The following is a 57551-nucleotide window of genomic DNA, read 5'->3' as shown; positions in this document are numbered from 1 at the left end:
CATCGCCAGCGCCAGGTCGAGCGCCTGTGCCAGCTGATCGACAGCCTGCCCCCGGGCGACCCGGTCATCGTCGCCGGGGACTTCAACGACTGGCGGCAACGCGCGCACCGGATGCTGAGCCGATGCGCCGGCCTCGCGGAGGTCTTCGTGAAGTCCTATGGCTCCGCGGCGCGGACCTTCCCGTCGCGCTTCCCGCTGCTGGCGCTGGACCGCATCTACGTGCGCGGCGCGTCGGTGCAGCACCCGATCGTGCTGCCGCGCCGGCCCTGGTCGCACCTGTCCGACCACGCGCCGCTGGCCGCGGAGATCCGGCTGTGAAACGCCCCGACTGGCGCACCGGCAACGACCTCGAGCTGCTCGAAAACGGCGAGGAGTTCTTCCCCGCCGTCTTCGCTGCGATCGAGGGGGCGAAGCACGAGGTCCTCATCGAGACCTTCATCCTGTTCGAGGACAAGGTCGGCCTGGCCTTGCGCGAAGTCCTCATCGCCGCAGCGAAACGCGGCGTGCGCGTGGACATGACGGTGGACGGCTTCGGCTCGCCGGAGCTGTCGATGAGTTTCGTGAACGGGCTCACCGACGCGGGCGTGCGGCTGCACGTGTTCGATCCGCCGCCGAAGCTGTCGCGGCGTCTGAAGCCCTTCCGCAGGCTGCATCGCAAGATCGTCGTCGTCGACGGCGGGACCGGGTTCATCGGCGGCATCAACTATTCCGCGGATCACCTGCTCGACTTCGGTCCCGAGGCCAAGCAGGACTACGCCGTGCGCGTGCGCGGGCCGGTGGTCGAGCAACTGCGGCGCGCGACGCGCGAGATCCTGGCCACCGCGACCTCGCAGACGCCGTCCGCCGGGCCGGGCGCCCAGCGTCGCTGGTGGCCGAGCCGTTCGCATGAGCCCCGCAGGAGCGAGCCTTCCGCCGGCCGCGAGGGCACCTCCACGGCCGGTCAGGCGAAGGCGGTCCTCGTCACGCGCGACAACCACCGCCACCGCGACGACATCGAGCGCATGTACCGCCTCGCGCTGCACGCGGCGCAACGCGAGGTGATCATCGCCAACGCCTATTTCTTCCCCGGCTTCCTGCTGCTGCGGAGCATGCAGCGCGCGGCGCGCCGCGGCGTGGACGTCCATCTGATCCTGCAGGGTCAGCCCGACATCGCGTGGGCGCGCTGGGCGGCGCAGCTGGTCTACGACCAGTTGATGCGGGCTGGCGTCCACATCCACGAATACTGCGAACGGCCGATGCACGGCAAGGTCGCACTGGTCGACGACCATTGGGCGACGGTGGGCTCCAGCAACCTCGATCCGCTGAGCCTCTCGTTGAACCTCGAGGCCAACCTGATCGTCGAGGACCGCGCATTCAACCGCGCGTTGCGCGACAAGCTGCTGCCGCTGATGAAGAGCCAGTGCAAGCTGCTGAAGCTCGAGCACACCAACGCGCATCGCTGGTGGTGGCGCTTCGGCGTGGGCACGCTGGTCTTCCACGTGCTGCGGCATTTCCCGCGCTGGCTGGCGCGCCTGCCGCGGCAGACGCAGCCGCTGATGCCGGTGGCCGAAACGCCGGTGGTGGTGAGCGCACCGCAGACACCGGGCGCGGAGGCCTGGCAATGGCAGGTCGCCGAGCGTCTGAGCAAGGAGACGGTCGAGTGAGTGCGACACCGACGCCGGACGCCGCGGGGCATCGCCCGGCGCGCTGGCGTTGGGGCCGATGGCTGGGTGGCGTGTTCGCAGTCGCCGTCGTGGCCCTGCTCGCGTGGGCGGCCCATCAGGTCGATTGGGACGAGGTCGGCGACGCGCTGCGGCAGTTGCCGTCGAGCGTGCTGATCGGCGGGGCGGCGCTGTGCGCGGTCAGCCACCTGATCTACAGCGGCTACGACCTGATCGGCAAGCGCTGGGCGCATCACGCGGTGCCGACGCGGCGGGTGATGCTGATCACGTTCATCAGCTACGCGTTCAATCTCAACCTCGGCTCGCTGGTAGGCGGTGTCGCGATGCGGCTGCGGCTCTATGCGCGCGAGGGCCTGAGGCACCCGCTGCCGGCCAAGATCCTCGCGCTGAGCATGGCCTCGAACTGGCTCGGCTACGGACTGCTGGCGGGCGGACTGTTCCTCTTCGGCTGGCTCGAACCGCCGGCCGACTGGCACGTCGGCGCCACCGCGCTGCGCGGGCTGGGCGCGGTGATGTGGGTCGTCGTTGCCGCCTACCTGGCGCTGTGCGCGTTCTCCAGACGCCGCGAATTCAGACTGCGCGGCCACGACTTCTTCGTCCCCAGCCTGCGCATCGCGCTGATGCAGCTGGCGATCTCGTCGGCCAACTGGTTGACGATGGGCGCGGTGCTCTGGGTGCTGCTGCAGCAGGGTGTCGACTACGGCCACACCTTGTCCGTGCTGCTGGTGGCCGCGGTCGCGGGCGTCATCGCGCATGTGCCCGCTGGCCTGGGCGTGCTCGAAGGCGTCTTCGTCGCGTTCCTAGGCCCGGCGCTCGGCCACGGGCAGGTCCTCGCCGCGCTGATCGCGTACCGGGCGCTGTACTACCTCGCGCCACTGTCGATCGCGGCCGTTGCCTACTTCGTGCTCGAAGCCCGGGCGCGACGATGACCCGTCAGCGCCTCATCACAGCCCAGGCGTCAACAGCATGAAGTAGCCCGGCCCCGGCGCTGCCCCGTAGAGCGGCAGCAGGTGGCACGGCGGCGCTTCTCCGTACTGGATGGTGACGTTCAGCCCCGCCGCGACCGCCACCTTGGCCGAACTCACCCAGCCCTTGCAGATGCTCGGGCTCACGCCGTTCCAGGCGGTTTCCGTGTTGCAGAGCTGGATCCAGTCGTTCCGGAAATTCATGTAGGCGTGGACGGTGCCGTCCTTGTCCTGCAGCAGCCGCTGCACCTTGCCGGTACACCACTGGGGGTCGGCGTTCGCCGCGGAGCCGAGGACGAGCAGGCTCAGGGCGGCGCTGCGCAGAGAGAAACGGTGGAGTCGCATGGGAGATCCTGCGTCGAAGTGAGGGGCGAGCCGTCGTGGACATGCAGGCAGGCTCACGCGCTCCCTCGATCGGGGTCGTGCGACAGTGGATCCTCCCTGGATGCCGGTGGTCCGGCTCGTTCTTGTCGGCGCGTTCCAAGGCGCCGCGCGGGAGATTAACCGATCGGGCACCCGGTTTGCTGAGCCTGCCGCGAGCATCCGCATCGGATGCGCCGCACCGCTCGACAAGGACATCGCCATGCCCCGCCTTCATTTTCAGGTCGCCGCGCTGAGCGCGCTGCTGTTCACCCTGCCCTTCGTGCAGGCCGCCGACGAGGCCGGCAAGGGCACCGGCAACGAGCAGCCCGGCAAGCTCAAGACGGCCATCGCCAGGACCGTGGGAAAGATCCGGCTGGACGGCGACATGCTCGCCGTGCTGAAGGCGCATGAGGGCCTGCGGCCCAAGGCGATCGAGAAGATCGACGTGCCCGCCGCCCGCGCCAATCCCACCGTCGCCGACGCCGTGAACGCGCTGCTGCGCCAGAACGGCCGCAGCACCGATCCCGCGCAGTTCGTGCCCGGCGTGACCAGCATCGACGGCACCGTGCAGGGCGGCGCCGGCATGATCCCGGCGCGCTTCTACACGCCGGCCGGACCCGGCCCCTTCCCCGTCGTCGTCTACTTCCATGGCGGCGGCTGGGTCATCGCCGACAAGCAGGTCTACGACGCCAGCGCGCGGGGCATCGCCAAGGCGGCGCAGGCGGTCGTGGTGTCCGTCGACTACCGGCAGGCGCCGGAGAACAAGTTCCCCGCCGCCTGGGACGATGCGCTGGCCGCCTACAAATGGACGATCGCCAACGCGGCCAGCTTCAAGGGCGACATCAGCCGCGTCGCGCTGGCGGGCGAAAGCGCCGGCGGCAACCTCGCGCTGGCCACGGCGATCGCGGCGCGCGATGCCAACCTTCAGAAGCCCGCGCATGTGCTCGCTATCTATCCGGTCACGCAGAGCAGCCTCAACACCGAGTCCTACCTCGAGAACGCCGCCGCACAGCCGCTCAACCGCGCGATGGTCGAGTGGTTCATCGACAAGCTGCTCGACAACAAGGAACAGCTCAAGGACTGGCGTCTGAACCTGGTCGACGCGAAGCTCTCGGGCCTGCCGTCGGTGACGCTGATCAGCGCCCGCGTGGATCCGCTGCGCTCGGATAGCGCCAAGATGGAAGACGCGCTGAAGAAGGTCGACGTGCTGGTCGAGCGCCGCGACTACGAGGGTGTCACCCACGAGTTCTTCGGCATGGCCGCCGTCGTGGAGAAGGCGCGCAATGCGCAGGCCTTCGCCGGTGAACGGCTGCGCAAGGCATTCGGGAATTGAGTGGCCGCGCGAGGCCGTCAGTGTGGAGAGCCCCCCGGCCCCTCAAGCACTGACGGCCCGCGCTGCGCCCTTACACCGCCCAGCGCAACATCGGCGCGGCGACGGAAAGTGGTGCCGGCTGGTGGACGACTTCCGGCTCGCGGCCGGGCGTGCTCAGCACGCGGTCGAGCAGCCGCTGCTCCAGCGAGGCGAAGGCCGCGTCGCGTCGACGCGGACGCGGCAGATCGATGCGCAGGTCCAGCGCGAGTTGACCGTCCTCGATCAGCAGCACGCGGTCGGCGAGCGCGACCGCCTCGGCCACGTCATGCGTGACCAGCAGCGCGGTGAAGCGATGCCGCGTCCACAGCGTCTCGATGAGCCGCTGCATGTCGATGCGGGTCAGCGCGTCCAGCGCGCCGAGCGGCTCGTCGAGCAGCAGCAGCTTGGGCGCATGGACCAGCGCGCGCGCCAGCGCGACACGCTGCCGCTGACCGCCGGACAGCCGGGCCGGCCACTCGCCGGCGCGGTCCGCGAGACCGACCTGCGCCAGCGCTTGCCGTGCGCGCTCGCGCGCATCGGCGCCTGCCAGTCCCAACGCCACGTTGTCCAGCACCCGCGCCCACGGCAGCAGCCGCGCATCCTGGAACATGAAGCGCGTGTCCTCCGACTCGCCCGCTTCGAGCGCGCCGGCGCTCGGCGTCTCCAACCCCGCGAGCAGGCGCAGCAAGGTGCTCTTGCCGCAGCCGCTGCGCCCGATGATCGCGACGAACTCGCCGGGTGCGATGTCCAGGTCTATGCCCTGCAAGACCTGACGCTCACCGAAGGCCTTGCCCAGACCGGCCAGCGCCACGGCTTGCCCCCTCCCCGGCCCATTCGCAGGCGCCGTCGCGCCGGCCTCGCGATGCACGGCTGCACGATGCGAGGCTTCGCGTTGCGACGCCGCAGGGGGCAGCGCCGCAGGCTGCGAATCCTGCCATTCGGTCAGGACGTCGATCTCGGTCACGCTCATCATGTGTTGCCCATCAAGTCTGCGGTCACGTCAGCGTTCATGCCTGATACCCCGGATGCCAGCGCAGCCACGCGCGTTCCAGCGCCTGCGCCGCGACGTCGGCCAGCTTGCCCAGCAGCGCGTAGATCAGGATGCCGACCAGCACCACGTCGGTCTGCAGGAACTCGCGCGCGTTCATCGTCATGTAGCCGATGCCGCTCTGCGCCGAGATCGTCTCGGCCACGATCAGCAGCACCCACATCAGGCCGAGCGAGAAGCGCAGCCCCACCAGGATCGACGCGATCGCGCCCGGCAGGATCACCTGGCGATACAGCGACCAGCCGCTGAGGCCGTAGGAGCGCGCCATCTCGATCAGATCGCGGTCCACGCCGCGGATGCCGTGGAAGGTGTTCAGGTAGACCGGGAAGAACACCCCCAGCGCGACCAGGAACAGCTTGGCCGTCTCGTCAATCCCGAACCACAGGATGACCAGCGGGATCAGCGCCAGCGGCGGGATGTTGCGCAGCATCTGCAGCGTCGTGTCGAGCGCGGTCTCGGCCCAGCGCTGCGAGCCGGTCAGCAGGCCCAGCAGCAGTCCGAGTCCGCCGCCGATCGTGAAGCCGATGAAGGCCCGGCCGGTGCTGACGGCCAGATGCCGCCACAGCTCGCCCGACAGCGCCAGCTCCCATGCGGCCTTCGCCACGGACGACGGCGCCGGCAGCACCCGCGTCGACAGCCAGCCCGCCTGCGCGCTCAACTGCCACAGCGCCAGCACCGTCAGGGGCACGAGCCAGGGCACCAGGCCCTTGAACGCGCCGATGCCGCGGCCCGGTGTCGTCGGGGCCGCTTGGGGTTTGGCCTCGCCCTCGGCAGAGGCCTGGGCCTTGATCGCGACGGCACTCATCTCAGCTCGCCGCGGCCAGCTTGGCCGGACCGGGAACGAAGTTGTTGGCGACGATCTCGCCGAACGGACCGGTCAGCTTGGGCGCGCTGAGCTTCTCGCGCACGTCCAGCGGCAGCAGCGGGAAGACCAGTTCGGCGAAGCGGTAGGCCTCCTCCAGATGCGGATACCCGCTGAGCACGAAGTACTCGAGGCCCAGCGCCGCGTACTCCTGGATGCGATCGGCCACCTGCTGGGGATTGCCGACCAGCGCCGTGCCCGCGCCGCCGCGCACCAGGCCCACGCCGGCCCACAGGTTGGGCGAGATCTCCAGTCCCGCGCGGATGTCGTTCTTGTCGAAGCGACCGCCGTGCAACTCCGCCATGCGGCGCTGACCGACCGAATCCATCGAGGCGAACTTGGCCTGCGCCGCGGCGATCACGTCATCGTCGAGGTGCTTCACCAGATCGCCGGCGGCGGCCCACGCTTCCTCTTCGGTCTCGCGCACGATGACGTGCAGGCGGATGCCGTACTCGAGCTTCCGGCCCTTCGCTTCCGCGGCCGCGCGCACTTCGCCGATCTTCTCGGCGACGGCCTTGGGCGGCTCGCCCCAGGTCAGGTAGGTGTCGACCTGCTCAGCCGCGAGGTCGATGGCCGGCCCCGACGATCCGCCGAAGAACACCGGCGGATACGGCTTGTTGATCGGCGGGTACAGCAGCTTGCCGCCCTTGACGCGCAGTTGCTCGCCGTCGAAGTCGATGGCCTCGCCGTCGTGGCTCGCGCGCAGCACGTCGCGCCACACGGTCAGGAACTCGGTCGACAGCGCGTAGCGCTCCTCATGCGGAAGGAACAGGCCGTCGCCGGCGAGTTCATCCGGATCCCCGCCGGTGACCAGGTTCACCAGCAGCCGCCCCCCGGACAAGCGATCGAGCGTCGCCGCCATGCGCGCCGACTGCACCGGTTGCACCAGCCCCGGCCGCAGCGCGACCAGGAACTTCAGGCGCCGTGTGGCATCGATGAGGCTGGCCGCGACGATCCAGCTGTCCTCGCAGCTGCGGCCGGTGGGCAGCAGCACGCCTTCGTAGCCGAGGCTGTCGGCCGCGATCGCGATCTGGCGGTAGTAGTCGAAGTCCGCGACGCGGGCGCCCTTGGAGGTGCCGAGGTAGCGGGAATCGCCGTGCGTGGGGATGAACCAGAGGATCTTCATGGGGGAAGCTCGTGTGAGGGAGCCACGGCGGACGCCGCGGCGGAGGGCTTGCGGGTTGGCTGGGTCGTGCCTGCGAGGCGTCGCCGAGTCGCTGAGCGCGTCGCTTACTTGGCAGCGGTGCGGAGCGCCGTCGGCAACGCGTCGGCGATGCGGATCGGCTTGGGGATCAGCTTGAGCGCGTGGAAGGCGTCGGCGATCTTCTGCTGCTCGGCGGCGATGGCCGGCGTGATCGGCTGGATGCCGTAGGCGAAGCGCGCGGCGGCCACCTCGGTCGTCGCCAGGTCCAGCCCGATCTGCGGCGCGAGCAACGCGGCCACGGCGGCGCTGTTGTTCTCGGACCAGCGGTCGAGCTTGGCGAGTTCCTCGATGATGGCCTGGACGACCTGCGGGTACTTCTCCGCGTAGCCGCGCTCGGCCAGGTAGAACTGGTGGTTCGCGACGACGCCCTTGCCGTCGGCCACGACACGCGCGCCGAGCTGGCGTTCGGCCGCGGCCAGGAATGGATCCCAGATCACCCAGGCATCGACGGCGCCGCGCTCGAACGCCGCGCGCGCGTCGGCCGGCGGCAGGTAGACGACGGTGATGTCGGTGTACTTCAGGCCCTGCTTCTCCAGCAGCTTGACCAGCAGGTAGTGGACGTTGGAGCCCTTGTTCAGCACGACCTTCTTGCCCTTGAGATCGGCCAGCGTCCTGATCGCCGAATCCTTCGGCACGATCAGCGCTTCCGCGGCCGGCGCTGGCGGTTGGTTGGCGACGTAGACCAGGTCCGCGCCGGCGGCCTGCGCGAAGATCGGCGGTGCCTCGCCGACGGTGCCGAAGTCGATGGAACCGACGTTCAGGCCTTCCAGCAACTGCGGGCCGGCGGGGAACTCGGTCCACTTCACGGCGATGCCTTGCGCGCTCAGGCGCTTCTCCAGATCGCCCTTGGCCTTCAGCACGGTGAGCGTGCCGTACTTCTGGAAGCCGATGCGGACCTCGGCGGGCTTGGCCGCCGTCTGCGCGCTGGCGACGCCGGCGAACAGGCTGAGCGACGTGGTCAGCGCGGCAGCGAAGGCGAGCGCGCCGCGGCGGTCGAGGAAGAACGTCATGGTCGTGGTCCTGGAGTGTGAGAAGTCGGGAGGGGTCGGAGGAATCGCAGGTGCGAGGCTCGGTGCTTGCCCGAAGCGTCCGGAGGCGCTCAGAGCACCAGCGCGGGTCGCGAGAGCGGCTCGACGGGCCGGGGGGTCGGCACGCGGTCCAGCACCTGCGACGCACCGGCGAGCAGGCGGCGGGCGATGTCGTCGTTGATGCGGTACTCGCCGGCGGCATCCTTGGCGATCTGCGCGTCGCAGGCGTAGACGCCGTCGACATGCGAGCGCGCGCCGAGCGCGGACAGGACCGGCAGCAGGCCGTAGTCCAGTGCCAGCAGATGCGCGAGGCTCCCGCCGGTGGCCAGCGTCCACACGCTCTTGCCCGCGAGGCCGTCCTGCGGCAGCAGGTCGAGGAAGACCTTCAGCAGCCCGCTGTACGCGGCCTTGTAGATGGGCGTGGCGAGCACGACGACGCGCGCCTGCGCGACGGCGGCCAGCGCGGCGCGGATCTCGGCGTCCTCGACGTCGGCATGCAGCAGCGGCTGGGCCGGCAGGTCGCGGATCCGCAGCGTGCGGGTCGACAGGCCGTGATGGTGAAGCCGCTCCGCGGCGGCGCCGAGCAAGGCGCCCGAGCGCGACTTCACGCTGGGGCTCGCGGCGATGAGCAGGACGGGCGAGCCCGGGACGTCGGGGGTCGAGGCGGTGGCGGAGGCGGTCATGGCGGGGGGAGATGAAGCAGGAACCGCCTCATTCTGCGAACCGCCCCTCCCTCGCCGAACGAAGGAGATCGCCGATGCTTACGCGCTTTGCGGCTATCGACGCCTTTCGCCCCTTCCGTTCAGCCCTTGCTTCGCTTGCGCGCCGGTGCCGCCGGCTTCTCCGCCGGAACGAGCGACGCCAGGATCTCATCGCGGCAGGTGGCCAGGATCTCATCCGCCAGCGGCGAGTCGTCCGGGCAGGCGCGCGACATGACGATCGCGCCGATCGCACGCGCGAACATGCCGAGGCACCGGGCGCGCACCTCGTCGGCGTTCGCGTTCTCGAGCGTCGTGCCCTCCAGGTTCAGCGCAGCCAGCAAGCGCTCGACGCCGTCGGCGAACGTCGTGCGCACCGCCTCGGGCTGGCGCGCCGCGTCGCCCCCGAGCGCCGCCATCGTGCATCCCATCCCCGGCGTGTCGCGGTGCTCGCGCGACAGATAGAACCGGACGAAGTCTGCCGCCGCCATGCCCGCGGTCAGCTCCGCGGTCTGTGCGATGCCGCAGGCCGCCGACTCCGCCATCAGCTCGGCCTTGGACTGGAACTGCTTGTAGAAGCCGCCGTGCGTGAAGCCCGCCGCGGCCATCAGGTCGACGACGCCGATGCCGTCGTAGCCCCGCTCACGGAACACGCTGGACGCCGTCCGGACCACGTGCTCCCGGTTGGCCTGCGCCTGTGCCTTGCTGACTTTCATCTGTCGCCGTGCCTGTGGATGCGTGCGAGAGGGTCACTATACATAGATGCCGATCATCATTTAAACGTTGACTTTTTGGATTACAAACATAATCATTGAAGTCCAAAGATTGGAGACAGACGAATGAAGTTGATCGAGGTCCATGCCCGTTCCGTGCTCGCGCTGGTGGCAGGTCTTGCCTGTGCCAGCCTCGGCCATGCCGCGGCCTTCAAACTCAAGGAGCAGAGTGCCGCCGCCCAGGGACGCGCCTTCGCGGGGTCGATCAGCGAGGGCGGGGATGCCTCCGTGATCGCCAACAACCCCGCCGCGATGACGCTGCTCGATGGGCGGCTCGTCCAGGCGGACGCCGCGGTCGTGAGCTACTCGGCCAAGTTCGACGGCTCGGGCCGGGATGCGCTGGGCCGTCCCCTGTCGGGCGGGAATGGCGGCGATGCGGGTCAGACCGCGGTGATCCCCTCGCTGTACTTCCACACGCCGGTCACGGACCGGATCCATCTGGGGTTCTCCGTGACCGCCCCTTTCGGATTCAAGACCGAGTACGACGACGGCTGGGTGGGACGCTACCAGGGCGTGAAGACCTCGCTGAAGGTGATCGACGTCGGCGTGTCGGGCGCCTACAAGGTCAATGACGTCCTGTCGCTGGGTGCCTCCGTGTTTGCGGAGCGCCTGGACGTCAAACTGCGCAATGCCGTCGACTTCGGCGCACAGCTGGCGGCCGCCCGCGTGCCGGGCTTCCTGCCCACCAGCGCGGACGGGACCCTCGATGTCGAAGGCGACAACACGGAGGTCGGCTACACGCTGGGCGCCTTGCTGCGCCCCGTCGACGGCACGACGGTGGGCCTGGCCTACCGCTCCGAGGTCAAGCACAAGGCCAAGGGCGTGGACGCGCGCTTCTCGATTCCCGCCGCGGCCAACGCGGTGCTGTCGGTGGCGGCCCCCAACACCTTCGTGAACACCACGGTGGACACCGAGCTGACGATGCCGGCGTCATGGACGCTCAGCGTCAGCCAGCGGCTCAGCCCGCAATGGACGGTGATGGCCGACTACTCGCGCACCGCGTGGCACAAGTTCGACAAGGTGGTGCTGGACTTCGCGTCCAACCTGCCCAACCAGACGCTGGACTTCGGCTATCGGGATTCGTCGTTCTACTCGGTGGGTACGGAGTACCGGATGAACGACGCCTGGACCTTCCGCGGCGGCTTCGCCTACGACCAGACGCCGGTCACCGATGCGGTGCGCGATGTCCGCGTGCCCGATGTCAGCCGCCGGTGGCTGTCGCTCGGCGCGACGTGGCGCACGAGCAAGCAGCTGGCCTACAGCGTGGGGTACACGCACCTGTTCATCAAGGACACGAGCGTCAACCTGACCTCGCCCTCCGCGAGCACCCTGCAGGGCTCGTACAAGGTGGGCAGCGACATCCTGGCGGTGTCGGCCCAGTACAGCTTCTAAGCGCGCCGCCCCCTGCGGCTCCCGCTCCGGTTCGCGCCGGTTCTCGCCAGCGCGAATCACGATCCAGGGGTTGTCGTGCGTTCGGCACACGACCCATTCGCCTCGGACGGCAACGTCCGGGGCATTTTTTATTGCCAGCGGAGACGGGAACAGCCGCCGGTCATTGCGTCGCCTGCGGCAGATGCCCGAGCGGCATCTCCGTCTGCGCCTTGACCGTGGCGATCGCGAAGTTGCTGCGGATGTCGCTGACGCCGGGCAGCTTGAGCAGCACGCCCAGCAGGAACTGCTCATAGGCCGGCAGGTCGGTCACCACCACCTGCAGCAGGAAGTCCGATTCGCCCGAGACCAGGTGGCAGGAGACCACCTCCGGCAGTTGCGCGACGGCTTCGCGGAAGGCCGTCGAGGTCACGTCCTGGTGGCGCTCGACCCTCACGCCCACGAACACCGTCAGGCCCAGCCCGACGCCGGCCCGGTCCAGGTTCGCGTGATAGCCGCGGATGACGCCGGCCTCCTCGAGCAGGCGCACGCGGCGCAGGCAGGGCGACGGCGACAGGCCGACCTCCTCCGCCAGTTGCACGTTGGTCAGCCGGGCGTCGCGCTGGAGCGCGGCCAGGATCCGCCGATCCAGGTTGTCGAGTTTCAACATTGGCATGAAATCAGTTCGATGGGGTGCTTTTGGGGCGGAGTATGCCAATCCAACGGCGATCGACGACTCACTTCGCAATGCATCCACCGGCCGGCGCCGATAGAGTGCCAGGTGTTGCTCACTACACGGCGAACCGGCTCACGGTCATGGCGAATCTCGGAGTTTTCATTGGCGCGCTGGTCGCCGTCTACCTGGTCCCCGGACCGGACATGGTCCTCGTGCTGCAGACCGCCAGCACGCAGGGGCGCCGGCAGGCGCTCGCGACCACCGTCGGCCTGGGCGTGGCGCGCGCTGCCCACGTGACCCTCGCCGCCATCGGCCTGGCAGCACTGCTCAAAGCAGTGCCCTGGGCCTTCGAACTCGTGCGGATCATCGGCGTGGTCTACCTGGTGTGGCTCGGCCTCAAGCTCGCGCGGGCATCGAGCCTGGCGCCGGACATGGACTCGGCCGGCGCAGGTTCCTCGTCCACCGCCTACCGCGCCGCCATGTGGCGCGGCCTGCTGACCAACATCACCAATCCGAAGGCGCTGCTGTTCTGCTCGGTGCTGCTGCCGCAGTTCGTGGACGCGGGTGCTGGTCACGTCGGCGCGCAGTTCCTGATGCTGGGCGTCGTGCTGGTGGCACTCGGTCTGGCGTTCGACGTCCTCTATGCCCTGGCGGGCGGTGCGATGCGGCAGTGGATGCAGCGTCGTCCCTTCGCGGAGACGCTGCAACGCTGGACCTTCGCCGCGATGCTCATCGGCTTCGGCGCGCGGCTGGCGCTGGTGGCACGGCCGTAGAAGCGACCGTAGAAGCGCCGCCTCAGGAGAGGCGTTCGAGTTCCCTCAGCACCTCGCCCCGCAGGTCCGCCACCGCCGCGCTGCCGCGTCCGCGCGGATGCACCAGCGGCACCTCGATGCGCCGCACGATGCGGCCCGGCGCGGCGCCGAGCACCAGCACGCGATCAGCCAGCAGCACGGCTTCTTCCACGTCGTGCGTGACCAGGATCAGGCTGGTGCCATGTCTTGCCGCGACCTCGCGCACGAGGTCCTGCAACCGCATCCGCGTGAACGCATCCAGCGCGGAGAACGGCTCGTCGAGCAGCAGCACACGCGGTCGCGTGTAGAGCGCCCGCGCGATCGCCGCACGTTGCGCCTGTCCACCGGACAGCTGGCGCGGCAAGGCCTCGCCGAGCTCGCCCAGGCCGACCTCGCGCAGCAGCGTGTTGACCCACGCCTCGTCGTGTCCCTGGCCGAGGTCGAAACCGACGTTCTCAGCCACCGTCAGCCATGGGAACAGACGCGGCTCCTGGAACACGACGCCGATGTCGCGATCCGGTCCGCGGCGCGCGCGGCCGTCGAGACGCACCTCGCCGTCGAAGTCAGGATCCAGCCCGGCCGCGATGCGCAGCAGCGTGCTCTTGCCACAGCCGCTCGCACCGACGAGGCCGAGGACCTCGCCTGCGCTCAGGTCGAAGTGGACGTCCTGCAGCACGGCGGGCGGACCGCCGCCCTCCTTCCGATCGCCGTCATCGCGGCCATCGCGACCGTTGTCGGTGCCATTGCGGGTGAAGCGCTTGGCGCGCACGGACACGGTCAACAGGCTCATGCATGGCCTCCGAAGCTGTCGCGCCAGTGCAGCGCGCGTTGTTCCACCGCGGCCATCAGGCTGTCGGTCAGTTTGCCCAGCAGCGCCAGCAGCACGATGGCCGCCATCACCAGGTCGGCGCGGCCGGTTTCGCGGCCGTCGGTGAGCAGGTAGCCCAGGCCGCGGCTCGCCGCGATCAGCTCCGCCGCGACCATGAACATCCACGCGAGGCTGAGTCCGTTGCGCAATCCGGTGAGCAGCGCCGGCAGCGCCGCAGGCAGCAGCACGCGGCGCGCGAGCGCCACGCGACCGAGTCCGCGCAGCCGCGCGACCTCCACCAGCTTGCGGTCCACATCGCGGAAGCCCGAGGACACGCCCATGTAGACAGGGAAGAAGGCGCCGATCGCGATCAGCGCGATCTTGGAGGCCTCGTCGATACCGAGCCACAGCAGCAGCAGCGGGACCCAGGCGAGCGACGGAATCGCGCGCAAGGCCTGGAAGCTCGGCGTGAGCACCGACGCCGCCAAACCGGACAGGCCGACCAGCGCGCCGAACAGCACCGCCAGCCCCGCGCCCAGCGCGAAGCCGCCGGCCACGCGCAAGGTGCTCGCGAGGACGTGCTGCGTCAGTTGGCCGTCGCGCAGCATCTGTGCGAGCGCCGCGGCGACGTCGCTGGGCGCCGGCAGCAGGTTGGGCGCGATCCAGCCGAAGCGCACTGCAGCTTCCGCCAGTGCGAGCACCGCCACCGGCGGCAACGCGCCCAGCAGCCACGCGGGCCATGGCCACGCGGTCCGCGTCCCGTCGGATCTCATTCGAGTCGCCGCTGGCTGTTCCGGCAAGACCGGCCCGAGCGACGAAACGGCGCGTGCGATGAGGTCGGGATCGGCGCTCATGGCTGTGCCCTCAGTCCTTGCATCGCTGCGGGGTCAGGCCTTGATCAGCCCGTTGGCGAAACGCGTGTCGACCAGCTCCGCGATCGTGCGGTTCAGGTCGACACCGGGCTTCACGAGTTGCTCGGCGCTCAGGATCGGCGCTGCCGCCTGCAATGCCTTGACGTGCTCGTCCGACGGCTGCGGATGCGAGAAATCGCTGCGCAGCTTCACCTGCAGCAAGGCCACCGGCAGGCTGACCTTGGCTTCCTCGGACAGGATCTTCGCGGCGTCCGACGGATTGGCGATCGTCCAGGCACGCGCCCGCTCGTAGGCCGCGATCACACGTTTCACGGTCTGCGGGTTGCGGTTCAGGAACTCCTCGCGCACGTTCAGGAAACCGTAGGTGTTGAAGCCGACGTTGCGGTACAGCAGCTTCGATCCGGCATCGAGCTCGCTCGCCGCCATCAGCGGATCGAGCCCGGCCCACGCATCGACGCGGCCCTGCTCCAGCGCCGCGCGGCCGTCGGCGTGCTGGAGCGCGACATGCTCGATGTCGCCGCGCTTCAGGCCCACCGTGTGCAGCGCGCGCAGCAGGAAGAGGTAGGGATCGGTGCCCTTGGTCGCGGCGATCTTCTTGCCCTTCAGGTCCGCGAGCGAGCGGATGCCGGAGTCCGGACGCACGACGAGCGCCGTCCATTCCGGCCGCGAGAAGATGTAGGGCGCGCGGATCGGATTGCCGTTCGCGCGCGCCAGCAGCGCGGCCAGGCCGGCGGTCGAGCCGATGTCGATGCTGCCGGCGTTGAGGTATTCCAGCGCGCGGTTGCTGCCGGCGCTCAGCACCCAGCGGACCGAGGAGCCGTCCTTGGCCAGGTCCTCCTCCAGCCAGCCGAAGCGACGCAGCACCAGGCTGGTCGGCGAGTAGTAGGCGTAGTCGAGCTTGAGCTCCTTCGGTGCCGCCGTGCCTTGCGCCCGCAGCGGGCCGGCGGCCAGTCCGGCCGCGAGGCCCGCGCCCAGCACCAGGGCGTCGCGACGCGTCGGATGGCTGTTGTCGTTCTTGTCGTTCTTGTCGTTTTTGTCGTTCTTGTGGTTCTTGTCGTTCTTGGAATCGATCTTGCGGGTCATGCGACGGGCTCCGTCAGGGGGATGTCCAGGGAAGTCAGCGTAGGGTCACGACCGTCGGCGGTCGCTGCGGCAGAGGGCGCGGGTTCGGTCGATTCGACGGCTGCGTCGGTGCTCGGTTCGCCGAGGCGGACACGACGCCCCGCGTGCGTCGGCTTGAGCCCGTCGCCTTCACCGAACAGCCGCGCCCGCAAGGTCTTCGGCGTGGCGTCGACGTCGGCTCCCTCACCCGCTTCGGGTCGATAGCGACCACGACGACGCAATTCCGGAACCACGAGATCGACGACATCGCGGAAGGTCTCGTGCGCCAGCGCGAAGGCCAGGTTGAAACCGTCGAGGCCCGTGGCGTCCTGCCAGGCGATCAACTGGTCCGCGATCTCCGAGGGATCGCCGACGAAGACAGGCCCTCGCCCGCCGAGTCCGATGAACGCGGCCGCTTCGCCGACCGTCCAGCGCCGCGTCGGATCCGCGCTGCTGAACGAGGCCAGCGCCGTGCGCCCCGCCTGCGTGTCGAGGTAGTCGATGGTCGCGTCCAGCGGATACCGGCTGAAGTCGACACCGGTCCAACCCGACAGCAGCGCCAGCGCGGCTTCGATGTCAACGTGGGACTTCAGGTCCTCGTGCTTCGCGTGGGCCTCGGCGCTGGTCGGGGCGGTGACGATCAGCGCCTGGCCGTAGATCAGCACGTCGTCGCGCGCGCGGCCCGACTCCGCGACCGCATCGCGCAGGCCGTCCACGTAGCCCTTCACCACGGAGGTGCTGGGACCGCTCACGAAGACGCACTCCGCATGCCGGCCGGCGAAGGCGCGGCCACGGCTCGACGTGCCGGCCTGGAACAGCACCGGCGTGCGTTGCGGCGACGGCTCGCAGAGATGCACACCGGGCACGCGGTAATGCTCGCCGCGATGGTTGATCGCATGCACCTTGGCCGGGTCCGTGAACACGCGCCCCGCCTTGTCGCGCTTGACCGCGCCGTCCTCCCAGCTGAGTTCCCACAGCTTGTAGACGACGTCCAGGTACTCGTCGGCCAGGTCGTAGCGCTCGTCGTGCGCGCGCTGCCCGGTCTGCCCGAGGTTGCGCGCCGCGCTGTCGAGGTAGCCGGTGACGATGTTCCAGCCGATGCGGCCACGCGTCAGGTGGTCGAGCGTCGAGATGCGCCGCGCGAAGCTGTACGGCGGCTCGTAGCTCAGCGCCACCGTCACGCCGAAGCCGAGGTGCCGGGTCACCGACGCCATCAGCGGCACCAGCGCCAGCGGATCGTTGAGCGGCACCTGCACCGCATGGCGCAAGGCCGCGTCCGGCGATCCGCCGTGCACGTCGTAGACGCCGAGCACATCGGCCAGGAACACGCTGTCGAAGCCGCCGCGTTCCAGCAGCCGCGCCAGCTCGATCCAGTAGTCCGGATCGGTGTAGCGATGCGACTCGTCGCGTGGATGCGTCCACAGCCCGGGCGACTGGTGCCCCACCGTGTTCATCGCGAAGGCGTTGAAGCGCACGGGCTTCTCCGCTGGCGCGCCGGCACGCTCATCGGCCGCGGCAGACGCCGCGGCGGGCCGCTGCCCGTCGGCACTCATTGCAGGAACGCCGGCCGCGCGTAGCCGGGGAACTTCTGCACCAGCACGGCCTTGAACTCCGGCGCGCGGAAGGCGTCCGCCAGCGCCAGGGTCCATGGCTGCTGCTTGTCCTTGCCCTTCACCGCCAGCACCAGCATGTAGTGGTCGGGCGTCTTCTCCAGCAGCAGCGCGTCGGTCAGCTTCAGCCCGCTGGAGATCGCGAAGTTGCCGTTGACGATCGCGTACTCCGCGTCGTCGAGCGTGCGCGGGATCTGCGCGGCCTCGATCGGCTGCAGCTTCAGGTTGAGCGGGTTGCTGGCGATGTCCTTCTCCGTCACGCGGATCGGATCGGCGCCGGGCTTGAGCGTCAGCAGCTTCTGGTCGGCCAGCAGCGCCAGGCCGTGCGCGAGGTTGGCCGGATCGTTGGCCAGCGTGATGCGGTCCCCGGCCTTCACGTCGGCCAGGCTCTTGCGCTTCTTCGAGTAGATCCCGAACGGCGCCATCGGCCCCTGCACCACATCCACGATGTCCAGCTTGCGGTCCTCGCGGAAGCGGTTGAGGTAGGTGATGTGCTGGAAGAAGTTGGCGTCCAGCGCGCCCTGCGCCAGCGCGATGTTGGGCTGCACGTAGTCGTTGAACTCGACCAGCTTGACCGTGTAGCCGCGCTTCTCCAGCAGCGGCTTGATGCCTTGGCGCAGCACCTCGATGTTGGAGCCGGCGGTCGCGCCGATGGTGATCTCCTTCTTGTCCTGCGCGTGGACGAGGGGCGCGGAAAGTGCGGAGGCGGTGAGCGCGAGGGCCAGCACGGTGCGGCGGGAGAAGGTCATCGAGAAGTCCTTGAAGGTCCGGGAGGAAATGGGAGGAATGGGAGGAATGGGAGAGATGAATGCGCTCAGCGCTTGTCGAGCCGCCGCGCGACGCGCTGGCCGGTGAACTGGATCAGCTGCACGAGCACGACGAGGATCGCGACCGTCAGCACCATGACGTCGGTCTGGAAGCGGTAGTAGCCATAGCGGATCGCGAGGTCGCCGATGCCGCCGCCGCCGACCACACCGGCCACCGCCGAGTACGACAGGAAGCTGATCGCCAGCACCGTCAGCGCGCCCACCAGGCCGGCGCGCGCCTCGCGCACCAGCACGCGCAGCACGATCTGCGTCTCGGACGCGCCCATCGCGTGCGCGGCCTCGATGACGCCGCGCGGCACCTCGCGCAGGCATTGCTCGACCAGGCGCGCGAAGTACGGGATCGCCGCGAAGGACAGCGGCACCGCCGCGGCCAGCGGACCGATCGAGGTGCCCGCGATCACGCGCGTGATCGGCACCAGCGCGACCAGCAGGATGATGAAGGGGAAGCTCCGCACGGTGTTCACCACCGCGTTGATCAAGCGGTGCAGCAGCCCCGCGCCGCCGTAGCCCGACAGCGACTGGCCCGGACTCAGCAGGAACAGCAGCACGCCCAGCGGGCCGCCGAACAGCACCGCCGCGCCCAGACCGATGGCGAGCATCAGGGCCGTCTGGCCCAGCGCGGTCCAGATCTCCGGCAGCAGCGCGATGAGGTTCTCAAGCATGGCGGACCTCCCGGCGTCCGATCGACGCGATCACTTCGGAGGTTTCGAGCGCCGAGGCTTCCAGTGCCGCGAGGTTCGCCGCCTGCCGCTGCAGCCGCGCGAGCTCCAGCCCCAGTGGCGACGTCGCCACGCGGAAGGCGTCGGCGACGTCAAACTGCTCGACCAGCCGGCCGTCCGCGATGACCGCGGCGCGGCGGCACAGCGCCTGCACGACCTCGAGTTCATGCGTGACGATCACGATGGTGACGCCCAGGCGTGCATTGATATCGGCGAGCGTGGCCAGCAGCTCGCGCGTGGTCTCGGCGTCGAGCGCCGACGTCGGCTCGTCGCACAGCAGCACGTCGGGTTGTGGCGCCAAGGCGCGCGCGATCGCGACGCGCTGCTTCTGGCCGCCGCTGAGCTGTGCCGGGTATTGATCGGCCTTGTCGGTCAGGCCGACCAGCGCCAGGCATTCGGCGACGCGGTCGGCGATCTCGCGGCGCGAGCGGCCCGCGTGCAGCTGCAGCGGGAAGGCGACGTTCTCCGCCGCGGTCGCGTTCTGCAGCAGGTTGAACTGCTGGAAGATCATTCCCAGCCGCTGGCGCTCGCGACGGAGTTCCGCCGGCTTCAAGGCGGTCAGCTCGCGCCCCGCCACTTGCACCTGACCCGCGTCGGGACGTTCCAGCAGATTGATCAGCCGCAGCAGCGTGGACTTGCCCGCGCCGCTCTTGCCGATCAAGCCGAGGATCTCGCCGGAGCGCACGGACAGGCTCACATCGCGGACGGCGTCGAAGCGTCGCCCATCCGGTAGCGCGAAGGACTTCGACACGCCGTCGAGGCGGATCAGCGGATCGCTCTTCTGATCTCTCCTTTGATCGCTCTTCTGATCGATCTTCAGGTCGTTCTTCTGGCCGGTTTTCGGGTTGGTTTTCGGGTCGCTCATCGGAACCTCCTTGATCAGGAGTACGCCGTCGGATCGGGGATCCGGCCGTCGAGGAAGAAGCGACCCAGGTCGCGCAGCTTGTAGTCGACCGGGTCGTGCAGCGTGTGCACCCGCGCGTTGCGCCAGAAGCGGTCGAGGCCGAACTCGGCCGACGTGCTGCGCGCGCCGGTCAGCTCGAACAGCTGGCTGCCCACCTCGACGCCGGCGCGGTGCGCGAGCACCTTGGCCTCGGCGCCCGCGACCGCGACCTCGCCGCGTTCCTGCGCGGTCAGCGCTTCGCCGCGGTCGAGCGCACGGCGCAGACGGTCGACGGCCTCAGCGGACACGGCCTGCGCCGCCCTCACCTTCAGCCACAGGTCGCCGTAGCGGTGCTGCACCAGCGGATCGTCGACCGCGCGGTCCACACCCGATGCCGACCAGGCGCGCGCACGCGTCGCCGTGTAGCGGCGCGCCTCGTCGAACGCGCCTTCGCCGATGCCCAGGTACAGGTGGGTCATGATTAGCTGCGCGATCTGCGAGCGCAGCGTCGCGCGCGGCGTCGGGCTCTGGCCCGGCACCTGCAACAGCTCGTCGTCATCGAGCCGCACCGCGTCGAAGCGCACCGTGCCGCTGTCCGTCTGGCGCTGGCCGAAGGCGTCCCAGTCCTGCTCGACGCGCACGCCCTCGCGCCGCGTCGGCACGATGCCGATCAGGAAACCGCCCTCGCCCGTCGTCGCGGACACCGTCAACCGGTCCGAGCCCAGCGAGCCCGAGCAGAAGCTCTTCACACCGTCCAGCCGCCAGCCGGCACCGTCGCGCACCGCTGTCAGCCGCGTGTCGGCGGGATTGAGCGCATTGCCCCAGAACAGGCGCTGCTCGGCCGTCTCGCGCAGATGACGCGCGCCGTGCGCGATCGCGGCCGGTCCGCCGTACAGGGCCACGCCGTAGAGCTGCAGATGGTGAAAGGCCAGCACATGCGCCAGCGCGCTGTCGACGCGGGCAATGCGCCGCACGACCTCGAAGAACTCGGGGATGCCGCCGCCCAGGCCGCCGTGCGCCTCGGGGATCGTCAGCGCGAGCAGACCGCTGGCGCGGATCAGCTCGCGCTGCTCGGCGGCGTGACCGCCCTCGCGGTCGCGTTGCACGGCCGTGGCGGCCAGTTGCGCCACGACGCGGTCAAGACCTGGCCCCAGCAACTGGGCCAGCGGGGATGCCGCATCGCCGGCAGGACCGGCAGGACCGGCAACAGGGGCATCGGAGGAAGTCGGGGAGGCGTCGTCAAGACGCCGCAGCACGGGAGCAGTCATCGGCGGGGAGGCACTCGGGGGCGGCAATGCGCGATGTCGCCGAGTGTTCCTGTCCGACCGCGCGGACCGAAGCGAGAAATTCGTCTGTGCTTATGCGGCGCCCGCCACCGTGGCGCCGCCGTCCGGGGTCAGTCCGGGGTCAGCCCGTGCTCAGCCAGGTGCAGGCGTTCTTCGCCGCCTGTGCGTTGCTCTGGATGCCGACCTCCTGCGAGAACATCCGCATCCGCTGCGCGCATTGCTCGATGTGCCGCTTGTCGGGATGCCACGGTCCCGCCGCGTTTCCGCTGCTCTGCAGGTTCGCGTTCTTGGTATAGACGACGCGCCAGAGCGTCTGTTTGAGGTCGCTGGCATTCATGGCGGGGAGTATTCCGAAGCCCCAGCCTCTCGCGCGAGAGGCGGTTTTCGCCACCTGATGTAGGCAATCGCCCGACATCCGCTGCAATGCGCTGGGTCTTGTGGGGAAGTCCTCGGTCCGAGCCGGAGGGAGGCGGGGGCGGTGACCGCGACCTGCGGTTAAGCCCCGCCAGCGTGGGAGCGGGCGTCGCCCCCGCCTTCCTTCGGCGAGCGCCGTGCACCGAAACCGCGCCCCGGGCTTGCCCCAGGCCAGTGCGCGCGGCCGGGCTGTTAATCTTCCATTCATGAACCTGTTGCTCGCCGAAGACGACGCTATCCTGGCTGACGCCCTGTGCGAACAGATGCGTGCCAGCGGCTTCTCCGTGGAGCATGCGCCCAACGGCGCGGTTGCGCAGTACCTGCTCGCCAAGCAGCAATTCGACGTCGTGGTGCTGGACCTCGGCCTGCCGATGGTGGGCGGCATCGAGGTGCTCAGACAGCTGCGCCAGACGGACGCCTCCCTGCCGGTGCTGATCCTGACGGCGCTGGACAGCCTGGAGGACCGCGTCGCCGGCCTCAACGCCGGCGCCGACGACTACCTGACCAAGCCCTTCGACTTCCCCGAGCTGGAAGCCCGCCTGCGCGCCCTGCTGCGACGCAGCCGCGCCTTGAAGGCCAGCACCGAACTCGGCCAGCTCAGCATGCAGCGCGAGACCCGCAGCGCGCAGGTGCGCGGCGAGATGCTGGAACTCAGCCCGCGCGAGTTCGACCTGCTCGACCTGCTGCTCACGCACCAGGGCCGCGTGATCACGAAGGAGCAGATCAACCAGGCGTGGTCCGGCGACCGCAACGGTGCCGCCGCCCTGGGCGCCGCGAGCGCAGCCAGCGCCGCCGACAGCGGCGCGGCCACCAACGCCGTCGAGGTCTACATCCACCGCCTGCGCCGCAAGCTCGAAGGCTCGCAGGTGGCCATCCGCACGGTGCGCGGCCTCGGCTACCTGCTGGAGCTGGAACGCGCCTGAGGCGCGCGCGCTCCACCCCCTCCAGGCCCTCCCGATGGCTCCGTCCCGCTTCTCGCTCAAGCGCCAGCTCCTGCTGTGGCTGCTGCTGCCGCAGGTGGTGCTGTGGCTGGCGGGCGCGGTCTTCAGCTACCGCCTCGCGGGCCGCTACGCCAACGAGGCCGTCGACGCCACGCTGCTGCAGGCCACGCGCTCGCTTGCGCGCCAGGTCAAGCCCATGGGCAACGGGCTGCTGATCGACTTCCCGCGCGCGGCGCAGGACGTGCTCGAGGCCGACCCCAGCGACAAGCTGCTCTACACCGTCAGCTCGCCGCCGGGCAAGTTCATCCTCGGCAACCGCAACCTGCCCAGCCCGCCCGCGATGCCGGCCAGCCCGCCGCTGGGCCAGGCCCAGTTCTACGACGGCGAGATCGACGCCGAGGAGGCGCGCACCGCCTCGCCGGTGCGCGTCGCCGCGCTCTACCTGCAGTTCGGCGAGAACCCCAAGGCCCAGCAGACGATGCTGGTGCAGGTGGCCCGCTCCAGCGCCAACCGCGAGCTGCTCGCGCGCCGGCTGCTGATCGACACCATGCTGCCGCTGTCCCTCCTCATCGTGCTGATGAGCATGATCGTGTGGGCCGGCGTCGGCGCGGGACTCGCGCCGATCGCGCGGCTGCGCCGGCTCGTCGAGGGCCGCAAGCCCAACGACCTGCGGCCCATCGAGCTCGATGCCGCGCCGCAGGAGCTGCGCTCGCTCGCGCAGGCGATCAATGACCTGCTCGAGGCCGTCCGCCACAACGTGCAGGGCCAGCGCCGCTTCATCAGCGACGCGGCCCATCAGTTGCGCACGCCGCTCGCGGGACTCAAGAGCCAGAGCGAGCTCGCGCTGGCCGAAGCGCCGCCCGGGCCGTTGACGATGCGGCTCGCCCGCGTGCACGAGAGCGCCACGCGCAGCGCCCATCTGGTCAACCAGCTGCTGGCGCTCGCGCGCACCGAGCCGGAGTCGCTGACGCGGCAGACGCCGGTGCGATTCGACCTCGGCCGCCTAGCCCGCGAGGTCACCGCCGAGCTGGTGCCGCGCGCGCTCCAGCAGAACGTGGACCTGGGTTACGACGGCCCCGACTGCGATCCGGACTGTGCCTCCGCCTCGCAGCTCGAGGAGCCGCTCACCGTCCCCGGCATCGCCCGCGGGGAATCGCTGGAGGACCGCCCCGTCGAGGTCACCGGCATCCCGCTGCTGCTGCGTGAGGCGCTGGTCAACCTCGTGGACAACGCGCTGCGCTACGCGGGCCGCGGTGCGCGCGTGACCGTGCAGGTTCAGGTGCAATTGCAGGGACAGGGGCACGGCGACGCCGACCGGGCGGAACTCGTCGTCACCGACAACGGTCCCGGCATCCCCGAGGACCTGCGGGAGCAGGTCTTCGAACGCTTCTTCCGCGCCACCCACGAAGGCAACGGCTGCGGACTGGGCCTGGCGATCGTCAAGGAGATTGTCGAGCGCCACGGCGGCCGCATCGCGCTCTCGACGGCGCAGCCCCGCGGCCTGCGGGTGCTGATGAGCCTGCCGCTCGCCGCCTGAGCGGCTCCAGGTCGGACGGCCCCGCCGAGCCCCCTGGACCCCGCCAGGACCCGCTGCGGCCGGTCATCGCACGTCGGTCCTCACAGGACTTGCCACGGCGATCGTCTCCTTGAACCTGCGTGCGCGGCGCAGCCCGAGACGCACCAAGACTGCCCCGACAACACGCCAAGCGCCCGAATGCATCGGCGGGCGCCCGGATTCGCCATTTTTCATGCACCAGAACGCTAGTGGTAAGCACCAATATAGTTTCATTAATGAATTATTAAAGTTCAGCCCGCATGCAAGAAAGATAAACGTCCGATTAACGGCGGCACGCCCGGAGCACCGTCGATCGGAGACAACCGGAGACTGAACATGACACGCACCTCGCGCTTGCGCACCACCACGCTCTCGACGCTGTCGGCCGCCGCTGGCCTGCTGATGGCCGCCGGATCCGCCCACGCCCTGGACTACACCGGCTACTTCCGCGCCGGCCCCGGCGGCACCACCAGCGGCGGCGCCAGCCGCGCCTGCTACGCCCTCAACGGCGGCACCGCCGGCATGAAGTACCGCCTCGGCAACGAGTGCGACATCTACGGCGAGTTCCAGCTCGCCCAGGGCTTCAAGAAGGACGGCATCGACTACAAGGTCGTGCTGATGACGGACTACTGGAACCCGCATTCGGACGCCGACGACACCAAGCAGCTGCGCCTGGCGCAGATGTACGCCGAGGCCAAGGGCTTCGACTTCGCCCCCGAGGCCACCGTCTGGGCCGGCAAGGAACGCGGCCGCCGCGGCGACATCCACATCGTCGACACCTACTTCACCGAGATGGCCGGCATCGGCGCCGGCTTCAAGGGCCTCAACGTCGGCCCGGGCAAGCTCGGCGTCGCGTACTACACCAACGACAAGGACAACAACCAGCGTCCGGCCCACCGCGGCAACGTCGAGTACGTCGACATCAACTCCAACACCGACGGCACCCTGGCCTTCTTCGGCACCGCCACCAAGTCGCAGTTCGCGGGCGGCACCAACGGCTGGGGCCTGACCGCCAAGCACGTCCAGGCCAAGCTGTTCGGCTCGGACTTCAACAACGTGCTGTGGGTGCAGTACGCGCAGGGCTCCACCGGCCTGAACTCCAACTTCGGCAACCAGACCGACACCTCCGCGGCGAAGAAGTTCCGCGTCGTCGAATCGGTGAACTTCCAGCAAGGCGCCTGGGGCGGCATGGGCATGCTGCTGTGGGCCAACGAGAAGGACAACGCCGGCAAGGCCACGGTGTCCACCTCGGTCGGCGGCCGCCTGTCCTACGGCGTCACCCGCAACTTCAAGCTGCTCACCGAAGCCGGCGTGTCGCAGTACAAGCCCGACGGCGGCCAGCGCGCGCGCCTGACCAAGGTGACCTTCGCCCCCACGCTGTCCACCGGCCCCGCGCTGATGGACCGGCCCGAGTTCCGCCTCTACGTCACCCACGCCAAGTGGAACAAGGCCGCCGGCAATGTGACCGGCGTGGCCGGCTACGACGGCGAGACCTCGGGCACCAGCTTCGGAGCGCAGGTCGAAGTCTGGTTCTGATCGGAAGAGGCGCGGGGGCGCCTGGCGCCCCGCCTCATCCGACATCCCATGACAACATCGCACTCACTGAACGACGCGACATCCTGAAGCGACACCCGAAGCCACCCCGACGCGATCCCCGAGACCCTCTCGAAGCGATTTCAAACGATACGGAGACAACCCGATGATGAAGCTCAAGCAACTGTCCCAGGCCGCCGCGCTGTGCGCGCTGATGGCCGCCGGCGCGGCCCAGGCCGGCGAGGTCGAGGTCCTGCACTGGTGGACCAGCGGCGGCGAGGCCAAGGCCGCCACCGCGCTCAAGGCCACCCTGCAGAAGCAGGGCCACACGTGGAAGGACTTCGCGGTGGCCGGCGGCGGCGGCGACTCCGCCATGACGGTGCTGAAGTCGCGCGTGGTGTCGGGCAACGCCCCGGCCGCCGCGCAGATCAAGGGCCCGTCCCTGCAGGAATGGGCGGCCGAGGGCGTGCTGACCAACGTCGACGCCGTGGCCAAGGCCGGCAAGTGGGACGAGGTGATCCCGCCGGTGGTCGCCAACATCATGAAGTACCAGGGCCACTACATCGCCGCGCCGGTCAACGTGCACCGCGTGAACTGGCTGTGGGTCAACCCCGAGGCGCTGAAGAAGGCCAACGCCAAGCTGCCCACCACGTGGGACGAGTTCTTCGTCACCGCCGAGGCGCTGAAGAAGGCCGGCATCATCCCCGTCGCGCACGGCGGCCAGAACTGGCAGGACTTCACCACCTTCGAAGCCGTCGCGCTGGGCGTGGGCGGCACCGACTTCTACAAGAAGGCGCTGGTGCAGCTGGACCCGGCCACGCTGACCGGACCGCAGATGGAGAAGGTGCTGACCACCTTCAAGCGCATCAAGGACTACACCGACAAGAACGCGTCGGGCCGCGACTGGAACCTGGCCACCGCGATGGTGATCAAGGGCGAGGCCGGCATGCAGATCATGGGCGACTGGGCCAAGGGCGAATGGGTCGCCGCGGGCAAGACGCCGGGCAAGGACGTGCTGTGCGTCGCCGCCCCGGGCACGCAGAAGGCCTTCACCTTCAACATCGACTCCTTCGCGCTGTTCAAGCTGAAGAACGCCGCCAACGAGAAGGCCCAGCAGGACCTGGCCACCGCGATCATGTCGCCGGACTTCCAGGAGCTGTTCAACCTGAACAAGGGATCGATTCCCGTGCGCACCGGCATGAAGATGGACAAGTTCGACGACTGCGCCAAGCAGTCCGCGACGGACTTCGCCGCCGATGCCAAGTCGGGCACCCTGGTGCCGTCGATCGCGCACGGCATGGCGGTCCCCGCCGCGGCCGAAGGCGCGATGAAGGACGTCGTGAGCCAGTTCTGGAACAGCGACAAGATGACGGCCAAGGAGGCGCAGACGAAGCTGGCGTCGGCCGCCAAGACGAAGTAACGCAGTCGATGCAGTAAACGTCGCCCCGTCGTCGTCGACGACGCCGGCGACGTCGGCCCCGAAGGGGGCGGACCCACCCTAGCGACTGGACCGCCCCCGCTCCGTTTCCCCCGACACGCCGTCCGCGGCGCGTCCTCAGGTCCGCTCCCACGCATGTCCGCTTCCCGAGCCCCCCGCAGTCCCTGGCTTCCCAAGCTGGTGGTCGCGCCGACCTTCCTCATCTCCTTCCTGTTCATCTACGGCCTGATGGCGTGGAACGGCTACCTGTCGCTGTCCGCGTCGCGGCTGCTGCCGAACTACGAGTTCGTCGGTCTGGACCAGTACCGCGCGCTGTTCGACAACGAGCGCTGGTGGCTGGCCCTGACCAACCTGGGCATCTTCGGCGCGCTGTTCATCGGCGGCGCGATGGCCGTGGGCCTGCTGCTGGCGATCCTGCTGGACCAGAAGATCCGCGGCGAAGGCGTGCTGCGCACGGTGTACCTGTACCCGATGGCGCTGTCCTTCATCGTGACCGGCACGGCGTGGAAATGGATCCTCAACCCGGGTCTCGGCATCGAGCACCTGATGCAGCAATGGGGCTTCGAGAACTTCAGTTTCGGCTGGCTGGTCGACCCGGACATGGCGATCTACTGCGTCGTCATCGCCGGCGTGTGGCAGTCGGCGGGCTTCGTGATGGCGCTGTTCCTGGCGGGACTGCGCGGCATCGACGACTCCATCATCAAGGCCGCGCAGGTCGACGGCGCCTCGCTGCCGCGCATCTACTGGCGCATCATCATCCCGACGCTGCGGCCGGTGTTCTTCTCGACGCTGATGGTCGTGGCGCACATCGCCATCAAGAGCTTCGACCTGGTGATGGCCCTGACCGCGGGCGGCCCCGGCTACGCCACCGACCTGCCGGCGACCTTCATGTACACGATGGCGTTCTCGCGCGGCCAGATCGGCCTGGGCGCAGCCAGCGCCACGGTGATGCTGGCCACGATCGCGGCCATCGTCGTGCCCTACCTCTATTCCGAGCTCCGCTCGAAGCAGTAAAGCGAGCGCCGTGATGAGTACCCTCACCTCTTCATCCCATTCCCCCTCCCGTCCTCCCTCTTCCAGCCAGGCGAGCTCGCGCAGCCTCACCGTGCAGCGCGTGCTGCTGTGGGCCGTGCTGCTGGTCTTCGCCTTCTTCTTCCTGCTGCCGCTGTACGTGATGGTCAGCACCTCGCTCAAGGGCATGGACGAAGTCCGCAACGGCACGCTGCTGTCGGTGCCGCTGGCGCCCTCGCTGGACGCCTGGTCCAAGGCCTGGAACAGCGCCTGCACCGGCACGGACTGCGGCGGGCTGAAGCCCTTCTTCATGAACTCGGTGCTGATGGTCGTGCCGGCGGTGCTGATCTCCACCGCGCTGGGCGCGATCAACGGCTACGTGCTGACCAAGTGGCGCTTCCGCGGCAGCGAGCTGCTGTTCGGGCTGCTGCTGTTCGGCGTCTTCATGCCGATGCAGGTCGTGCTGCTGCCGATGAGCCAGGTGCTGGGCACGCTGGGCATCGCCAGCTCGGTCTGGGGCCTGATCCTGGTCCACATCCTGGCCGGCATGCCCTCCACGACGCTGTTCTTCCGCAACTACTACGCCGGCCTGCCCGACGAGCTGATCAAGGCGGCGACGCTGGACGGCGCGTCGTTCTGGCAGATCTTCTGGCGCATCGTGGTGCCGCTGTCGACGCCCATCCTGGTGGTGACGCTGATCTGGCAGTTCACCTCGATCTGGAACGACTTCCTGTACGGGGTGGTGTTCTCCGGGGCCGACAGCAAGCCGATCACGGTGGGGCTGAACAACCTGGCCAACACGTCCAGCTCGGTCAAGGAATACAACGTGGACATGGCCGCGGCGCTGATCGCCGCACTGCCGACGCTCGTGGTCTACGTGGTCGCGGGCAAGTATTTCGTGCGTGGGCTGACCGCCGGCGCCGTCAAGGGTTAAGGAGTCAAGCATGGGCGCGCTCGCCATTTCTCAAGTCCGCAAGAGCTACGGATCGGCCGACATCCTCAAGGGCATCGACCTGTCGATCGAGGCCGGAGAGTTCCTGATCCTGGTCGGCCCGTCGGGCTGCGGCAAGTCGACGCTGCTGGCGATGATCGCCGGCCTGGAGCACCCGACCTCGGGCGCGATCCACATCGGCGACCGGGACGTCACCTACCTGCCGAGCAAGGACCGCGACATCGCGATGGTGTTCCAGAGCTACGCGCTCTATCCGAACATGAACGTCGCGCAGAACATCGCCTTCGGGCTGGAGATGCGCAAGGTGCCGAAGGCGCAGCGCGAGACCACGGTGCAGCGCGTCGCGAAGATGCTGCAGATCGACCACCTGCTGGACCGCAAGCCGGGCCAGCTGTCCGGCGGCCAGCGTCAGCGCGTGGCGATGGGGCGCGCGCTGGCGCGCGATCCGAAGCTGTTCCTGTTCGACGAGCCGCTGTCCAACCTGGACGCGAAGCTGCGCATCGAGATGCGCGCCGAGATCAAGCTGCTGCATCAGCGCACCAAGACAACGACGGTCTACGTCACCCACGACCAGGTCGAGGCGATGACGCTGGGCGACCGCATCGCGGTGATGCGCGACGGGCTCGTTCAGCAGTTCGGCACGCCGGAAGAGATCTACACGCGGCCGGCCAACCGCTTCGTGGCGGAGTTCATCGGCTCGCCGACGATGAATTTCGTCAAGGCCGAGCGCAACGGCGGCGGCGCGCTGGCCGCGCAAGGCGTGACCCTGCCGGTGAACGCGGCGCAGCAGGCCTCGATCGACGCGGCCGGCGGCGTGCTCTACGGCGTGCGGCCGGAACACATCCGGCTGGCCGAGACGACCGACGCCGGCGCGGGCGGCATGCCCGGCGTGCTGAAGATGAGCGAGCCGACCGGTCCCGAGACCTACCTGCTGGTGGATACGCCGTCAGGCCCGATGACGGCGCGTGTCTCGGGCAATCCGCACCTCAATGTCGGTGACGCGGTTCGACTGCAATGGGCGGCGGAGTCGGCCCATCTGTTCGACGCGAAGGACGAGCGCCGCCTGGCGTGACCGTGCCGGTGGGGCCGAGAGGTCTCACCCGCAGCCAGATCGTCTGCGCCGCGAGCACCGCGGCCAGCGCCAGCGCGATCCAGGCGGAACCGTCGGAGCCGGTCATCGGCGAGGCGGTCTGCTTCACGTACACGCCGACGAGGCCCCACACCGCGGCGCCGGCATACCCGAGCGCCGCGGGGCCGGTGCCCGGCGCGTGCAGCCGCGCGTTCGCGACGAGCAGCAGCAAGGCGGCCAGCGCCCACAGCACCAGCGTCCAGGGCAACTGGTCCTGCGTCGGCAGCATCTGCGCGGCGACGACGGTCTGCGCGGTGTCCAGGAAGGCGGCGAGCGACAGCCATCCCGCATGCAGCGCAAGCGGGAACACGGCCAACCACGACTGCGCGCCGCGCGGCATCGCGCGCGCCACCAGCATCAAGGCCCACAGCAGGCTCGCCAGCGCGGCCCAGATGACGGCCAGCGCCAGCCCGAACCACTGCTGCGAGAACACGATCATCCAGCTCGCTGTCAGCGTGAAACCGATGACGACCAGCCAGTGGCAGCGATGGGAATCGCGGTGCCCTTCCCGGTCCGGGACCGGCTGGCCGCGCAGCAGCCACACGGCGAAGACCAGGTCGAGCAGGAAGATCACCCCCCAGATCGAGAAGGCGTAGCCGTCGGCGACGAGCAGCGTCGGGAAACGGTCGGAAATGGCGCCGTTGTCGGGGCCGAAGACGCCGCGCTGGGAGGCCCACGCCACCAGGGGCATGGCCAGCGCGCTGAGGATGACGAGGATCTGGAGCATGTCCCATCATGGGCAAGGCACATTCCTCCGGCAAGCCGGGCGCTCGTGCACGCAGGCCAACGGAAGGCCAAGCGCGGGCTCTCCACGACTCAGGGGGCATCGCGTCCGCGAACCCCCAGAGTCATTCCGGCCCCATACGCACTCGCTGACCTCGCTCCTGCGATGGGCACGGTGCCCGGCGAGGGGCTGTGAATGCATACAGCTATGATCACGGCCATGTGCCCCGTTGCCCTCGCCGACACGCCAAACGACGTCTTCGCCGACCTCAACCCCGAACAACGATCGGCGGTCGAGCATGGCCTCGGCGAAGCCGCTCAGGACGGCCACGGACCACTGCTGGTGATCGCCGGTGCGGGCTCGGGCAAGACCAAGACCCTGGCGTCGCGCGTGGCCCGCTTGATCCAGGCCGGCGCGGACCCTCAGCGATTGCTGCTGCTGACCTTCTCGCGCCGGGCCGCCGGCGAGATGGAGCGCCGCGCGGGTCGTGTGCTGCACCGCGCGTTGGGCTTGGCCACGACGCAGGCGCCCCCGCGTTTTCCGTGGGCCGGCACCTTCCACAGCGTGGGCGCGCGGCTGCTACGCGAATACGCGCATCGCATCGGCCTCGCACCCAACTTCACCATCCTCGACCGCGCCGACGCCGAGGACCTGATGGGTCTGCAGCGTCAGGCACTCGGCCTGGCCGAGACCACCGAGCGCTTTCCGTTGAAGGCGACCTGCCTCAACATCTATTCGCGCGTGGTCAACAGCGAGGCGCGGCTGGACCAGGTGCTGCAGGAACACTTCCCGTGGTGCTTCGCGGTCCACGACGAGCTCAAGCGCCTGTTCAAGGCCTACGTCGAGGAGAAGCAGCACCAGCAGCTGCTCGACTACGACGACCTGCTGCTCTACTGGTCGGAGCTGATGGGCGACGGCACGCTGGCCGCAGAGCTCGGCGAGCGTTTCCAGTACGTGCTGGTCGACGAGTACCAGGACACCAACCGGCTGCAGGCGACGATCCTGAAGCGGCTCAAGCCGCGGGGCGACCGGCTCACGGTGGTCGGGGACGACGCGCAGGCGATCTACTCGTTCCGCGCTGCCGAGGTGCGCAACATCCTGGAGTTCCCCGCGCAGTTCGATCCGCCCGCGCGCGTGGTCGCGCTGGAGCGCAACTACCGTTCGACGCAGACGATCCTCGACGCGTCGAATGCCGTGATCGCGATGGCGCGCGAGCGCCACGAGAAGCGCCTGTGGACCGACAAGGCCTCGAGCGAGCTGCCGCATCTGGTGACCGTCGACGACGAGGCGCGGCAGGCGCAATGGGTCGCGGACAAGGTGCTGGAGCGCCGCGAGCAGGGCCTGAAGCTGACGCGCCAGGCAGTGCTATTCCGCACGTCCAGCCACGCGGCGCCGCTGGAGCTGGAACTGACGCGGCGCAACATCCCGTTCGTCAAGTTCGGCGGGCTGAAATTCCTCGAGAGCACGCATGTGAAAGACGTGCTGAGCGTGCTGCGCTGGGCAGAGAACCCGCGCGGCCGGCTGGCCGGTTTCCGCGTGGCGCAGCTGCTGCCGGGCTTCGGTCCGGCGAGCGCGAGACGGCTGCTCGATGCGATGGCGCCGGCGGCCGACCCGGCGCAGGCGCTGCGCGACTTCGAGCCGCCGCGCGCCGCGGCGTCCTCGTGGACGGCGTTGCGCGAACTCATGCTGCAGCTCATCTCGGGCTCAAGCTGGCCGATGGATCTGGAAGAGGCGGTGCAGTGGTATGCGCCGCATCTGGAGCGGCTCTACGACGACGCGCCGGTGAGACTGTCCGACCTGGAACAGATCACGCGCATCGCGCAGGGTTACGGCTCGCGGGAGCGGTTCCTGACCGAACTGACGCTGGACCCGCCCGACGCCAGCAGCGACGAGTCCGGCGTGCCGTTGAAGGACGAGGACTACCTGATCCTGTCCACGATCCACTCGGCCAAGGGCCAGGAGTGGAACGCGGTGTACCTGCTGAACTGCGTGGACGGCTGCATGCCCTCGGACCTGAGCACGGGCGCGCAGGCTCAGATCGAGGAGGAACGGCGACTGCTCTACGTCGCGATGACGCGGGCGAAGGACCACCTCGCGGTGATGGTGCCGCAGCGCTTCTACGTGACGCAGCAGACGCGCAACGGCGACCGGCACCTCTACGCGAGCGTGTCGCGTTTCCTGCCCGGCAAGGTGGTGCGCCACTTCGAGAAGGTGGGCCCCGCCAACCAGGCGCAGGCGCCGCTGCCGGAGCTCGTGAAGCCGGCGATGGATGTCGCCGCGAAGCTGCGCAAGGCCTGGGACTGAGCTCCCCCTTCGGGCGGAGCGGATCCCCCGACGCGATCGATTCAATCCCTCATTGGTGCGCACTCTCCGTCATCGTCGCAGAGCCGCAACTGGGTGGATCGCAATACGCCGAAGCGCTCATAGCATGAAGGCATGCAGTCTCCCGCCCTCGCCACAGCGGTGGCCGCCCTCCTCGCGGCCAGTCCGCCCAGCCTGATCCCGCAGTGGATCCAGGACCTCAACACAGTCGTCGGTCTGATCGGCTTCGCGATCACGGTCGCAGTGGGGTGGCAAGTCAGGAACGTCAGGCAGTCGTTCCGGTCCCGAGCCCGTCTTCCTGCCATCACCAAGGATCTGGAGATCAAGGTCCTAGGTCTTAGCGCACTTCTCGACAGTCCGAAACCTCCATGGATCGTATTGCGAGCGGCCCTCTCTTCAACTTCTGCGACGTTGGAGATTGCGTTGCCCTTCGCGCCGTCGCGCGCGCGAACCCCCGTTCGAGAGGCCATCCGCTACGCGGCAGAAGCAGTGGCTGATCTTGACGGGGAGAAGGCGGGAGCGTCCAAGGCATCGGCGCGTGCTCGAGATGAGCTGCACCGGGCCTTGCTGCATCTCAACGAGGCATCCGTCAGTTTTCATTTGGAGTAATCCCCATGCTCATCAACGAGAAAAACCTCTCTCTGGTTCTCGCCCTCTATCGCCTGACGCTGCTCCGGGAAATCGAATGGCACGTGGCCCAGCCGGCCACCGACTCCAACAAGGATGCGCGCGGTGTGCTTCGCTACGAGACAACACACGAAGGTTTTCATTTCGCCGTGTATCAGCTGGATCACGGCAGCTACCACCGGCCGCCGAACTCCAATCTCTGGATATCGCGACATGTCCTCGCCGTGCTTGATGACCAGGGTCGGGAGATTTGGCACGAGTCCGGTTCTTTGACAAGCGTTGATGACCTGTTTCGCCTGGTCCAGCGCCGACTCACGTGCATCGATCAGGTGTTCGCAAAAATCGTCGCCCCCATCGAGGAAGAACGGGCAAAACTTTCGGCGCAGTACGAAGCAGAGAAACGCGGAGTCCGGGGTTTGATCCTCAGGTTCAAGCGTTCATTGAGGTCCCGATTCGCCTGGGCACGGTGGGCCGCCGCGCGCGCCCAATGACCACGGCGCGCGCGTAACGCACGTTACGGCAAGCCCGGATGGCGGTCCGGCGCGAAGAACTTAAACTTCGCGACGGTCAAACCCTGACCCCGCGTCTTCCGGAAGATCTCCGGACCACCTCCCGGACCCAGCCCGCCAGCCCAGCCCGACCGCCGTGACGATCCGCGACACCGTTCTCCGCACCCTTGCCCACACCAACTGGAAGCTCGCGCTGCCGGCGCTGATCCTCACCTGCGGATGCCTGATCGTGCAAGCCGCCAGCGACGATCCCGAGGTCGTCGTTCCCACCACCGCCCCCACCACGGCGGCCATCAGTCCCAACGGCGTCCTGACACCCGCGCCGGCCGCGTCGGCCGGCATGCCCGAGCCAGCGCCGACGGCGTCCTCGCCGCTGATCGCGAAGTCGCCCGGGACGGTCGTCGCGCCCGCGCCGTCCGACGAGCCGTTGATGAAGCTGCCTGTCAACGCCCGCCACATGCTGGTCGTCGACGACACCGGCCGCGTGCTGATGTCCAAGGAACCGGACACCGTCGTGCCCATCGCCTCGCTCACCAAGCTGATGACGGCGATGGTGGTGCTGGACGCGAAGCAGGACATGAACGAGGAGATCAAGATCGACGACGCCGACGTCGACCGCCTCAAGCACAGCAAGTCGCGCGTGCGCGTCGGCGCCACGATGAGCCGGGAGGCGGCGCTGGAGCTGGCGCTGATCTCGTCCGAGAACCGCGCCGCGTCGGCGCTGGCCCGCCACTTCCCCGGCGGCATCGCGGCCTACGAGGCAGCGGTCGTCGCCAAGATCCGCGCGCTGAGCCTGTCGCACACGTCGCTGGCCGACCCGACGGGCCTGTCGCCCAACAACACCTCGACGGCCGCCGAGGTCGCGCGCATCGCCGCCGCCGCGTCGAAGTACCCGGTGATCGCGCGCATCAGCAGCGACAAGTCCAGCGAGGTCGAGGTCAATGGCCGCCCGCGCGAGCTGCGCAACACCAACCATCTGGTGGGCGCCAAGGGCTGGGACATCCGCCTGTCCAAGACCGGCTACACAGAAGAAGCCGGTCGCTGCCTGGCGATGCGCATGAAGAGCGGCGGCCAGACCATCACGGTCATCCTGCTCGACGCCGACGGCTCCGCTCAGCGCCTGCGCGACGCGGCTGCGATCCGCAAATCGCTGGCGAAGATCGCGGCGGCCTGACCCCCTTGTTGACGCTCGTATCCCCCTCGCGGGGGAAGCGAGCGGGTTCTTTGAGGCTGATCAAACAACCCTCGGATTCGGCATTCGCGCCACGCCATTTTCGGTCGATCACTCCTAGCATCTGCGGCTCCTCTCACCGCATGTCCAGGAGTCGATACATGCATCCCGATACCGCACAGACCACCAACGTCACCTTGCTGCCGCAGCAACCGCCGCAACCGCAGCAGCAACAGCAATCCAACTTCGCCCTCGTCGTGCACCGGCTCGATGATCACTCTGCAAAACTCGAGAAGCTCGATACAAAAATCGAGAAGCTCGATGCAAAGCTCGATAAGAAAATCGACAAGCTCGACGCGAAGGTGGATGCGCTTCGCAACGACATGCACGCGCAAGGGCAGGCGCTTCGCAATGACATGCACGCGCACTTCGAGAAATTCCGAACGGACATGAAGGCCGACATGCGAGAAGTCGTGAGCGCTGCGATGGCTCCCGTCAACGAGCGCTTCAACACGATGGACGAGCGCATCAAGCACGCGGCCACTGCGGCCGACAACAAGCTGCTCCGTTGGTGCGCCGGTTCTGCGGCCGGCTCGTCGAGCCTCGCCTACCTGGTGTCACGGCTGCTGTCATGACAGCGCCCGGAGGGAGCATGGTTCGCGCCTCCCTCCGTCACCCGCAGTAGGCCCCGTCCTACCCGCCCCATGAGCCACCGGAGCTACTGTCGAGCCATATCGGCAGACCGGGTCCAGCCCTCATGGTTCACTCTTCTTCCCCCGCGACGGACCTGCCGCCGTCCGCCTCTCCGGACTCGCGATCGTCGTCTTCGACGGCCCCGCCCGCGCCTCCCGCAGCGCCCAAGAAGACCCGGCGGCGCCGCCCGCCGCGCCTGTCCGCCGCCGCCTGGCGCCAGTTCATGCAGATCGCCAGGCCCTACTGGCTCGGCGACCAGCGCAAGGCCGCCTGGGGACTGCTGCTGCTGATGATCGTGCTGATGCTGTGCGAGACGCAGCTCGCCGTCATGCTCAACGACAAGACCGGGGAGATGACCTCCGCGCTCGCCGAACGCAACCACTCGCGTTTCTGGCTCGCCGTGCGGGACAGCCTCATCGTCCTGGGCTTCGCCGTGCCGGTGTACGCCTTCTACTACTACATGCGCGACGCCTTCTCCAACCACTGGCGACGCTGGCTCACCGGCCGCTTCCTGGACGGCTACCTCGACGGCCGCAAGTACTACGAGATCGGCACCGGCGCGGCCGGCGACATCGACAACCCCGACCAGCGCATCTCCGAGGACATCAACACCTTCACCGGCCGCTCCACCCATTTCGGGCTGCTGATGATCGGCTCGATGATGCAGCTCGTGGCCTTCTGCGCCGTGCTGTGGTCGCTGTCCAAGATCCTGGTCGCCTTCCTCGTCGTGTACGCCACGGTCGGCACCTTCCTCGCGCTCTACGTCTTCGGCTCGCCGCTGATCCAGCTCAACTTCTGGCAACTGCGCCGCGAGGCCGACTTCCGCTTCGGACTGATGCGGCTGCGCGAGAACGCCGAATCCATCGCCTTCTACCGCGGTGAGCCGCAGGAACGCGCCCACATCGAAGGCCGCTTCGAGTCCGTCTACCAGAACTACTGGAAGCTGATCCGCAAGCAGCGCGCGCTCAACCTCTTCCAGCGCGGCTTCAGCCAGCTGACGCTGGTGGTGCCCGCCGTGATCCTGGCCGAACGCGTGCTGTCCGGTGACCTCGAGGTCGGCGCCGCCGTGCAGGCCGCCGGCGCCTTCGCCGCGGTGCTGACCGCCGTCTCGCTGATCGTCGACAACTTCGAGAGCCTCAGCCGTTTCGTCGCTGGCATCGACCGGCTGCATGCGCTCTCCGAGGTCATGCACAAGCGCAAGCCCCGCGACGAACGCGCCCGCGAGAAGATTGCGACGAAACGCGCCGACCAGCTCGCGCTGCGCGGACTGACGCTCTACACGCCGCAGTTCGACCGGCTGCTGGTCGAGAAGCTCGATGTCGCGCTCCAGCCCGGCGAGAGCCTGCTGATCACCGGCGTCAGCGGCTGCGGCAAGAGCTCGCTGCTGCGCGCGATCGCCGGCCTGTGGCGCTGCGGCGAAGGCACGATCGAGCATCCGCCGCTGGAGGACGTCTTCTTCCTCCCGCAACGCCCCTACCTGCAGCCCGGCACGCTGCGCAGCCAGATGATCTATCCGGACACGTCGACCGAACTGGACGACGACGCGCTACGCGCCATCCTCGACGAGGTCTGCCTGCCCGAGCTCGCCGATCGCGTCGGCGGGCTGGATGCCTCGCAGGACTGGGAGAAGCTGCTGTCGATGGGCGAGCAGCAACGGCTCGCCTTCGCGCGGGTGCTGGTGCGCACGCCGAAGATGGTCATCCTCGACGAAGCCACCAGCGCGCTGGACAGCTGCAACGAGCGCCGGCTCTACGAGCGCCTGTGCCGCGACGGCGTCACGCTGGTGAGCATCGCCCACCGGCATGCCGTGCTGCAGCATCACACCCACGTGCTGCGCCTCACCGGCGGCGGCGCGTGGCAGCTGCATGCCGCCGAAGGCTACGACTTCGACGCCGTGGAGGCGGAGGCCGAAGCCGCACGGGAAGCCGCCCTCGAGGCGAAGCTGGCCGACGGCGCGCGCACCGGGCCGGTCGCGAAGCCGAGCGAGAAGGAGACGTCATGAGCACCTGGACCGATGAGGTCATCGCCACCGTGCGGTCCGAGTTCTCCGACGTCCCCGACGTCGCGCAGATCACCCGCATCGCCGTGCGCCTGCTGCTGGCGGCGCTGCTGGGCGGCATCCTCGGCTACGAGCGCGAGCACCACGGCAAGGCCGCGGGCATCCGCACGCACATGCTGGTGTCGCTGGGCGCGGCGCTGTTCGTGCTGGTGCCGCAGCAAGGCGGCATGGCGCTGGCCGACATGAGCCGCGTGCTGCAGGGCGTCATCGCGGGCATCGGCTTCCTGGGCGCGGGCGCCATCCTCAAGCTGAAGGACGAGGAGCAGGTCCACGGCCTGACCACCGCCGCCAGCATCTGGATGACCGCGGCCATCGGCATCGCCTGCGGACTCGGCCGCGAGGCGACGGCCGTCTTCAGCATGCTGCTGGCGCTGCTGATCCTGGCGGTGCTGCCGCTGTTCACACGGCCGCATCCCCGGACGGACGAGGACAGGAAGGACGGATCCCGGAACGAGGACGACCGGAAGTCGGGGTGACCGGACGGAGGTTGGACCGCGCTGATTCGCCTCGCGCACCGCCAGCCACCGCCCACGGCATGCGAACCCGGCTGCTTTCGGAGCGACTGAGCCGGCCCCGACTGCAAGGACCTGCATGCTCCCCCACCTCGGTCCCGCACGTGCCATCGCGGCATCGCTCGACGACGCCGCGATCGATGCATCCGTCGACGGGACGCGCTCCGCGGCTCGCGATCTCACGCCGCTGGCGCGCCAACTCGCGACGACGAGGGACACCCTGCTCCGATCGATGGCACGCGACCATTTCGCCCTTTGCCCCGAGGTCAAGGCCTTCCCCGACAGACCGGCCATGCGCGAGTATGAAGAACACTGTTTCAACAGGCTCGTCGCCTATGCGGATGCGCGCCTGACGTCGCCATCGACCGAGCCACCGGTGCCTGCCACCGCATGGGAACGGATGCTGGAGGTCCCCATGGAAGCCGAACGCTTCGTGAGCCGCGTGGCGCCGCAACTGACGGAGGCGGCGGTCTGCCGGGCCCTGGCGCGGCAGCTGCGGCGCGGCGCCGACGCGCACGGCGAGATCGCCTTGTCGGCCTTGTTGTCTGCCCGGTCGCTGTGGCGCGAGGCCCGGGCCACCGCAGGCGCCCCGCCAGCCGCCCTCGTCACCGTCCCCCTGCCGGGGTCTCCGACACGGCAACTGCGCATCGAGGGCGACGAATGGGTCAGCATCGCCGGGCCAGCCCGCACGGAGGCTCCCGTGCGCGTGAGCGATCTGGCGCTGATCGACCAGGCCGAGGGTCTTCGGCCGCGCCTGAGCGCCCCCGTGCGCGAGCGCGTGGCGCTCACCGCCATCGACGCGTCGTCCTCTGCCGACCTGCTGGCCTTTCCCGCCGTCTGGGTCTGCACGTCCGCTGTCGCGGCCGCATTGCTGGAGCGGCTGGACGATGACGAGATGTCGCAATGGATGGCGCGCCAGGCGTTGACGGCGCAGCCGGAGATCGCCCGGCGGATTGCCGCGAGCGGCGTCGAGGCCTGGCGTCATGGGCTCGTGGCGGTCAGCGCCGATCGACTCGGCAGAACAGCCGTCCTGGAGAGCCTGAATGCACGCGCCAGCAGCCACGTGGACCAGCGATCCCTGACCGCGGCCCGTTCACTCGGCGACGCCGGGCGTGTGCGCGACATCGTGGGCGGCGTGCTGGGCGGCATCGGCAAGGGGCTGACCGCGGACGAGGCCGTGTCCATCCTCTGGCGCGAGGAGGACGTCCAGCCTTCCCCGCCGCGCCCCTGGGGCGGTGAGGACGACTGGCCCTCGACGGCGGACCGGAACGGTCACCGCTACGACGAAGACTTCCTCGACGCGCTGGTGCCTGCATTGCGGGACGGCCGCCTGTCGGCCGGACAGGCGACGCTGCTGCTCGACAGCGGCACGCCGTCCCGGATCCTCAGGACCGGGTCGACGACACACATCGCGCGCTGGTACGACGCGATCCTCCAGCGGTGGCGGGATGGGAGGATCAGCGCCGGACACGCCAGGTCCCTGATGCTCGGTCTCGACAGCGGTGGATCGACCGCGTGGCATGCGGCGCTCCGGCATCCCTGGCACCACGAGAGGACCGCCACGGTCGTGTGCCTGGTGCGGGCCTGGGGCGCCGCCATCCGTGCGGGCCTGCAGGCGCCGGACACGCTGCGCCAAGGTCTGCTCTCGCGGACGCCAGGCGGGGAGCGAAGCGAACTCGCCCACGCATCGTCCGCGCGAGACAACCATTGGCTCGTCGACGTCGTCAGGGAACTGGTCCAGCATCAGCGCGCAGGCATCCTGCCCGCCGCCGACCTGCGGCTGATCCTCGACACCACGCTGGATACCGACGGGCTGGTGCAAGCCATGGAGGAGGACCTCCTCGTCGGTCCCTGGCATCTCGCCCGAGACATCGCGTCAGCCGCCCGCAACCAGTTGGCGACTTTCGAACGATTGATGAGCCTGTGCCTCCGTGCCCGGGCCATCGACGGCGCCTCGGCCGCTGGCTTGCTCCTGGCACGACCGGACGGCCGGATCTCGAGATCCGTGCGGGCGGCGGGGGTTGCCGGTGGCGATACGGACATCCATGAGCGGATGCTCGACGAGGCCATGCGCCGTGGTGACCTGTCCCCCGCGCAGAAGGCCGAGGCGCTGCAGGCGGCCCGACGCCATGCCCTCGCGATCGCCGGGCGGGACGGCCCGCAGCCGGGGGTCGGCGGCGGCTGACCCGTCCACCGAAGCCTGATACCTGCCCCGTCTCGAGGACCTGCATTTGCTCCCCATCAGCACCATCGTGAGCGGCATGGCCGCGGCGATCGACGACGACACGACGGTCCCTGCGCCGCGCCACCTCGCTCGTCCTCCGGGCTCCGGCACCACGCCGCTGGCCGACGCACTCGCCGTCACCCGGCAGGCCCTCCTCGAGTCCATGGCCCGCGAGCACCTCGCGCTCTGTCCCATGATCAGGAGCTTCCCGGACGAGGCGCCCTCCTCTCACCGTCTTGAAGCCGACTGTCGCGACTACCTCGTGTCTTGCGCGGCTGCACGGCTGGCCTCGCCAGCGACCGCTGATCCGGCGCGTCCGGACTCCTTCGGCTGGTCCACGGAACACGACGCCCAGATCGAGCTCTTCGTGCGTCGCGCGGCGCCGCGGGTGACGGCGGCGGCGCTCTGCCGGGCGCTGGCGCGGCAACTGCTGTCCAGGATCGGTGCCCCGGGCCCGGACGGTGTCTCCGCGGGGCCGGACCTCCTCAGGACCCGGACGGCCGGCTTGAAGCACACGCTGGGCTTTCCGGTGGCTGAATGCTGTGTCCTTGCGCGGGATGCGGCGACCGGCGCGGTCCACGTGCACAGAGACGCGTCCCTGCTGGGCCGGGCGTTGTGGTACGAGGGGGGATTCGCCGACGACACGCCCGTGGGCGACGTCGCGGTCTCCCTGCCAGGGTCACCGTCGCGGCAACTGCGCATCGAAGGCGATGAATGGGTCTGCATCGACGGACACGGCGGCACGCCCGCAGCAGTGCGCGTGGCCGATCTGGCCTTGATCGATCAAGCCGAAAGCCTTCGCCCCTGCCTGACGGCCCAGGCACGCGAGCGGGTGGCGCTCACGGTCGTCGACTCATCGGAAGCCGGCGGGCTGATGGACTTCCCCGCCTCCTGGGTGTGCTCGTCCGCCGTGGCCGGGGCATTGCTGGACCGGCTCGACGACGACGCGATGTCGGCCTGGATGGTGCGTCAGGCGCTGGCGGAGCGGCCCGACCTGGCCCGGCGGATCGCGGCGTCCTGCGTCCACGCGTGGCGTCACGGGCTCGTGGCCGGCAACGTCGATCGACTCGGCAAGGCGGTCGTCCTGGACAGCCTGACGTCGACACCCGGCCAGTGGTTGGACGAACGACGGCTGGCCTGGGCTTGCGCCCTCGGCGATGCTGGGCGGGTCCGCGCCATCCTCGGCGGCGTGCTGGGCGGCATCGGCAAGGGGCTGACAGCGCAAGAGGCCCTGTCCGTCCTCTGGCGCGACAAGGACCTCCTCCCCTTGGCCGCCAGACAGGGGCACCGCTGCGCCGACGCCTTCCTCGACGCCCTGGCGCCCGCCCTGCGGGACGGTCGGCTCTCGTCCGAACAGGTGACCCGGCTGCTGGGCGGCGGCACCCTCGAGGGGGACGAGGAGGAGGGTTGGGGCCTGACGATGGTGTTCGGCCATGGTTTCTGCGAGGAGGCCGGACGGTTCCTCGACAGGCTCCGGGAGTTCCAGGGACCGCAAGGGATGAGCGAGGATCAACTGGGCAGGATCCTCACCGGGAGCGTCCGGGGACAGCGCGCGCGGAGCACACCCTTCTCGATGCAGACCGTCATGAAAGGGTCGCCGCCGGTCATCGCCCGCTGGTACGCCGAGATCCTCTCCCTGTGGCGGGCGCGACGCCTGCACGCGCAGGATGCGACGCGCTTGATGCTGGGTCTCGACCGGCACGGATGGTCCGCCTGGCACGCCGCGTTCCGGCGCGACCCGCGCACGCCGGATCCGGCCGTGGTCCTCACCCTGGTGGAGGCCTGGGTCCTGGCGATCCGGGAGCAGCTGCTGCCACCGCAGGCCCTGCGGGACGGCCTGCTCTCGCAGTCACCGGACACGGAGATGCGCGAACTCGCACGCGCGGCCGGGTACGCGGACACCGGGTGGCTCCCCGCCCTCTTCACCGGCCTCGGCCAGTTGGCGCGCCTGGGTCTGCTATCGGAAGCGCATCTCTGCGAGCTCCTCGACGCCACGCTCGACACCCACGGCTTGCCGCACACCGTAGCGCGGAGCCACCCCCGCCTGGATCCCGACGGGCATGCCGCCTTGCAGCGGTCCGCTGCGCAACGGCAGTTGACCTGCTTCGAACGCCTGTTGAACGCGTGCATCGGCGCCGGTGCCGTGGGCGACGCGACGGCGGCTCGCCTGCTCCTGGCCAGACGCGACGGACGGCCATCGAGATCGGTCCTCGCGGCAGCATTTGCCGGCGGCGCTTCCGACACCCACGCGCAGTTGCTCAGGGAGGCGCTGCACCGCGGCGCCCTCTCTCCCGAGGAGCGGGCCGAGGCCCTGGCGCTGGCCGCCCGGACGGCTGAACTCATCCAGGGCCGCCCGGGCCGGACGAACCGGCGTGACGGACCGCGGTGACCCGGTTCAGGCGACTCGGGCATGACAGTTGCCGCCCGATACGATAGGGTCATCGATCCGGAGAGGACCGGAGCTCACCATGGACCTCGATACCGTCTCTTACGTCTTCCAAAGCCTGGACGGCACCTTCACGATCAAACCGCGGCTGTCGCGGCGCTGGCGCGTGAAACACGACAGCATGCCGTGGGGGGATTCCTTCGCGTCCGCGCAGGAAGCCGCCAAGGCGCTGTCCGCGCACTTCGCCGTGCCCGCCGATCTGAAGGAATGGACCGAGCTCGGCGATTTCTACACGGACGTGGGTGGATTCAGCCTCTGACGCGGCGTCAGAGGCCGAACGTCGTGACGGCCGGCCAGACCGCACCGCCGCCGACGGCGTGACAGCGGGATCCTTCGGGCAGTCCGGCCAACGTGGTGCCGGTGAACGCGCCGAATGCGGGCAGGATCATCAACCCCTCGGATTCGCAGAAACACGGCAGCCGATGTCGTTCATGGGCGCGGCCGTGCAAGGTCGTTGCCGGATGCAGATGCCCGGCGAGCACGTAGGCGTCGTCCACGCGGCGCGGATGGTGGCAGGCCGCGAACGGCCCCATCGCATGAGGCTCGTCGACGATCTCGAATCGCAGCGACGACGGCGGATCGCCCGCGCGGCTGTCGTGATTGCCGCGGATCAGCAGGCAGGCGACATCCGCGTGCCGCTCGCGCCAGCGATGCGCGGGATCCAGCACCTGCGACTGCTGCGCCGCGGCCGCATGGAGGAAATCGCCGAGCACCACGAGCCGCCCGGGGCGGAGCTCGTCGATCAAGGCGCTCAGGCGGTCGAGGTTGTCCCGGGTCGTGCCCGACGGCACGGGCTGCCCCAGCGCGCGGAAGCTCGCGGCCTTGCCGAGATGAACATCGGCGACGAAGACCGTGCGCGTCGCGGGCCACCACAGCGCGCGCTCGGGCAGCAGCCAGACACGCTCACCGGCGAGCCTCCTTTCCAACGCGCCCCGCGGATCGGCGTCCGTCATCGTCTTCTCCGTGTGCCAGCCTCGCGGCGTCTCGCAGGCGCCTCGCCGCGTGTCTCGAGCGCGAGCGACTCCTGCACCGCCTCGACCGCGAACTGCGGCGAGTCCTGCTTCGCGAACACTGCAAGCGCTCGTTCCGCCGGCTCATGCGCGGTCCCGACGGCATCACCACCGGCGCTGCGCTCCAGCTCCGACACCATGCGTGCAATGCGGTCCCCGAGCGATTCGTTGCTGAGCTTCTCGCGGAAGCGTTCCACCATCAGCGGGAACGCGAGTGGCGTCGGCTTCTTGAGCGCATGGATCCGCAGCGTCTGCCGTCCCATGCGCGCCAGGGCCGCGGCGAGATGCCGCACGTCCAGTTCCTGCGTCAGCAGCTCCTGCTCCGCCTGCGCGAGCAGGCGGTTGCCCGGATCGTGCTGCTGGAACACCTCGAAGAACAGCGTCGCCGAAGCCTGCAGCTGCCGGTTGCTGCGACGCTCGCCCGGATGGCTCTGGAAGATCAGGCCGGCGATGCGCGCGATCTCGCGGAAGCGCCGCCGCGCGAGCTCGGTGGCGTTCAGGCTCGCGAGCACCTCCTGGAGCAGCGTCTCCATCGGCGGCAGCGTCAGCAAGCCGGGCAGGCGCTCCGCCCAGTCGATGGGCTTGGCGCTGAGCAGCTCGATGCCGTAGTCATTCAGCGCGATCGAGAAGGTGCCGGTCTCGGGCTGTGCGGCGCGCCACGCGATCAGGCCCGCCAGGCCCAGGTGCACCTGCCGGCCGGCGAAGGGATGGAGGAAGAGGTGCCAGCCCTCGCGCGACTTGAGCGTTTCCGCCACCAGCACGTCCGGACCGGGCACGCCGGACCAGCGGCGCTGGATGTCGATCAGCGGCCGCACGCACTGCATCTCGGGCGAGTCGAAGCGGCCGGCGTCGGCCGCGGCCAGCTCGCGCAGCACCGCATCGGCGAGCGTGCTCGACAGCGGCATGCGGCCGCCGTTCCAGCGCGGCAGGGCCGCGCGGCCCGACGTCGCGCGACGCACCAGCGCCGTCATCTGCTCGACGCGCACCAGCTCCAGCAGGCGGCCGCTGAACATGAAGGCGTCGCCGGGTTTCAGGCGCGCGATGAAGCTCTCCTCGACGCTGCCCAGCTTGCCGCCGCTCAGGTACTGCACGCTGATCGCCGCGTCGCTGACGATGGTGCCGATGTTGACGCGATGACGCCGTGCGAGCCGCGCGTCGGGCACGCGCCAGAGGCCGTCCTCGTCGGGCACGACGCGGTGGTAGTCCGGATACGCCGTCAGCGACGGCCCGCCCTGGCGGACGAAGTCCAGGCACCACTGCCAGTTCGCCTCGCCGAGCTGCTCGTAGGCGACGGTGCCGCGGACCTCCGCGAGCAGTGCCTCAGGACGGAAACCGCCGCCCAGCGCCACGGTGACCAGGTGCTGGACCAGCACGTCCAGCGGCTCGCGCGGGCTGTGCCGGGCCTCGATCCGGCCGGCGTGGACGGCCTCGCGCGCGGCGGCGGCCTCGACGAGTTCCAGGCTGTGCGTCGGCACCAGCGTGATCCGCGACGGCCGTCCCGGCGCGTGGCCGGAGCGGCCGGCGCGCTGCACCAGCCGGGCCACGCCCTTGGCCGAGCCGATCTGCAGCACGCGGTCCACCGGCAGGAAGTCCACGCCCAGGTCGAGGCTGGACGTGCAGACCGCGGCCTTCACGCGGCCCTCCTTGAGGCCGAGCTCGACCCACTCCCGCACCTCGCGGTCCAGCGAGCCGTGGTGCAGCGCGAGCACGCCGGCCCAGTCGGGCCGCGCTTCCAGCAGCGCGCGGTACCAGCGCTCGGCCTGCGAGCGCATGTTGGTGAAGACCAGGCAGCTCGCGCTGGCCTCGATGGCATCGACCACCTGCGGCAGCATCCGCAGGCCCATGTGGCCCGCCCACGCGAAACGCTCGGCGGTCTCCGGCAGCAGCGTGTCGATGACCAGCGTCTTGTCGGTCTCGCCCTGCACCAGCACGGCGTCGGCGCCCTCGACCGTCTCGGCGCCGACGCCCTGCAGGGTCCGCATGGCTTCGTCCAGGTTGCCCAGCGTCGCCGAGAGCCCCCAGATCATCAGCGCACTTCGGCGGCCGCTGGCCCTCACCCCTGCCCTCTCCCGCAAGCGGGAGAGGGAGTAAGAAGGGGCGCGACCGGTCGCGGAAGCGGCGCTTGAAGGGCTCCCTCTCCCGCTTGCGGGAGAGGGCGGGGGTGAGGGTGTGGGCTCTCCGCAGTGCTCCTGCCCGAAGCGGCGCAGCCGCGCCAGCGCGAGCTGCGTCTGCACGCCACGTTTGTTTCCCATCAGCTCGTGCCATTCATCGACGACGACCAGTCGCACCTGCCCGAGCTGATCGCGCGCATCGGCGCGCGACAGCAGCAGCGACAGGCTTTCCGGCGTCGTCACGAGCACGGTCGGCAGGCGCCGGTCCTGCGCGGCCCGCTGCGCGGACGTCGTGTCGCCGCTGCGCAGCGCCGCGCTCCAGCCAGGACACAACGCCGCCATCGGCGCTTCCAGCGCGCGCAACGTGTCGGCGGCCAACGCGCGCATCGGCGTGATCCATAGCACCGTCAGCGGCGGCGCGATTTCCTTGCCGGCATGGACACGCGCGTCGGCGCCGACCTCGTCGCGCAACGCGGCGAGCGCGCCCAGCCACACCGCCAGCGTCTTGCCACTGCCGGTGCTCGAATGCAGCAGACCGCCGCGACCACGCGCGATCTCTTCCCACACGCGTCGCTGGAACGGAAACGGCGTCCAGCCCTTCGCCTCGAGCCACGCGTCGATCACGGCGATCCCGCCGTTCACGCGCCCTCCCCCGGCAGCAAGGCCTGCAACGTCTGCAAGGTGTCGGCCTCCTCGACCGGCTTGTCCTCGCGCCGGCGCAGCATGCGCGGGAAACGGACCGCGATGCCGCTCTTGTGGCGGCCGCTGCGCGCGATGCCTTCGAACCCGAGCTCGAACACCATCGTCGGCGTGACGCTGCGCACCGGACCGAAGGTCTCGGTCGTCGTCTTCCGGATCACCGCGTCGACGTCGCGGATCTCGGCGTCGGTGAGTCCCGAATACGCCTTCGCGAATGGCACCAGCTGCCGGCCCGGATCGCCCGGCGGTCCGTTCCAGACGGCGAAGGTGTAGTCGGTGTAGAGGCTGGCCCGCCGCCCGTGGCCGCGCTGCGCGTAGATGAGCACCGCGTCGACGGACAGCGGATCGATCTTCCACTTCCACCAGACGCCGACGTCCTTGGTCCGTCCGACGCCATAGCGCGCGTCCAGGCGCTTGAGCATCATCCCCTCGACGCCGAGCGTGCGCGCCTGCCCGCGCTGCCGGGCGAGGTCCTCCCAGTCCGCGCCGGCGATCAGCGGACTGAGTTCCAGCCCCGCCAGCGGATGCGCGGCGGCGAGCCGCTCCAGCCGCGCGCGCCGCTCATGCTGCGGGTGATCGCGCAGGTCCTCGCCGTTCTGCTCCAGCAGGTCGTAGACGCACAGCGCGACCGGCAATTCGCCCAGCAGCTTCGCGCTGATCGTCTTGCGGCCGATGCGCTTCTGCAGCTCGGCGAACGGCATCGCGCGGCCGTCGCGCCATACGAGGATCTCGCCGTCCAGCACGGTGCCGTCGGGCAAGGCCTCGCCCATCGCGCGCAACTCCGGAAAGCGGTCGGTGACGAGTTCCTCGCCGCGCGACCAGACCGCCGCCTCGCCGCCGCGCTTCACCAGCTGCGCGCGGATGCCGTCCCACTTCCACTCGACCAGCCAGTCCGACACCGGCCCGATCGCGGCGTCGAACTGCGCGGCGGGCAGGTTGAACGGATGCGCGAGGAAGAACGGATACGGCTGCAGGCCGCGGCCGGCGCCATCGGCACCGCCGGGGTCGGCGGGCGCGATGAGCGCGGCGTAGTCCGCGGCGGTCGGCGTCGCGCCGAGGTGGGTGTAGCCCATCAGCCGCTGCGCGACGAGCTTGGCGTCCAGCCCACCGACGGCGGCCAGCGCCTGCGTCACCTGCAGCTTCGACACCCCGACACGGAACGCGCCCGTGATCAGCTTGAGGTGGACGAAGCGCTGATCGACGGCCAGCGCGGCCCACTGGCTCTGCAGGCTCGTCGCGAGCGCCTCCGGCGGCTGTCCACGCAGCGGCAGCAGGTGCGCCGTCATCCAGTCGGACAGCGGGCGCTCGACCGCCTGCGCGGGCTCGGGCAGCAGCAGCGCGATGGTCTCCGCCAGATCGCCGACGGCCTCGTAGCTCTCGTCGAAGAGCCACTCCGGCAGGCCGGCCACCAGGCGGGCCTGCTCGCGCAGCAGCTTCGTCGGCACCAGCTGGCGCGGCTTGCCGCCGGCGAGGAAGTACACCGCCCACGCCGCGTCCTCCGGCGGCGCCTGGCGCAGGTAGGCCTGCAGCGCGGACTGTTTCGCCAGGCTGGAGGTCGAGGCGTCCAGGTCGCGGTACAGCGCGGCGAAAGCTCTCATGCGGCCGATGCTAGCGAGCGCCCCGTCCGCGCGGTGTAGGACGCGGTCGCGTTCGCGGGTTGACAAGCGCCGGGCCGCGCTCCAACACTGCGCCGGCGCCCGCACGGCATGCAGCGACGGGCGCGGACATGTGGTCACATGGTCACGACACGTGGACGCATCGACGGAACCGACCGGCGCCGCCCGACAACAAACGACGGATCGAGGGACACCGCGATGACGCAGGGGTCGTGGGGAAAAGGGTCGCAGAGATGGCGCGAGGCCCTGGCGGACCGGCCGCGCCTGGCATGGCTCCTCATCGGGGCCGCGACGGCCGCGTCCGCCTGGGCCGCGCAATTCGGCTACGTCGCCTGGGCCACCCACGAGGTGCGGTTGGAACTGGACCGGTCCGCCCGCGGCCAGGCCTATCTGCTGAACCGCGTGACGGTGCGCAGCCAGTCGATGGGCGCGCTCCGCGTGCTGGGTCGCGCCGACGACGAGCTCAAGCGCGCGGCGCGTCTCGACCGCATCGAGGACGCGCGCGCCGTCCCCCATGCCCAGCGCACGCTCAGCGCCCTGGTGCAGCGCACGGAGGCCGAAGCGGCTTTCGTGGTGAACCGTCGCGGCCTCGTCGTCGCGAGCTGGAACAAGCCGCGGCTGGAATCGCCGCTCGGACAGGACGTCGCCTTCCGTCCCCACTTCCAGCGCGCCATGACCGGCGAGGTGGCGGTGAGCGCAAGCATCAGCCTGTCGAGCGGCCGGCGCGCGATCTTCCTCTCCGCGCCCATCTGGCCGGAGGAGAGCGATGTTGAGGCCGCCGCGGCGACCGCTCCCCCGGGCCGGCCGATCGGGGTCGTGGCGATGCGCTTCATCGTGGACGAAGTCGACCAGTTCCTGGTCGACCCCAAGTTCTCGGGCGAGCCCTTGCTCTCCCGCGACGTCCGGTACGCCGGCGGCCTGTTGATCTCCCCCGACGGCGTGGTCCTGGCGGCCAGCGAGCCCGCGTGGCGCCTGGCCGCCGTCGGTCCCTTCGACACCGCGCGCGCCGCGGCGCTGACCGCCAGCCGCCAGTACGGCAACGCCTTCCTCGATCCCGGCCGGGCGCACCGCCTGTCCTTCGACCCGGACCAGCCGACGATCGCGGCCGGCCATCGCCGGCTCCTCACGGGCCGCGCCGACGTGGACTGGGGCGACCCGCGCGGCCCCTGGCGGCTGGTGCTGCTGAAGGACGAGGCCCTGATCGCCCCGATGGCCGAACGGCTCACCGCGGCCGGCGTCATGGCGCTGCTCTGCCTGGCGCTGCTGGCCGCGCTGCAGCGGTCGACGGCCCACGGCGTGGCGGTGCGCCGCGCGAAGGAGGCCGCCGAAGAGGCCACGCGCGCCAAGTCCGACTTCCTGGCCAACATGAGCCACGAGATCCGCACGCCGATGAACGCCATCCTCGGCATGTCCCACCTCGCCCTGCGCACCGGGCTCGATCCGCGCCAGCGCGACTACATCGAGAAGGTGCACCGCTCGGCCGAACACCTGCTGGGCCTGCTCAACGACATCCTCGACTTCAGCCGCATCGAGGCGGGCAAGCTCCAGCTGGAGTCGGTCCCCTTCCGGCTCGGCGACGTGCTGGATCACCTGGTCGACCTGATCGGCCTGCGCGTCGAGGCGCAAGGCCTGACCCTGCGCCTGGACGTCGCGCCCGACCTGCCACCGCTGCTGCGCGGCGATCCGCTGCGGCTCGGGCAGGTGCTCGTCAACCTGGGCAACAACGCCGTCAAGTTCACCACCCGCGGCGAGATCGTGGTGACCGTGGAGCGCGTGGTCGAACGCGCGGAGGGGCCTGTGGAGGGGCGCACGGATAGGCGCGCGGACAGGACCCCGGCACGGGCCGGCGACGCGACGGACGGCGGCACGATCGCGCTGCGTTTCCTCGTCCGCGACACCGGCATCGGGATGGACCGGGCCACCCAGTCGCGCCTGTTCCGCAGTTTCAGCCAGGCCGACTCCTCGACCACGCGGCGCTACGGCGGCAGCGGTCTGGGACTGGCCATCTGCCGCCAGCTGGTGGAGCTGATGGGCGGCCGGATCGACATCGAATCGGCGCCCCGCGAGGGAACGACCGTCCGCTTCACGGCACGTTTCGGTGTCGTCGCGGAAACGGAAACGGAAACGGAAACGGAAACGGGGACGGCACCGGTCACGGTCCCGCACCCGATGGCCGGGCTCGCCGCCAGCCCGGGACAGCGGCCCGCGCCCGCGAGGTCCGGTCCGGACCGACGCAGCGCCACCGGCGAGGCGCTGCGCCGCCTGGCCGGCGCACGGGTGCTGGTGGTCGAGGACAACGAGCTGAACCAGGAACTCGCGGCCGAACTGCTGCGGGACGTGGGCGTGACGGTGACGCTGGCGGACCACGGCGCCCAGGCGCTGGCCTTGCTGGCGGCGTCGCCGCAGGGATTCGACGCGGTGCTGATGGATTGCCAGATGCCGGAGCTGGACGGATACGAGACGACGCGGCGCCTGCGCGCCGATCCGCGCTGGCGCACGCTGCCCGTCGTCGCCCTGACCGCCCACGCGATGGCCGGCGACAGCGATCGCATCATGGCCGCGGGCATGAACGCGCACCTGGCTAAGCCGCTGGACATCGCGCTGCTGTATGCGACCCTGGCCCGCTGGGTGGCGGTGTACCGCGGAGAGCCGGCACCAGCGCCGGCGCCGGTGGCGGACGGCGGGCCGGCGCCCGCCGGGGACGACGGCGCCGGCCTGTCGCCGCGGGACCTGGGCCTGATGCGCGCGGGGCTGGCCGGGGCGGACCAGCGGATGCCGCTGTACCGGCGGCTGATTGCGATCTTCCTGCGCACGCGCGCCGACTTCGACGCGCCGCTGACGGCCGCCCACGACAGCGGCGATGCGCGGGCGACCGCGATGCTGGCGCACGCGCTGCGCGGGGCCGCGGGCGCCATCGGCGCGCACGAGGTGGCGGAAGCGGCGGCGCGGCTCGAGCACGCCTGCAAGGACGGCCTTCCGGCCGGAGACCGGTCGGCGCTGCTGGCCCGGCTGCGGGCGGCGCTGGACGATCTGCTGCCGGCGCTGCGACGCATCGAGGCCTGGGCCGAGGCTAAGGATGCCGCGGCCGGCGCGGCCGGTACGGAAGAAGCGGACGACGTGGACGCCAACGACACGGCGGATCGGGATCAACTGCGCCGGCTGCTCGACGCCGACGACGCCACGGCCGTCGACCTGGCGGAACGGATGCACGGCGTCCTCCATCGCCGCACGCCGCGGGACGAGGACCAGCGCGCGCGGATGGCCGAACTGGGCGCGGTACTGGACGCGGTGAGGCGCTTCGATTTCGGGGATGCGCGGGAGCGGCTGCGGAAGGTGACGACGACCCGGTAACGGCCATCAGGGAACGAGGATCCCGGTGGCCAAGGTCCGATCAAGCTCCTATCAAGCTCCTATCAAGCTCCGGTCAAGCTTCGATCAAGCCTCGGTGACCACGACCGGGGAAGGCTCATGGGCGCGGTTCAGGCGCGGTCTCCGGATCGCCGCGGTCGTCCTCGTCGCCGTACTCGGTCGCGAAAGCCTGCGCCCGCAGGCCCTGCTCGCCCAGCCAGCGCACCATCGTCGCGACGCTGCCGTGCGTGACGAAGACGCGCTCGGCGCCGGTGCCGCGGATGGCCGCCATCAGGCCCGGCCAGTCGGCATGGTCGGACACCACGAAACCGCGGTCGACGCCGCGCCGGCGCCGCGTGCCGCGCAGCTGCATCCAGCCGCTGGCGAAGGCGTCCGCGAGGTCCGGGCCGAAGCGCTTCAGCCACGGCGAGCTCGCGGCCGACGGCGGCGCGATGACCAGCGCCCGCGACAGCGCCGCCTTGTCCAGCGCCGGATCGCCGGCGTGACGGGTGGCCGGCAGGCTCACGCCGGCCGCGCGGTAGACGGCGTTCAGCGGCTCGACGGCGCCGTGCGCCACGATCGGGCCGATGGACGCGTCCACGCCGTGCAGCAGGCGCTGCGCCTTGCCCAGCGCATAGGCGTAGAGCACCGAGGGGCGGCCCGCCTCGGCGTTGCGGCGCCACCAGGCGTCGATCTCGGCGAACAGCGCCGCCTGCGACGGCCAGCGGTAGATCGGCAGGCCGAAGGTGGACTCGGTGATGAAGGTGTCGCAGCGCACCGGCTCGAACGGCGCGTTGGTGCCGTCGGCCTCCAGCTTGTAGTCGCCGGACGCGACCCAGACCCGCCCGCCGTGCTCGAGCCGCACCTGCGCCGACCCCAGCACGTGCCCGGCCGGATGCAGCGACACGCGCACGCCGTGGTGCACGATCGCCTCGCCGTAGTCGAGCGTCTGCAGCGTGATGTCCTCGCCGAGCCGGCGCCGCAGGATTGCGGCGCTGTCGCGATGCGCCAGGTAATGGGCATGGCCGATGCGCGCATGGTCGCTGTGGCCGTGCGTGATGACGGCGCGGTCGACCGGCCGCCACGGGTCGATGTAGAAATCGCCGGGCGGGCAATAGAGCCCTTCGGGCCTCGCGACGACGAGATCGCCGCCCGTCGATCCGCCGACGGCGGCCGGGGCCCGCCGTTCCGTCCCGCCGGTCTCTCCGGTCTCTCCGGTCTCTTCGATCTCCCCGGTCTCCGGGGCGTCCGCGCTGTCCATGACGACCGATGCTAGCCACGACGCCGCGCCGCCCGTGTAGGACGAGCCCGCGTCCGGCGCCGTCCCGCCGGCAAGTCCATCGAACCGGCTGACAGCGGACACGACAAAGTGCATCTGTCCGTGCCTCGAGATGACATGATCAATCCACCGTCCACTCGCTTCGACTCCGCCTACGAGAGCCTCACCGATGGGCGCCCCGCGCAGCATCGTTTGTCGGCCGCATTGAAGACGCGCCCGCCGGAGTCCCTCCATGCAGAACTGCACCAGCTGCTGAGAGAGGCGCAGAAAGGCGACCTGACGCCGGCCGGTCTGCGCGAGATCCTGCTGGCCAAGGATGCGGACGGCGACTCGTTGTGGCATGAAGTGTTCAAGCAGATCAGTTGGCAGCCGCTCCTCCAGTTGTCGTACCGCATCTCCTGCCTGATCGAATCCGGCAGGCTGGACGCCACACAGGCCTGTGCGCTGTTCCGCGCGTGCGACCCGCACGAGATGCCGGTGCTGCATCGTCTCGCTTCGAAGAGCGGCATCGACTGCTTCGGCGAGTTCGCGAGCATGCTTCTGGGACTGCACGCCAAGGGTCGTCTGCAGGATACCGAGCTGGCCTCGGTGCTGCTTCAGGACTGGCATGGGGAGACGATCGTGCAGCGGGCATTGATCGGCGGCAGCCCGGAAACGGTCGACGCCGCGATCAGCCTCCTTGCGCAGGGCTTGAAGGTCGGTGCGATCACGGAGGCGGACGTCTGCCACGCACTGGGCGCGAGCCGCTTCCCCGGATTCCCTGCGAGGGGGCGCTCGGCCTCTCCCGGCACCGAGCCCTCCCCGTTGCAACTGGTGTTTGCAACGGCCACGGTGCCGACCATCCAGGCGGTTCTCAAGGGCGTCGAGGCACTGCGGCGTTACGGCGGGATGAGCACGGATCGATTGCGCGGCGTCATGGAACCCGTCTTCCAGTCGACCGGCTCCGCCGTCCGGCAGTCCTCGAGCGCCATGGCCGGGGATCTCGCGCAGGCCCACGCCCTGGTCGCCCAGGCTCGCGCGGGCTGGTCCGCCGCCGAGGCTGGCGAGAGAACGGGGTCCTGAGGCCCTCAGCCTTCCTGCCTTCACGGGGCTTGCGCCGCGCCCCGCCTCCCCTACACTGAACCGGCGTTCATCCACCAACGCCCGGCGCACGCACGCGGGTGTTCCTTGGGGGGGAAAAGGATGGGTCGTGTCTCCGACTGGCTGCTGGCGCATCGCCGGCTCGCCTGGGCGCTGGCCGCGGTGGCGGCGCTCGCGCTCGGCCTTGCCGCGAGCGAGCTGCACCGCCGCTCGCTCGAGCACGATTTCCAGCGCAGCCTGAACAACGCCGCCCAGCGCGAGGCGCTGGCGCTGCAAGGCCTGACCCTCACCGGCAAGGGCATGGGCGCGGTCGTGCTCGCGGGAGAGCTCAACCCGGCGCTCAAGACCACCGCCACGCTCACCGACTTCGAAACGACCCGCCGCACCCGCCCCGCCGCCGACACGCTGGAGGTGATCGCCAACAGCGTCGGGGCGCAGCAGGTCTTCGTCGTGAACGCGCGCGGCCGCATCATCGCGGCCTGGGACGACGAGGGCTCGTCCCCGATCGGCCTGGACGTGGCCTTCCGCCAGTACTTCCGCCAGGCGATGCGCGGCCAGCCCAATGTCTTCGCCGGCATCAGCCTCAGCACCGGCCAGCGGGTCTACTGGCTCGCCGCGCCGGTGTACCGACTCCCGGGCCGTGACGGCGAGATCATCGGCGCGGTCGTCGCCCGGCTCTACGTCGACGGGCTGGACCATTTCCTCGACACCCGCAGCTACGCAGGGGCGCTGCTGGTCTCGCCGTCGGGCGTGGTGCTGGCGTCCAGCCGGCGCGCCTGGCGCATGGCCCTGGACGGCCCCGCCACGCCCCAGCGCGCCCAGGCGATCACCTCGGCCCGCCAGTTCGGCAAGCTCTTCGAGGACCCCGCGCGCTCGCGCAGCCTGCCGTTCGTGCTGGACGGTCCCGGCATCGAGATCGACGGCGTGCGGCATGCCGTCGCCCGCGCCGACGTGTCCTGGAACGATCCGACCGGCCCCTGGCGGCTGGTGCTGCTGGGCGACCTGGACGCGCTGGAGCCCACCCCGACGCGCGTGGGGATCGCCGCGCTCGTGGCGCTGCTGGCCTTCGGGCTGCTGGCCGCGAGCCTGCGCAGCCTGGCGCACAGCGCGTCGCGCGACCGCAAGGACCTCGAACTGCAGGCCCAGCACCGCCAGCTGCAGGCGCTGCTGGCCGAGCGCGAACGCGCCCAGGAGGCGCTGCAGCGGGCCAAGGACGACGCCGAGAGCGCCACCCGCGCCAAGTCCGACTTCCTGGCCAACATGAGCCACGAGATCCGCACGCCGATGAACGCGATCATCGGCATGTCCCACCTGGCGCTGCAGACCGGGCTGGACGCCCGCCAGCGCAACTACATCGAGAAGGTGCACCGCTCCGCCGAGAACCTGCTCGGCGTCATCGACGACATCCTGGACTTCAGCCGCATCGAGGCCGGCAAGCTCAGCCTGGAGTGCGTGCCCTTCCGGATGGAGGACGTGCTCGACCACCTGGTCAACCTGATCGGCTTCCGCGTCGAGGACAAGGGCCTGGAGCTGCTGCTGAACGTGCCGCCGGACCTGCCCACGGCGCTCATCGGCGACCCGCTGCGCCTGGGCCAGGTGCTGGTGAACCTGGGCAACAACGCCGCCAAGTTCACCGACCAGGGCGAGATCATCATCGGCATCCAGGCCGTGGCGCTCACGCCGGCCGAGTCGGCCCAGGCCGTGCTGGCGGCGGCCGCCGGCGGCGCGGCCTGCGCGCCCGAGGTCGAGCTCCACTTCCAGGTCCGCGACACCGGCATCGGCATGACGCCGGACCAGCAGGCGCGGCTGTTCCGCAGCTTCAGCCAGGCCGACAGCTCCACCACGCGCAAGTACGGCGGCAGCGGCCTGGGCCTGGCGATCTGCAAGCAGCTGGTGGAGATGATGGGCGGACGGATCTGGCTGGAGTCGACGCCGGGCGAGGGATCGACCTTCCACTTCACGGCCCGTTTCGTGCTGCAGGCCGAAGGCTCCGACCTGCCCGCGCGCCGCGCGCTGATGGCCCATGAACTGGCGAGCCTGCGCACGCTGGTCGTCGACGACAACCGCGCCGCGCGCGAGATCCTGTCCACGCTGGGCGCGGGTTTCGGGCTGGAGGTCTCCACCGCCGCCGACGGCGCCGAGGCCGTGCGCGTCGCCGAGCGCGCGCAGGCCGACGGACGGCCCTACGCGCTGGTGCTGATGGACTGGCAGATGCCGGTGCTCGACGGGATCGAGGCCACGCGCCAGCTCGCCGACGGCCGGCTGCGGGTGCCGCCCGCCGTGGTGCTGGTGACCTCGTTCGGGCGCGACGACTCCCTGACCGCGGCGCTGGCCGCCGCCGGCCAGGCGGCAGGCGCAGCGCGCCGGCCGGTGCTGCTGACCAAGCCGGTGACCGCGTCGTCGATGCTGGGCGCGATCGGCGAGGCGCTCGGCCACGCCGACCTGCCCGCCCCGGCGGCGCAGCGCCGGCGCGACTCCGCGCGCGAGGCGATGCGGCAGGTGGCCGGGGCCCGCCTGCTCGTGGCGGAGGACAACGAGCTGAACCAGGAACTCGTCACCGCGCTGCTGGAGGATGCGGGCGTCCACGTGACCCTGGCCTGCAACGGGCGCGTCGCGCTGGACCTGCTGGAGGCCTCGCCCGACGGCTTCGACGGCGTGCTGATGGACTGCCAGATGCCGGTGCTGGACGGCTACGCCGCCACCCGCGCGCTGCGGGCCGCGCCGCGCTGGGCGCAACTGCCCGTCATCGCGATGACCGCCAACGCGATGAGCGGCGACCGCGAACGCGTCCTGGAGGCCGGCATGAACGACCACCTCGCCAAGCCGCTCAACGTCGACCTGCTGTTCGAGACCCTCGCGCGCTGGGTGCATCCGGCGATGCCGGCCGCGGACGTGCCGATGGACACGCGCTCCGGCGCGGGACGCCGCGTGGACACGCAGCACGGACGCAGCGAGGTCCTCGAACCCGGCGGGACGCCGGGGAATGACGTCGCCGGCGGCGCCGGCGGCACGGTGGCGGCCGGCAAGCCGGACGGCCTGCCGCAGATCGCCGGGCTGGACGTGCAGGCGGGGCTGGCGACGGCGGCCGGCCACCTGCCGCTCTACCGCAAGCTGCTGCGCACCTTCCACGACACGCAGACCGGGTTCGCCGCCGACTTCGCCGAGGCCGCCGCGGCGGGCGACGCGACCACGATGACGCGGCTCGCGCACTCGCTGCGCGGCGCGGCGGGCACGCTCGGCGCGCGCCCGCTGGC

The 57551-nt window shown here is 70.0% G+C and carries 48 protein-coding genes (1 of these 48 running past the window's edge); 26 read left to right on the top strand and 22 right to left on the bottom strand.

Features of this window, described 5'->3' with window-relative positions:
- The 3 genes in view from AC07OZ_RS00240 to AC07OZ_RS00230 are tightly spaced (each overlapping or abutting the next) and all read left to right on the top strand, a layout consistent with a single transcriptional unit that may run on beyond the window.
- A protein-coding gene (locus AC07OZ_RS00240; RefSeq protein ID WP_495465188.1) for an endonuclease/exonuclease/phosphatase family protein crosses the window boundary here: on the top strand, positions 1–318 show its final stretch. It extends 420 nt beyond the left edge of the window; the window shows 318 of its 738 coding nt (coding positions 421–738); the start codon falls outside the window, past its left edge; it ends in the stop codon at positions 316–318.
- Entirely contained in the window at positions 315–1643 is a 1329-nt protein-coding gene (gene clsB / locus AC07OZ_RS00235) for a cardiolipin synthase ClsB (protein WP_495465187.1), read from the top strand. The genes AC07OZ_RS00240 and clsB overlap by 4 nt, the downstream gene beginning before the upstream one ends.
- Positions 1640–2590 (top strand): lysylphosphatidylglycerol synthase domain-containing protein, encoded by a 951-nt coding sequence (locus tag AC07OZ_RS00230; protein ID WP_495465186.1) that lies wholly within the window; start codon positions 1640–1642, stop codon positions 2588–2590. Before clsB ends, AC07OZ_RS00230 begins: the two co-directional genes overlap by 4 nt.
- A 15-nt stretch (positions 2591–2605) precedes the next feature.
- Here AC07OZ_RS00230 and AC07OZ_RS00225 read toward each other — a convergent pair whose 3' ends face one another.
- Positions 2606–2971 (bottom strand): hypothetical protein, encoded by a 366-nt coding sequence (locus AC07OZ_RS00225; protein WP_495465185.1) that lies wholly within the window; start codon positions 2969–2971, stop codon positions 2606–2608.
- A gap of 238 nt (positions 2972–3209) precedes the next feature.
- On the opposite strand from AC07OZ_RS00225, the gene AC07OZ_RS00220 reads away from it, so the two are divergent.
- Entirely contained in the window at positions 3210–4322 is a 1113-nt protein-coding gene (locus tag AC07OZ_RS00220; protein WP_495465184.1) for an alpha/beta hydrolase, read from the top strand.
- 70 nt (positions 4323–4392) lie between these two features.
- Here AC07OZ_RS00220 and AC07OZ_RS00215 read toward each other — a convergent pair whose 3' ends face one another.
- From AC07OZ_RS00215 to AC07OZ_RS00190, 6 genes are all read right to left on the bottom strand, one after another.
- Positions 4393–5310, bottom strand: coding sequence for an ATP-binding cassette domain-containing protein (locus AC07OZ_RS00215; RefSeq protein WP_495466462.1), 918 nt, complete (start codon positions 5308–5310; stop codon positions 4393–4395).
- Between the two features lie 37 nt (positions 5311–5347).
- Positions 5348–6193, bottom strand: coding sequence for an aliphatic sulfonate ABC transporter permease SsuC (gene ssuC / locus AC07OZ_RS00210; protein ID WP_495465183.1), 846 nt, complete (start codon positions 6191–6193; stop codon positions 5348–5350).
- Position 6194: 1 nt separating this feature from the next.
- Positions 6195–7376, bottom strand: a complete 1182-nt coding sequence (gene ssuD / locus AC07OZ_RS00205) for an FMNH2-dependent alkanesulfonate monooxygenase (protein WP_495465182.1) — start codon at positions 7374–7376, stop codon at positions 6195–6197.
- 104 nt (positions 7377–7480) lie between these two features.
- Positions 7481–8464: a sulfonate ABC transporter substrate-binding protein gene (locus AC07OZ_RS00200; protein WP_495465181.1), complete on the bottom strand. Its 984-nt coding sequence runs from the start codon at positions 8462–8464 to the stop codon at positions 7481–7483.
- 89 nt (positions 8465–8553) lie between these two features.
- Entirely contained in the window at positions 8554–9165 is a 612-nt protein-coding gene (ssuE, locus tag AC07OZ_RS00195) for an NADPH-dependent FMN reductase (RefSeq protein ID WP_495465180.1), read from the bottom strand.
- 119 nt (positions 9166–9284) lie between these two features.
- A complete protein-coding gene (locus tag AC07OZ_RS00190; RefSeq protein ID WP_495465179.1) occupies positions 9285–9896 on the bottom strand; it encodes a TetR/AcrR family transcriptional regulator in 612 nt (203 codons plus the stop codon).
- 123 nt (positions 9897–10019) lie between these two features.
- On the opposite strand from AC07OZ_RS00190, the gene AC07OZ_RS00185 reads away from it, so the two are divergent.
- Entirely contained in the window at positions 10020–11345 is a 1326-nt protein-coding gene (locus AC07OZ_RS00185) for an outer membrane protein transport protein (RefSeq protein ID WP_495465178.1), read from the top strand.
- A 160-nt stretch (positions 11346–11505) separates the two neighbouring features.
- Here AC07OZ_RS00185 and AC07OZ_RS00180 read toward each other — a convergent pair whose 3' ends face one another.
- Complete coding sequence (locus AC07OZ_RS00180; RefSeq protein ID WP_331613542.1) at positions 11506–11997, bottom strand: Lrp/AsnC family transcriptional regulator; 492 nt, start codon at positions 11995–11997, stop codon at positions 11506–11508.
- Between the two features lie 140 nt (positions 11998–12137).
- On the opposite strand from AC07OZ_RS00180, the gene AC07OZ_RS00175 reads away from it, so the two are divergent.
- A complete protein-coding gene (locus AC07OZ_RS00175) occupies positions 12138–12770 on the top strand; it encodes a LysE family translocator (protein WP_495465177.1) in 633 nt (210 codons plus the stop codon).
- Positions 12771–12792: 22 nt separating this feature from the next.
- On the opposite strand, the gene AC07OZ_RS00170 is transcribed toward AC07OZ_RS00175, so the two are convergent.
- The 9 genes from AC07OZ_RS00170 to AC07OZ_RS00130 all read right to left on the bottom strand — a co-directional run bounded on the left by AC07OZ_RS00170 (position 12793) and on the right by AC07OZ_RS00130 (position 21231).
- On the bottom strand, positions 12793–13578 hold the full coding sequence (locus AC07OZ_RS00170; RefSeq protein WP_495465176.1) for an ABC transporter ATP-binding protein: 786 nt from the start codon (positions 13576–13578) through the stop codon (positions 12793–12795).
- Entirely contained in the window at positions 13575–14369 is a 795-nt protein-coding gene (locus AC07OZ_RS00165) for an ABC transporter permease (protein ID WP_495465175.1), read from the bottom strand. Before AC07OZ_RS00165 ends, AC07OZ_RS00170 begins: the two co-directional genes overlap by 4 nt.
- 114 nt (positions 14370–14483) lie before the next feature.
- Positions 14484–15551 (bottom strand): aliphatic sulfonate ABC transporter substrate-binding protein, encoded by a 1068-nt coding sequence (locus AC07OZ_RS00160; RefSeq protein ID WP_495465174.1) that lies wholly within the window; start codon positions 15549–15551, stop codon positions 14484–14486.
- Complete coding sequence (locus AC07OZ_RS00155) at positions 15548–17122, bottom strand: LLM class flavin-dependent oxidoreductase (RefSeq protein ID WP_495465173.1); 1575 nt, start codon at positions 17120–17122, stop codon at positions 15548–15550. Before AC07OZ_RS00155 ends, AC07OZ_RS00160 begins: the two co-directional genes overlap by 4 nt.
- Positions 17119–17928 carry a MetQ/NlpA family ABC transporter substrate-binding protein gene (locus AC07OZ_RS00150; protein WP_495465172.1) on the bottom strand — a complete coding sequence of 270 codons (810 nt, stop codon included), beginning with the start codon at positions 17926–17928 and terminating at the stop codon, positions 17119–17121. Before AC07OZ_RS00150 ends, AC07OZ_RS00155 begins: the two co-directional genes overlap by 4 nt.
- A 65-nt stretch (positions 17929–17993) precedes the next feature.
- Positions 17994–18668, bottom strand: a complete 675-nt coding sequence (locus tag AC07OZ_RS00145; protein WP_495465171.1) for a methionine ABC transporter permease — start codon at positions 18666–18668, stop codon at positions 17994–17996.
- On the bottom strand, positions 18661–19590 hold the full coding sequence (locus AC07OZ_RS00140) for a methionine ABC transporter ATP-binding protein (RefSeq protein ID WP_495465170.1): 930 nt from the start codon (positions 19588–19590) through the stop codon (positions 18661–18663). The genes AC07OZ_RS00145 and AC07OZ_RS00140 overlap by 8 nt, the downstream gene beginning before the upstream one ends.
- Positions 19591–19604: 14 nt before the next feature.
- Positions 19605–20876 carry an acyl-CoA dehydrogenase family protein gene (locus AC07OZ_RS00135; protein WP_495465169.1) on the bottom strand — a complete coding sequence of 424 codons (1272 nt, stop codon included), beginning with the start codon at positions 20874–20876 and terminating at the stop codon, positions 19605–19607.
- Positions 20877–21015: 139 nt separating this feature from the next.
- Positions 21016–21231, bottom strand: a complete 216-nt coding sequence (locus AC07OZ_RS00130) for a hypothetical protein (protein WP_495465168.1) — start codon at positions 21229–21231, stop codon at positions 21016–21018.
- A 283-nt stretch (positions 21232–21514) separates the two neighbouring features.
- Between AC07OZ_RS00130 and AC07OZ_RS00125 the strand changes: the two genes are divergently transcribed.
- The 7 genes from AC07OZ_RS00125 to AC07OZ_RS00095 all read left to right on the top strand — a co-directional run bounded on the left by AC07OZ_RS00125 (position 21515) and on the right by AC07OZ_RS00095 (position 29810).
- Complete coding sequence (locus AC07OZ_RS00125; RefSeq protein WP_495465167.1) at positions 21515–22231, top strand: response regulator transcription factor; 717 nt, start codon at positions 21515–21517, stop codon at positions 22229–22231.
- A gap of 34 nt (positions 22232–22265) precedes the next feature.
- Positions 22266–23786, top strand: a complete 1521-nt coding sequence (locus tag AC07OZ_RS00120) for a sensor histidine kinase (RefSeq protein ID WP_495465166.1) — start codon at positions 22266–22268, stop codon at positions 23784–23786.
- A gap of 354 nt (positions 23787–24140) precedes the next feature.
- A complete protein-coding gene (locus AC07OZ_RS00115; RefSeq protein WP_495465165.1) occupies positions 24141–25340 on the top strand; it encodes a maltoporin in 1200 nt (399 codons plus the stop codon).
- A 163-nt stretch (positions 25341–25503) separates the two neighbouring features.
- Entirely contained in the window at positions 25504–26757 is a 1254-nt protein-coding gene (locus AC07OZ_RS00110) for an ABC transporter substrate-binding protein (protein ID WP_495465164.1), read from the top strand.
- Positions 26758–26910: 153 nt separating this feature from the next.
- Positions 26911–27789, top strand: coding sequence for a carbohydrate ABC transporter permease (locus AC07OZ_RS00105; protein ID WP_495465163.1), 879 nt, complete (start codon positions 26911–26913; stop codon positions 27787–27789).
- Between the two features lie 13 nt (positions 27790–27802).
- Entirely contained in the window at positions 27803–28720 is a 918-nt protein-coding gene (locus AC07OZ_RS00100; protein ID WP_495465162.1) for a carbohydrate ABC transporter permease, read from the top strand.
- A 10-nt stretch (positions 28721–28730) separates the two neighbouring features.
- A complete protein-coding gene (locus AC07OZ_RS00095; protein ID WP_495465161.1) occupies positions 28731–29810 on the top strand; it encodes an ABC transporter ATP-binding protein in 1080 nt (359 codons plus the stop codon).
- Here the strand turns inward: AC07OZ_RS00095 and AC07OZ_RS00090 are convergent.
- A complete protein-coding gene (locus AC07OZ_RS00090) occupies positions 29725–30594 on the bottom strand; it encodes a TspO-related membrane protein (protein WP_495465160.1) in 870 nt (289 codons plus the stop codon). The genes AC07OZ_RS00095 and AC07OZ_RS00090 overlap by 86 nt on opposite strands.
- Before the next feature lie 216 nt (positions 30595–30810).
- On the opposite strand from AC07OZ_RS00090, the gene AC07OZ_RS00085 reads away from it, so the two are divergent.
- The 10 genes from AC07OZ_RS00085 (at position 30811) to AC07OZ_RS00040 (ending at position 43413) form a co-directional block, all read left to right on the top strand.
- Positions 30811–32895: an ATP-dependent helicase gene (locus AC07OZ_RS00085; RefSeq protein WP_495465159.1), complete on the top strand. Its 2085-nt coding sequence runs from the start codon at positions 30811–30813 to the stop codon at positions 32893–32895.
- 132 nt (positions 32896–33027) lie between these two features.
- Entirely contained in the window at positions 33028–33522 is a 495-nt protein-coding gene (locus AC07OZ_RS00080; RefSeq protein ID WP_495465158.1) for a hypothetical protein, read from the top strand.
- A 5-nt stretch (positions 33523–33527) separates the two neighbouring features.
- A complete protein-coding gene (locus tag AC07OZ_RS00075) occupies positions 33528–34031 on the top strand; it encodes a hypothetical protein (protein WP_495465157.1) in 504 nt (167 codons plus the stop codon).
- 154 nt (positions 34032–34185) lie between these two features.
- Entirely contained in the window at positions 34186–35223 is a 1038-nt protein-coding gene (locus AC07OZ_RS00070) for a serine hydrolase (protein ID WP_495465156.1), read from the top strand.
- 158 nt (positions 35224–35381) lie between these two features.
- Positions 35382–35855: a hypothetical protein gene (locus AC07OZ_RS00065; protein WP_495465155.1), complete on the top strand. Its 474-nt coding sequence runs from the start codon at positions 35382–35384 to the stop codon at positions 35853–35855.
- Positions 35856–36136: 281 nt separating this feature from the next.
- Positions 36137–37915, top strand: a complete 1779-nt coding sequence (locus AC07OZ_RS00060; protein ID WP_495465154.1) for an ABC transporter ATP-binding protein/permease — start codon at positions 36137–36139, stop codon at positions 37913–37915.
- Positions 37912–38448, top strand: coding sequence for an MgtC/SapB family protein (locus tag AC07OZ_RS00055; protein WP_495465153.1), 537 nt, complete (start codon positions 37912–37914; stop codon positions 38446–38448). Before AC07OZ_RS00060 ends, AC07OZ_RS00055 begins: the two co-directional genes overlap by 4 nt.
- Before the next feature lie 115 nt (positions 38449–38563).
- On the top strand, positions 38564–40669 hold the full coding sequence (locus tag AC07OZ_RS00050) for a hypothetical protein (protein ID WP_495465152.1): 2106 nt from the start codon (positions 38564–38566) through the stop codon (positions 40667–40669).
- Positions 40670–40715: 46 nt separating this feature from the next.
- The gene (locus AC07OZ_RS00045; protein ID WP_495465151.1) at positions 40716–43097 is read left to right on the top strand and encodes a hypothetical protein; all 2382 of its coding nucleotides are present in this window, start codon (positions 40716–40718) and stop codon (positions 43095–43097) included.
- Positions 43098–43176: 79 nt separating this feature from the next.
- Positions 43177–43413, top strand: a complete 237-nt coding sequence (locus AC07OZ_RS00040; RefSeq protein ID WP_495465150.1) for a hypothetical protein — start codon at positions 43177–43179, stop codon at positions 43411–43413.
- Positions 43414–43420: 7 nt separating this feature from the next.
- On the opposite strand, the gene pdeM is transcribed toward AC07OZ_RS00040, so the two are convergent.
- The 3 genes from pdeM to AC07OZ_RS00025 are packed head-to-tail and all read right to left on the bottom strand — an operon-like array spanning position 43421 to position 48572.
- Entirely contained in the window at positions 43421–44107 is a 687-nt protein-coding gene (gene pdeM, locus AC07OZ_RS00035; protein ID WP_495465149.1) for a ligase-associated DNA damage response endonuclease PdeM, read from the bottom strand.
- Positions 44104–46917, bottom strand: coding sequence for a ligase-associated DNA damage response DEXH box helicase (locus AC07OZ_RS00030; RefSeq protein WP_495465148.1), 2814 nt, complete (start codon positions 46915–46917; stop codon positions 44104–44106). The genes pdeM and AC07OZ_RS00030 overlap by 4 nt, the downstream gene beginning before the upstream one ends.
- On the bottom strand, positions 46914–48572 hold the full coding sequence (locus AC07OZ_RS00025) for an ATP-dependent DNA ligase (RefSeq protein ID WP_495465147.1): 1659 nt from the start codon (positions 48570–48572) through the stop codon (positions 46914–46916). The genes AC07OZ_RS00030 and AC07OZ_RS00025 overlap by 4 nt, the downstream gene beginning before the upstream one ends.
- A gap of 216 nt (positions 48573–48788) precedes the next feature.
- Between AC07OZ_RS00025 and AC07OZ_RS00020 the strand changes: the two genes are divergently transcribed.
- Entirely contained in the window at positions 48789–51941 is a 3153-nt protein-coding gene (locus AC07OZ_RS00020; RefSeq protein ID WP_495465146.1) for a hybrid sensor histidine kinase/response regulator, read from the top strand.
- Positions 51942–52056: 115 nt separating this feature from the next.
- On the opposite strand, the gene AC07OZ_RS00015 is transcribed toward AC07OZ_RS00020, so the two are convergent.
- Positions 52057–53301, bottom strand: a complete 1245-nt coding sequence (locus AC07OZ_RS00015) for a ligase-associated DNA damage response exonuclease (protein ID WP_495465145.1) — start codon at positions 53299–53301, stop codon at positions 52057–52059.
- 6 nt (positions 53302–53307) lie between these two features.
- Between AC07OZ_RS00015 and AC07OZ_RS00010 the strand changes: the two genes are divergently transcribed.
- Entirely contained in the window at positions 53308–54279 is a 972-nt protein-coding gene (locus AC07OZ_RS00010; RefSeq protein WP_495465144.1) for a hypothetical protein, read from the top strand.
- Between the two features lie 120 nt (positions 54280–54399).
- A partial coding sequence (locus AC07OZ_RS00005) for a hybrid sensor histidine kinase/response regulator (protein ID WP_495465143.1) occupies positions 54400–57551 on the top strand: 3152 nt, incomplete at its 3' end.

The sequence above is a fragment of the Roseateles sp. GW821-FHT09G03 genome, from assembly GCF_059416045.1.
Note: the sequence above shows the minus strand (reverse complement) of the source record. Positions and strands in the feature narration are given on the sequence as shown.

Coding starts and splice junctions, on each gene's coding strand:
- AC07OZ_RS00225 (WP_495465185.1), bottom strand. CDS start 2,971: ATGCGACTCCACCGTTTCTCTCTGCGCAGCGCCGCCCTGAGCCTGCTC.
- AC07OZ_RS00220 (WP_495465184.1), top strand. CDS start 3,210: ATGCCCCGCCTTCATTTTCAGGTCGCCGCGCTGAGCGCGCTGCTGTTC.
- AC07OZ_RS00215 (WP_495466462.1), bottom strand. CDS start 5,310: ATGAGCGTGACCGAGATCGACGTCCTGACCGAATGGCAGGATTCGCAG.
- ssuC (WP_495465183.1), bottom strand. CDS start 6,193: ATGAGTGCCGTCGCGATCAAGGCCCAGGCCTCTGCCGAGGGCGAGGCC.
- ssuD (WP_495465182.1), bottom strand. CDS start 7,376: ATGAAGATCCTCTGGTTCATCCCCACGCACGGCGATTCCCGCTACCTC.
- AC07OZ_RS00200 (WP_495465181.1), bottom strand. CDS start 8,464: ATGACGTTCTTCCTCGACCGCCGCGGCGCGCTCGCCTTCGCTGCCGCG.
- ssuE (WP_495465180.1), bottom strand. CDS start 9,165: ATGACCGCCTCCGCCACCGCCTCGACCCCCGACGTCCCGGGCTCGCCC.
- AC07OZ_RS00190 (WP_495465179.1), bottom strand. CDS start 9,896: ATGAAAGTCAGCAAGGCACAGGCGCAGGCCAACCGGGAGCACGTGGTC.
- AC07OZ_RS00185 (WP_495465178.1), top strand. CDS start 10,020: ATGAAGTTGATCGAGGTCCATGCCCGTTCCGTGCTCGCGCTGGTGGCA.
- AC07OZ_RS00180 (WP_331613542.1), bottom strand. CDS start 11,997: ATGCCAATGTTGAAACTCGACAACCTGGATCGGCGGATCCTGGCCGCG.
- AC07OZ_RS00175 (WP_495465177.1), top strand. CDS start 12,138: ATGGCGAATCTCGGAGTTTTCATTGGCGCGCTGGTCGCCGTCTACCTG.
- AC07OZ_RS00170 (WP_495465176.1), bottom strand. CDS start 13,578: ATGAGCCTGTTGACCGTGTCCGTGCGCGCCAAGCGCTTCACCCGCAAT.
- AC07OZ_RS00165 (WP_495465175.1), bottom strand. CDS start 14,369: ATGAGATCCGACGGGACGCGGACCGCGTGGCCATGGCCCGCGTGGCTG.
- AC07OZ_RS00160 (WP_495465174.1), bottom strand. CDS start 15,551: ATGACCCGCAAGATCGATTCCAAGAACGACAAGAACCACAAGAACGAC.
- AC07OZ_RS00155 (WP_495465173.1), bottom strand. CDS start 17,122: ATGAGTGCCGACGGGCAGCGGCCCGCCGCGGCGTCTGCCGCGGCCGAT.
- AC07OZ_RS00150 (WP_495465172.1), bottom strand. CDS start 17,928: ATGACCTTCTCCCGCCGCACCGTGCTGGCCCTCGCGCTCACCGCCTCC.
- AC07OZ_RS00145 (WP_495465171.1), bottom strand. CDS start 18,668: ATGCTTGAGAACCTCATCGCGCTGCTGCCGGAGATCTGGACCGCGCTG.
- AC07OZ_RS00140 (WP_495465170.1), bottom strand. CDS start 19,590: ATGAGCGACCCGAAAACCAACCCGAAAACCGGCCAGAAGAACGACCTG.
- AC07OZ_RS00135 (WP_495465169.1), bottom strand. CDS start 20,876: ATGACTGCTCCCGTGCTGCGGCGTCTTGACGACGCCTCCCCGACTTCC.
- AC07OZ_RS00130 (WP_495465168.1), bottom strand. CDS start 21,231: ATGAATGCCAGCGACCTCAAACAGACGCTCTGGCGCGTCGTCTATACC.
- AC07OZ_RS00125 (WP_495465167.1), top strand. CDS start 21,515: ATGAACCTGTTGCTCGCCGAAGACGACGCTATCCTGGCTGACGCCCTG.
- AC07OZ_RS00120 (WP_495465166.1), top strand. CDS start 22,266: ATGGCTCCGTCCCGCTTCTCGCTCAAGCGCCAGCTCCTGCTGTGGCTG.
- AC07OZ_RS00115 (WP_495465165.1), top strand. CDS start 24,141: ATGACACGCACCTCGCGCTTGCGCACCACCACGCTCTCGACGCTGTCG.
- AC07OZ_RS00110 (WP_495465164.1), top strand. CDS start 25,504: ATGATGAAGCTCAAGCAACTGTCCCAGGCCGCCGCGCTGTGCGCGCTG.
- AC07OZ_RS00105 (WP_495465163.1), top strand. CDS start 26,911: ATGTCCGCTTCCCGAGCCCCCCGCAGTCCCTGGCTTCCCAAGCTGGTG.
- AC07OZ_RS00100 (WP_495465162.1), top strand. CDS start 27,803: ATGAGTACCCTCACCTCTTCATCCCATTCCCCCTCCCGTCCTCCCTCT.
- AC07OZ_RS00095 (WP_495465161.1), top strand. CDS start 28,731: ATGGGCGCGCTCGCCATTTCTCAAGTCCGCAAGAGCTACGGATCGGCC.
- AC07OZ_RS00090 (WP_495465160.1), bottom strand. CDS start 30,594: ATGCTCCAGATCCTCGTCATCCTCAGCGCGCTGGCCATGCCCCTGGTG.
- AC07OZ_RS00085 (WP_495465159.1), top strand. CDS start 30,811: ATGTGCCCCGTTGCCCTCGCCGACACGCCAAACGACGTCTTCGCCGAC.
- AC07OZ_RS00080 (WP_495465158.1), top strand. CDS start 33,028: ATGCAGTCTCCCGCCCTCGCCACAGCGGTGGCCGCCCTCCTCGCGGCC.
- AC07OZ_RS00075 (WP_495465157.1), top strand. CDS start 33,528: ATGCTCATCAACGAGAAAAACCTCTCTCTGGTTCTCGCCCTCTATCGC.
- AC07OZ_RS00065 (WP_495465155.1), top strand. CDS start 35,382: ATGCATCCCGATACCGCACAGACCACCAACGTCACCTTGCTGCCGCAG.
- AC07OZ_RS00060 (WP_495465154.1), top strand. CDS start 36,137: ATGCAGATCGCCAGGCCCTACTGGCTCGGCGACCAGCGCAAGGCCGCC.
- AC07OZ_RS00055 (WP_495465153.1), top strand. CDS start 37,912: ATGAGCACCTGGACCGATGAGGTCATCGCCACCGTGCGGTCCGAGTTC.
- AC07OZ_RS00050 (WP_495465152.1), top strand. CDS start 38,564: ATGCTCCCCCACCTCGGTCCCGCACGTGCCATCGCGGCATCGCTCGAC.
- AC07OZ_RS00040 (WP_495465150.1), top strand. CDS start 43,177: ATGGACCTCGATACCGTCTCTTACGTCTTCCAAAGCCTGGACGGCACC.
- pdeM (WP_495465149.1), bottom strand. CDS start 44,107: ATGACGGACGCCGATCCGCGGGGCGCGTTGGAAAGGAGGCTCGCCGGT.
- AC07OZ_RS00025 (WP_495465147.1), bottom strand. CDS start 48,572: ATGAGAGCTTTCGCCGCGCTGTACCGCGACCTGGACGCCTCGACCTCC.
- AC07OZ_RS00020 (WP_495465146.1), top strand. CDS start 48,789: ATGACGCAGGGGTCGTGGGGAAAAGGGTCGCAGAGATGGCGCGAGGCC.